The organism is Embleya sp. NPDC005971 (assembly GCF_040629175.1).
Lineage (GTDB): Bacteria > Actinomycetota > Actinomycetes > Streptomycetales > Streptomycetaceae > Embleya.
Map to the genome: position 1 here is coordinate 168,478 of NZ_JBEXUX010000006.1, position 57,631 is coordinate 226,108.

The 57,631-nt window shown below is 71.6% G+C and carries 47 protein-coding genes, 2 tRNA genes and 3 pseudogenes (1 of these 52 cut by a window edge); 34 read left to right on the forward strand and 18 right to left on the reverse strand.

Going from position 1 to position 57,631, the window contains the following annotated elements; translation table 11 throughout:
• Positions 1–114, reverse strand: the 5' portion of a protein-coding gene (locus tag ABZ374_RS08640) for a TetR/AcrR family transcriptional regulator (RefSeq protein WP_360308241.1). 525 nt of this gene lie to the left of the window's left edge; 114 of the gene's 639 nt are visible here — the first part of the coding sequence; its start codon is at positions 112–114; the stop codon falls past the left edge of the window.
• A gap of 219 nt (positions 115–333) precedes the next feature.
• Complete coding sequence (locus ABZ374_RS08645; protein ID WP_360308244.1) at positions 334–579, reverse strand: hypothetical protein; 246 nt, start codon at positions 577–579, stop codon at positions 334–336.
• A 226-nt stretch (positions 580–805) separates the two neighbouring features.
• Here ABZ374_RS08645 and ABZ374_RS08650 point away from each other — a divergent pair, with 226 nt between their 5' ends.
• From ABZ374_RS08650 to moeZ, 3 genes are all read left to right on the forward strand, one after another.
• Positions 806–1,747 (forward strand): alpha/beta hydrolase, encoded by a 942-nt coding sequence (locus ABZ374_RS08650; RefSeq protein WP_360308247.1) that lies wholly within the window; start codon positions 806–808, stop codon positions 1,745–1,747.
• 10 nt (positions 1,748–1,757) lie between these two features.
• Complete coding sequence (locus ABZ374_RS08655) at positions 1,758–3,605, forward strand: DUF3152 domain-containing protein (protein ID WP_360308250.1); 1,848 nt, start codon at positions 1,758–1,760, stop codon at positions 3,603–3,605.
• Positions 3,606–3,764: 159 nt separating this feature from the next.
• The gene (gene moeZ, locus ABZ374_RS08660; RefSeq protein WP_360308252.1) at positions 3,765–4,946 is read left to right on the forward strand and encodes an adenylyltransferase/sulfurtransferase MoeZ; all 1,182 of its coding nucleotides are present in this window, start codon (positions 3,765–3,767) and stop codon (positions 4,944–4,946) included.
• A gap of 116 nt (positions 4,947–5,062) precedes the next feature.
• Here moeZ and ABZ374_RS08665 read toward each other — a convergent pair whose 3' ends face one another.
• Complete coding sequence (locus ABZ374_RS08665) at positions 5,063–7,405, reverse strand: lysylphosphatidylglycerol synthase transmembrane domain-containing protein (RefSeq protein WP_360308255.1); 2,343 nt, start codon at positions 7,403–7,405, stop codon at positions 5,063–5,065.
• A gap of 213 nt (positions 7,406–7,618) precedes the next feature.
• On the opposite strand from ABZ374_RS08665, the gene ABZ374_RS08670 reads away from it, so the two are divergent.
• The 5 genes from ABZ374_RS08670 to ABZ374_RS08690 all read left to right on the forward strand — a co-directional run bounded on the left by ABZ374_RS08670 (position 7,619) and on the right by ABZ374_RS08690 (position 17,166).
• Positions 7,619–7,963, forward strand: a complete 345-nt coding sequence (locus ABZ374_RS08670; protein WP_360308258.1) for an MGMT family protein — start codon at positions 7,619–7,621, stop codon at positions 7,961–7,963.
• Between the two features lie 227 nt (positions 7,964–8,190).
• A complete protein-coding gene (locus ABZ374_RS08675) occupies positions 8,191–11,436 on the forward strand; it encodes an ATP-dependent DNA helicase (RefSeq protein ID WP_360308261.1) in 3,246 nt (1,081 codons plus the stop codon).
• 142 nt (positions 11,437–11,578) lie between these two features.
• Complete coding sequence (locus ABZ374_RS08680) at positions 11,579–12,280, forward strand: hypothetical protein (RefSeq protein WP_360308264.1); 702 nt, start codon at positions 11,579–11,581, stop codon at positions 12,278–12,280.
• A 76-nt stretch (positions 12,281–12,356) separates the two neighbouring features.
• Complete coding sequence (locus ABZ374_RS08685; RefSeq protein ID WP_360308267.1) at positions 12,357–15,887, forward strand: ATP-dependent DNA helicase; 3,531 nt, start codon at positions 12,357–12,359, stop codon at positions 15,885–15,887.
• A 190-nt stretch (positions 15,888–16,077) separates the two neighbouring features.
• Entirely contained in the window at positions 16,078–17,166 is a 1,089-nt protein-coding gene (locus tag ABZ374_RS08690; protein WP_360308270.1) for a PP2C family protein-serine/threonine phosphatase, read from the forward strand.
• 12 nt (positions 17,167–17,178) lie between these two features.
• Here the strand turns inward: ABZ374_RS08690 and ABZ374_RS08695 are convergent, their stop codons facing one another.
• Positions 17,179–18,027 (reverse strand): endonuclease/exonuclease/phosphatase family protein, encoded by an 849-nt coding sequence (locus tag ABZ374_RS08695; protein WP_360308273.1) that lies wholly within the window; start codon positions 18,025–18,027, stop codon positions 17,179–17,181.
• 97 nt (positions 18,028–18,124) lie between these two features.
• On the opposite strand from ABZ374_RS08695, the gene ABZ374_RS08700 reads away from it, so the two are divergent.
• On the forward strand, positions 18,125–19,543 hold the full coding sequence (locus tag ABZ374_RS08700) for a dipeptidase (protein WP_360308276.1): 1,419 nt from the start codon (positions 18,125–18,127) through the stop codon (positions 19,541–19,543).
• The gene (gene nudC, locus ABZ374_RS08705; protein ID WP_360308279.1) at positions 19,540–20,460 is read left to right on the forward strand and encodes an NAD(+) diphosphatase; all 921 of its coding nucleotides are present in this window, start codon (positions 19,540–19,542) and stop codon (positions 20,458–20,460) included. The genes ABZ374_RS08700 and nudC overlap by 4 nt, the downstream gene beginning before the upstream one ends.
• Positions 20,461–20,533: 73 nt before the next feature.
• Here the strand turns inward: nudC and ABZ374_RS08710 are convergent, their stop codons facing one another.
• Positions 20,534–20,803 carry a mycoredoxin gene (locus tag ABZ374_RS08710; protein WP_360308282.1) on the reverse strand — a complete coding sequence of 90 codons (270 nt, stop codon included), beginning with the start codon at positions 20,801–20,803 and terminating at the stop codon, positions 20,534–20,536.
• Positions 20,804–20,951: 148 nt separating this feature from the next.
• Here ABZ374_RS08710 and ABZ374_RS08715 point away from each other — a divergent pair, with 148 nt between their 5' ends.
• The 4 genes and pseudogenes from ABZ374_RS08715 (at position 20,952) to ABZ374_RS08730 (ending at position 24,500) form a co-directional block, all read left to right on the forward strand.
• Positions 20,952–23,144 (forward strand): ATP-dependent DNA helicase UvrD2, encoded by a 2,193-nt coding sequence (locus ABZ374_RS08715; RefSeq protein WP_360308285.1) that lies wholly within the window; start codon positions 20,952–20,954, stop codon positions 23,142–23,144.
• Positions 23,145–23,310: 166 nt separating this feature from the next.
• Positions 23,311–23,742: a hypothetical protein gene (locus ABZ374_RS08720; protein ID WP_360308288.1), complete on the forward strand. Its 432-nt coding sequence runs from the start codon at positions 23,311–23,313 to the stop codon at positions 23,740–23,742.
• 207 nt (positions 23,743–23,949) lie between these two features.
• Positions 23,950–24,219, forward strand: a pseudogene (locus tag ABZ374_RS08725) (WhiB family transcriptional regulator); the annotation flags it as partial.
• Positions 24,220–24,278: 59 nt separating this feature from the next.
• Positions 24,279–24,500 carry a hypothetical protein gene (locus tag ABZ374_RS08730; RefSeq protein ID WP_355541032.1) on the forward strand — a complete coding sequence of 74 codons (222 nt, stop codon included), beginning with the start codon at positions 24,279–24,281 and terminating at the stop codon, positions 24,498–24,500.
• Between the two features lie 85 nt (positions 24,501–24,585).
• On the opposite strand, the gene ABZ374_RS08735 is transcribed toward ABZ374_RS08730, so the two are convergent.
• On the reverse strand, positions 24,586–26,004 hold the full coding sequence (locus ABZ374_RS08735; RefSeq protein WP_360308291.1) for an AarF/ABC1/UbiB kinase family protein: 1,419 nt from the start codon (positions 26,002–26,004) through the stop codon (positions 24,586–24,588).
• Positions 26,001–27,107: a ThiF family adenylyltransferase gene (locus ABZ374_RS08740; RefSeq protein WP_360308294.1), complete on the reverse strand. Its 1,107-nt coding sequence runs from the start codon at positions 27,105–27,107 to the stop codon at positions 26,001–26,003. The genes ABZ374_RS08735 and ABZ374_RS08740 overlap by 4 nt, the downstream gene beginning before the upstream one ends.
• Before the next feature lie 319 nt (positions 27,108–27,426).
• Here ABZ374_RS08740 and ABZ374_RS08745 point away from each other — a divergent pair.
• From ABZ374_RS08745 to ABZ374_RS08760, 4 genes and pseudogenes are all read left to right on the forward strand, one after another.
• Positions 27,427–27,930, forward strand: a pseudogene (locus ABZ374_RS08745) (M48 family metallopeptidase); the annotation flags it as partial.
• 444 nt (positions 27,931–28,374) lie between these two features.
• Complete coding sequence (locus tag ABZ374_RS08750; protein ID WP_360308297.1) at positions 28,375–30,210, forward strand: TerD family protein; 1,836 nt, start codon at positions 28,375–28,377, stop codon at positions 30,208–30,210.
• 7 nt (positions 30,211–30,217) lie between these two features.
• A complete protein-coding gene (locus ABZ374_RS08755) occupies positions 30,218–30,904 on the forward strand; it encodes an AIM24 family protein (protein ID WP_360308300.1) in 687 nt (228 codons plus the stop codon).
• 22 nt (positions 30,905–30,926) lie between these two features.
• A complete protein-coding gene (locus ABZ374_RS08760; RefSeq protein ID WP_360308303.1) occupies positions 30,927–31,682 on the forward strand; it encodes an AIM24 family protein in 756 nt (251 codons plus the stop codon).
• A gap of 75 nt (positions 31,683–31,757) precedes the next feature.
• Here the strand turns inward: ABZ374_RS08760 and ABZ374_RS08765 are convergent, their stop codons facing one another.
• Both ABZ374_RS08765 and ABZ374_RS08770 read right to left on the reverse strand, forming a co-directional pair.
• Positions 31,758–32,288 carry an NUDIX hydrolase gene (locus ABZ374_RS08765; RefSeq protein ID WP_360308306.1) on the reverse strand — a complete coding sequence of 177 codons (531 nt, stop codon included), beginning with the start codon at positions 32,286–32,288 and terminating at the stop codon, positions 31,758–31,760.
• On the reverse strand, positions 32,285–33,715 hold the full coding sequence (locus ABZ374_RS08770; protein ID WP_360308309.1) for a zinc-dependent metalloprotease: 1,431 nt from the start codon (positions 33,713–33,715) through the stop codon (positions 32,285–32,287). The genes ABZ374_RS08765 and ABZ374_RS08770 overlap by 4 nt, the downstream gene beginning before the upstream one ends.
• 398 nt (positions 33,716–34,113) lie before the next feature.
• Between ABZ374_RS08770 and ABZ374_RS08775 the strand changes: the two genes are divergently transcribed.
• The 4 genes from ABZ374_RS08775 to ABZ374_RS08790 all read left to right on the forward strand — a co-directional run bounded on the left by ABZ374_RS08775 (position 34,114) and on the right by ABZ374_RS08790 (position 37,217).
• Entirely contained in the window at positions 34,114–35,181 is a 1,068-nt protein-coding gene (locus tag ABZ374_RS08775) for an NAD-dependent epimerase/dehydratase family protein (RefSeq protein WP_360308312.1), read from the forward strand.
• A 99-nt stretch (positions 35,182–35,280) separates the two neighbouring features.
• Positions 35,281–35,742 carry a molybdenum cofactor biosynthesis protein MoaE gene (locus ABZ374_RS08780; protein WP_360308314.1) on the forward strand — a complete coding sequence of 154 codons (462 nt, stop codon included), beginning with the start codon at positions 35,281–35,283 and terminating at the stop codon, positions 35,740–35,742.
• A gap of 138 nt (positions 35,743–35,880) precedes the next feature.
• Positions 35,881–36,117, forward strand: a complete 237-nt coding sequence (locus tag ABZ374_RS08785; protein ID WP_360308317.1) for a hypothetical protein — start codon at positions 35,881–35,883, stop codon at positions 36,115–36,117.
• 47 nt (positions 36,118–36,164) lie between these two features.
• Positions 36,165–37,217 carry a PDZ domain-containing protein gene (locus ABZ374_RS08790; RefSeq protein WP_360308320.1) on the forward strand — a complete coding sequence of 351 codons (1,053 nt, stop codon included), beginning with the start codon at positions 36,165–36,167 and terminating at the stop codon, positions 37,215–37,217.
• Between the two features lie 25 nt (positions 37,218–37,242).
• Here the strand turns inward: ABZ374_RS08790 and ABZ374_RS08795 are convergent, their stop codons facing one another.
• On the reverse strand, positions 37,243–37,785 hold the full coding sequence (locus ABZ374_RS08795; protein ID WP_360308323.1) for a PPA1309 family protein: 543 nt from the start codon (positions 37,783–37,785) through the stop codon (positions 37,243–37,245).
• 192 nt (positions 37,786–37,977) lie between these two features.
• Here ABZ374_RS08795 and ABZ374_RS08800 point away from each other — a divergent pair, with 192 nt between their 5' ends.
• Entirely contained in the window at positions 37,978–40,974 is a 2,997-nt protein-coding gene (locus ABZ374_RS08800; RefSeq protein WP_360308326.1) for a UPF0182 family protein, read from the forward strand.
• Between the two features lie 109 nt (positions 40,975–41,083).
• A tRNA-Met gene (locus ABZ374_RS08805) sits at positions 41,084–41,157 on the forward strand.
• 174 nt (positions 41,158–41,331) lie between these two features.
• Here ABZ374_RS08805 and ABZ374_RS08810 read toward each other — a convergent pair.
• A complete protein-coding gene (locus ABZ374_RS08810) occupies positions 41,332–41,601 on the reverse strand; it encodes a hypothetical protein (protein WP_360308329.1) in 270 nt (89 codons plus the stop codon).
• Between the two features lie 330 nt (positions 41,602–41,931).
• Between ABZ374_RS08810 and ABZ374_RS08815 the strand changes: the two genes are divergently transcribed.
• The 3 genes from ABZ374_RS08815 (at position 41,932) to ABZ374_RS08825 (ending at position 45,419) form a co-directional block, all read left to right on the forward strand.
• Positions 41,932–42,008 (forward strand) — tRNA-Met (locus ABZ374_RS08815).
• A 140-nt stretch (positions 42,009–42,148) separates the two neighbouring features.
• Positions 42,149–44,074, forward strand: coding sequence for a tetratricopeptide repeat protein (locus ABZ374_RS08820; protein WP_360308332.1), 1,926 nt, complete (start codon positions 42,149–42,151; stop codon positions 44,072–44,074).
• A gap of 409 nt (positions 44,075–44,483) precedes the next feature.
• The gene (locus ABZ374_RS08825; protein ID WP_360308335.1) at positions 44,484–45,419 is read left to right on the forward strand and encodes a hypothetical protein; all 936 of its coding nucleotides are present in this window, start codon (positions 44,484–44,486) and stop codon (positions 45,417–45,419) included.
• A gap of 15 nt (positions 45,420–45,434) precedes the next feature.
• Here ABZ374_RS08825 and ABZ374_RS08830 read toward each other — a convergent pair whose 3' ends face one another.
• Positions 45,435–45,851, reverse strand: a complete 417-nt coding sequence (locus ABZ374_RS08830) for a Fur family transcriptional regulator (RefSeq protein ID WP_360308338.1) — start codon at positions 45,849–45,851, stop codon at positions 45,435–45,437.
• Positions 45,852–45,974: 123 nt separating this feature from the next.
• Between ABZ374_RS08830 and ABZ374_RS08835 the strand changes: the two genes are divergently transcribed.
• Positions 45,975–47,432 carry a catalase gene (locus ABZ374_RS08835; RefSeq protein ID WP_360308341.1) on the forward strand — a complete coding sequence of 486 codons (1,458 nt, stop codon included), beginning with the start codon at positions 45,975–45,977 and terminating at the stop codon, positions 47,430–47,432.
• A gap of 97 nt (positions 47,433–47,529) precedes the next feature.
• On the opposite strand, the gene ABZ374_RS08840 is transcribed toward ABZ374_RS08835, so the two are convergent.
• Both ABZ374_RS08840 and hisN read right to left on the reverse strand, forming a co-directional pair.
• Positions 47,530–47,931: a CBS domain-containing protein gene (locus ABZ374_RS08840; protein ID WP_360308344.1), complete on the reverse strand. Its 402-nt coding sequence runs from the start codon at positions 47,929–47,931 to the stop codon at positions 47,530–47,532.
• Between the two features lie 173 nt (positions 47,932–48,104).
• A complete protein-coding gene (hisN, locus tag ABZ374_RS08845) occupies positions 48,105–48,902 on the reverse strand; it encodes a histidinol-phosphatase (protein ID WP_360308347.1) in 798 nt (265 codons plus the stop codon).
• 195 nt (positions 48,903–49,097) lie between these two features.
• Here hisN and ABZ374_RS08850 point away from each other — a divergent pair, with 195 nt between their 5' ends.
• From ABZ374_RS08850 to ABZ374_RS08865, 4 genes are all read left to right on the forward strand, one after another.
• Positions 49,098–49,622 carry a hypothetical protein gene (locus ABZ374_RS08850; protein WP_360308349.1) on the forward strand — a complete coding sequence of 175 codons (525 nt, stop codon included), beginning with the start codon at positions 49,098–49,100 and terminating at the stop codon, positions 49,620–49,622.
• A 104-nt stretch (positions 49,623–49,726) separates the two neighbouring features.
• Positions 49,727–50,836, forward strand: a complete 1,110-nt coding sequence (locus ABZ374_RS08855) for a ferritin-like domain-containing protein (protein ID WP_360308352.1) — start codon at positions 49,727–49,729, stop codon at positions 50,834–50,836.
• 74 nt (positions 50,837–50,910) lie between these two features.
• The gene (locus tag ABZ374_RS08860; RefSeq protein ID WP_360308355.1) at positions 50,911–51,600 is read left to right on the forward strand and encodes an HAD family hydrolase; all 690 of its coding nucleotides are present in this window, start codon (positions 50,911–50,913) and stop codon (positions 51,598–51,600) included.
• A gap of 73 nt (positions 51,601–51,673) precedes the next feature.
• Positions 51,674–52,219: a DUF2087 domain-containing protein gene (locus ABZ374_RS08865; RefSeq protein WP_360308358.1), complete on the forward strand. Its 546-nt coding sequence runs from the start codon at positions 51,674–51,676 to the stop codon at positions 52,217–52,219.
• Positions 52,220–52,264: 45 nt separating this feature from the next.
• Here ABZ374_RS08865 and ABZ374_RS08870 read toward each other — a convergent pair whose 3' ends face one another.
• Positions 52,265–53,041: a DUF4097 family beta strand repeat-containing protein gene (locus ABZ374_RS08870; RefSeq protein ID WP_360308361.1), complete on the reverse strand. Its 777-nt coding sequence runs from the start codon at positions 53,039–53,041 to the stop codon at positions 52,265–52,267.
• A gap of 234 nt (positions 53,042–53,275) precedes the next feature.
• On the opposite strand from ABZ374_RS08870, the gene ABZ374_RS08875 reads away from it, so the two are divergent.
• Entirely contained in the window at positions 53,276–53,791 is a 516-nt protein-coding gene (locus tag ABZ374_RS08875; RefSeq protein WP_360308364.1) for a DUF2231 domain-containing protein, read from the forward strand.
• Positions 53,792–53,795: 4 nt separating this feature from the next.
• Here ABZ374_RS08875 and ABZ374_RS08880 read toward each other — a convergent pair whose 3' ends face one another.
• Positions 53,796–55,271, reverse strand: a complete 1,476-nt coding sequence (locus ABZ374_RS08880) for an MDR family MFS transporter (RefSeq protein WP_360308367.1) — start codon at positions 55,269–55,271, stop codon at positions 53,796–53,798.
• A 100-nt stretch (positions 55,272–55,371) separates the two neighbouring features.
• Between ABZ374_RS08880 and ABZ374_RS08885 the strand changes: the two genes are divergently transcribed.
• Positions 55,372–55,935, forward strand: coding sequence for a TetR/AcrR family transcriptional regulator (locus ABZ374_RS08885; protein WP_360308370.1), 564 nt, complete (start codon positions 55,372–55,374; stop codon positions 55,933–55,935).
• Between the two features lie 15 nt (positions 55,936–55,950).
• Here ABZ374_RS08885 and rsgA read toward each other — a convergent pair whose 3' ends face one another.
• A complete protein-coding gene (gene rsgA, locus ABZ374_RS08890; RefSeq protein ID WP_360308373.1) occupies positions 55,951–57,006 on the reverse strand; it encodes a ribosome small subunit-dependent GTPase A in 1,056 nt (351 codons plus the stop codon).
• 13 nt (positions 57,007–57,019) lie between these two features.
• Positions 57,020–57,631 (reverse strand): annotated as a pseudogene (locus tag ABZ374_RS08895) (3-phosphoshikimate 1-carboxyvinyltransferase); the annotation flags it as partial.

The following is a 57,631-nucleotide window of genomic DNA, read 5'->3' on the forward strand; positions in this document are numbered from 1 at the left end:
GTAGCCCTGCTTGACGAAGACTTCCTGGGCGGCGCCGAGGAGTTGCGTCCTGCGCGCGAGCCGGGGCAGCCGGGTACCGCGAGGGCGGGGATCCGCATCCTGGATGGCTGTCACGGGGCTCCTCAAGGTGTCGCTCAACGTGTCGCGGACACCGGATGATTCGGTGATCCGGCGAGTTTCTCCACCACGCCATCCTACTTTCGGGTAACCCAGGACGTAAGTTTCGTGGCGCAACGAAACAGGATCCCGCGCTTCCGGTAACCCCCGCAAGGGGGCGCGGGTGGTGCGCGCGAGGGCGTCGCGAGCCCCGCAGGGCGGCTCGTGCGGCGGCGCTCAGCGGTAGTCGTCGTCCTGGGCGTGCCCGACCCGGCGGCGCTGCTCGGTCGCGTCCGCGGGGTTCACCCCGTCCGGGACCGGCTCCCACACCGGGTCGCCCTCACCGTCGTCCGCCTCCACCGCGGTGTGTTGCTCCACCGCGTCGGGCACCGGAATCTCGGGGTCTCGGGCCGTGTCGTCGAAAACGGTGGCGTCACCGTCGGTGACGTCTTCGAACTCGGGGGTGTCGTCGATTCGGTTCATACGGCCTCCCTGCCCGGGTCGTCCGCCGCCATGCGGCGTTCTCCATGTCCATGATCCGCCCCGAATTCGTTGTCGCACCATCGGGATCGATGTCGAAACGTGATGCGCGAAGCGTTTACAGTGACGTCATGAACCAGGGCATAAGAGTCGAGACCGCCCGGCGCGACGAAGTCGGTCGGGGCATCCGCCCTTCCGTCTCAGTGATCATCTCGTAATATTGCCCACCGTGACGACCCTCAGCCCCGCAAGCGACGCCGACGCGACGCCTTGGCCTGCGCGTACGGTCGAAGTCGCCACCGACAGCGCGGTGGTGGTGCGCCGCGACGCGCGCCACGACTCCGACCTGCCGCCCGCGATGATGATCCACGGCCTCGGCGGCTCCTCGCTGAACTGGACGGAACTGGCCGCGGAACTGCGGTCGGATCTTTCCGTGGAGATGATCGACCTGCCCGGCTTCGGCCACTCGCCGCCGCCGCGAAACGGGGACTATTCGATCTCCGCGCACTGTCGTGCGGTCGAGGGCGCGATCCTGTCGCTGCGCAAGGGCCCGGTGCATCTGTTCGGCAATTCGATGGGTGGTGCGGTGGCCACCCGGCTCGCCGCCCGCCGGCCGGACCTGGTGCGCACCCTGACGCTGATCTCGCCCGCGTTGCCGGATCTGCGGGTGCGCCCCTCGGTGTTGCCGACGGCGGCGCTCGGGGTGCCCGGTGTGGGTCGTGCGCTGTTGCGACTCAGCCGCAGGATGACGCCCGAGGATCGCACCCGGATGTCGATCGCGATGATGTACGGAAACCCGGCGGTGGTCGGCGAGAAAGCCTTCGCGGACGCTGCGGCCGAGTACCGGCGTCGGCTCGAACTCCCGTACATGATGGACGCGTTCTCGCAATCGACCAGGTCGGTCATCGGGGCCTACCTGGAGCGTGGCGAGCGGGCGCTGTGGCGGCAGGCGGCCGAGGTGCGGGCGTCGACGCTGCTCGTCTACGGACGCCGGGACCGACTGGTCGACCCGCGCATGGCCAAGCGCGCGACCGAGACCTTCCCGGACGCACGACTGCTGGTGGTGCCCGACTCCGGGCACGTGGCCATGCTCGAACACCCCCGCGTGGTGGCCCGGGGTTTCCGCGAACTTCTCGACGGGGCCCTCTCGCCGTCGAACGTGGTGGGGTGAACGCAGACTCATGGGACGTCACTCGGGAACGCAGACGAGCGTGCAGTACGGCGGTGAGGGCCTGCCGGACGACGCCCTCTCCGGCGGATACGCGGCGGTGCCGCAACAGGTCGCCTACGGACAGGTCCACCAGGACGGCTACGGCGGCGGTTGGACCGACACCTCGTACGGCGGCGGCGGTCCCGAGCAGGACACCGGCTACCACGGCTACCCCGCGGACCCCGGCTACGGCGGCTACCCCGCCGTGCAGCAACACACCGGGAGCCACGGGTACGACGGCGGGCAGCAGCACGGCTGGGAGCACCCGGCGCCAGAGGCCGGCTCCGGCACCTGGGCGGTGCCCGGGACGATGCCCGGCGAGCCCGCGCACTGGGACGACCCGCTGGAGCCGTACGGCGCGCAGACCGGCTCGGTCGGCTACGCCCCGGACACGTTCGGGGTCGACACCTTCGGTGCGGACACCGCGCTGCATTCCGGCTCGTTCGTCACCGGCTCGTTCGGCGTGGACGCCTACGGCTCCGGTGGCTACCCGGCGACGAGTCCCGCGAACGACCTGTACGCGGCGGACGGCTATCCCAGCGGGATGCACGCGATCGTCGAGGCGCCCGCCGTGCCGAGTTACGACACCACCACGTTCGAGCCGCAGAGCTTCGTCGGCTACGGCTACGACGCCTCGGGCGGCTATCCGGCGGTGGTGCCGGTCGAGGATCCGTTGGCGGACGCGCTGTACGAACCGCCCACCGAGCCGGAGCCGGCGATCGGTCCCGGGGCCGGGCAGTACCCGATGGAGTCCGAGCCGTGGGCCGCGTCGGCTCCCGAACTCGACCTGGAACAGCTCTCGTTCGCGACCGAGCCGAGCGACGACCTGCCCGGTCCCCGGCACTCGGCGGACGAGGCGGAGCACGGCTTCGAGCCGGACACCGGAAGCATTGCGCCCAAGGGACGCGCACAGACCCGCAAGGCGAACCGGCCCGCGCCGCGCAAGGGTCGGCGCACCCTGGTCGCGGCGAGCGGCGCGGTGGTCACCGGTGCGGTGCTCGCCGGCGCGGTGGTGCTCCAGATGCCCGACGAGGGCACCTCCAGCCAGGCGTCCGGCGACGACATGGCCGCGCCGGACGCGGGCGGGCGGCCCACCGACCAGGCCGCGTCGCGCGGCTCGGACCGGGACCCGGTCGCCCAGGGCGGCGCCTCCTCGCTGCCGCTGCCGACGCCCGCGTCGCCGGTCACCACCGACCAGTTGACGCTGCGCTTCCCGCTCGACCCCAAGCTCGGCCTGAGCGGCAACTTCGAGGCGGTGCCCGGCAAGGAGGCCGCCCCCGGCGCCGGCCGCAAGTACACGTACGCGGTCGAGGTCGAGCAGGGTCTCCAGTTGGACGGCGCGCTGTTCGCCAACACTGTGCAGAAGACCCTGAACGACAAACGCAGTTGGGCCGCCGGCGGGCTCACCTTCGAGCGCACCGACAACTCGCCGAAGGCCGACTTCGTGGTGCGACTGGCCAGTCCGCAGTCGGTGCACAAGGCGTGCACCCCGATCGTGGGCGACACCAGCGCGGACAACGTCTCGTGCGACGCCTACGGCACCCGCTACGTGATGATCAACGCCTGGCGCTGGGCCCAGGGTTCGACCGCCTACGGCGACGACATCGTCGGCTACCGGCAGATGCTGATCAACCACGAGGTCGGTCACCGACTCGGGCACAACCACGAGAACGCGTGCGGCGCGGGCGGCATCGGCGCCGATCTGGCCCCGGTGATGATGCAACAGACCAAGACCCGGGTGGCGACCAAGGGCGCGAAGGCGGGCGAGACCTGCGAGGCCAACCCGTGGCCGTACCCGTCGGGCAAGCTCACCGGATAACCGGCCGCAGCCGGATCCGCCGGGCCGCCCGAGGGCGCCCGGCGGCCCTCGCGCGGGCGAATCTCACGGACCGGACCCGGTGCCCGGGAATCGGGACGAGCGTGGCACTGTTGCGGTAGGAAAAGAGCCGAGATAGACAGTCCGACCATCGGAGTTTCCGTGTCGCAGCTACCACCCCTGGTCGAGCCGGCCGCCGAGCTGACCGTCGACGAGGTCCGTCGTTATTCCCGCCACCTGATCATCCCCGACGTCGGGATGGACGGGCAGAAGCGGCTGAAGAACGCCAAGGTGCTCTGTGTGGGCGCCGGTGGCCTGGGGTCCCCGGCGTTGATGTACCTCGCCGCGGCCGGTGTCGGCACGCTCGGCATCGTCGAGTTCGACACCGTGGACGAGTCCAACCTGCAGCGCCAGATCATCCACGGACAGAGCGACATCGGGCGATCCAAGGCGGAGTCCGCGCGCGATTCGGTCAAGGAGATCAACCCGTACACCGAGGTCGTCCTGCACGAGGAGCGGCTCGAAGCCGACAACGTGCTGGAGATCTTCGGGCAGTACGACCTGATCGTCGACGGCACGGACAACTTCGCCACCCGCTACCTGGTCAACGACGCCTGCGTGTTGTTGAACAAGCCGTACGTGTGGGGTTCGATCTACCGTTTCGACGGCCAGGCCAGCGTGTTCTGGTCCGAGCACGGCCCGTGCTACCGCTGCCTCTACCCGGAGCCCCCGCCGCCCGGGATGGTCCCCTCGTGCGCCGAGGGCGGCGTGCTCGGCGTGTTGTGCGCGTCGATCGGGTCGATCCAGGTCAACGAGGCGATCAAGCTCCTGATGGGCATCGGCGAGCCGCTGGTCGGCCGGCTGATGATCTACGACGCGCTGGAGATGACGTACCGCACGGTCAAGGTTCGCAAGGACCCCGAGTGCGCGGTCTGCGGCAAGAACCCGACGGTCACCGAGCTGATCGACTACGAGGCGTTCTGCGGTGTGGTCTCCGAGGAGGCCCAGGAGGCCGCGCTCGGTTCGACCATCACCCCGCGTCAGCTCAAGGAGTGGCTGGACGCCGGCGAGAACATCGACCTGATCGACGTTCGCGAGCCGGGCGAGTACGAGATCGTCAAGATCCCGGGCTCGCGGCTGATCCCCAAGAACGAGTTCCTGATGGGCCGGGCCCTGGAGGAACTGCCGCAGGACAAGCGCATCGTGCTCAACTGCAAGACCGGGGTGCGCTCGGCCGAGGTGCTGGCCGTGCTCAAGAGCGCGGGCTTCGCCGACGCGGTCCACGTCGGCGGCGGCGTGATCGGGTGGGTCAACCAGATCGAGCCGGAGAAGCCGGTCTACTAGGTCCTCGGGTCGGGGCCGGCCGTGGGAGCGGCCCGGCCTTCGACCGAGGTGTGGTTCTCGAACGCCGGGCGGGCCGAACTTTCGGCCCGTCCGGCGTTTCTTGCCGCGGAGGGGCTTCAGATCGCCTGTTTGCGCTGCAGGTGGGTGAACGCTATCCAGCCGGGCAGGACCGGAAGCCAGAAGGTCAGGAAGCGGTAGAGCAGGACGGCCGCCGTCGCGGTCTCGAACGGCAGGCGCGCGGTGCTGGTCAGGCCCGCGATCAGGGCCGCCTCGACCGCGCCGATGCCGCCCGGGGTGGGCGCGGCCGAACCGATCGCGTTGCCGGCCAGGAAGACCACCGCGATCGCGGCGAAGTTGGCCGAGCCGCCGAAGGCCCGCACGCTGGCGTCCAGGCACAGGATGAAGGACAGCGTGAGCAACACCGTGCCGCCCAGCCCGGCCGCGAGCTTGGTCGGGGTCTGGAGCACGTCCAACAGCCGCGGCACGATCCCCGAGAACAGTTGCCGCAACTGCTTGACGATCCAGCGGCGCAGCGGCGGTACGGCCGTCACCAGCAGGGTCACCAGGGCCAGGATCAACAGGCCCGCGATCACCGCGCCGGACGGTGCGAAGGACGGCGTCTCGGCGGTGCCGGCGATGTAGCCGAAGAACGCCAGCAGGCCGACGTGGAAGACCAGGCCGCCCAACTGCGACACGCCCACGCTCGCGGCGGCCAGGGTCGGCGGGATGCCCGCCTTCTGCAGGTAGCGGGTGTTCAGCGCCACCCCGCTGACCGCCGGCGGCGCGACCAACTTCACGAACGAACCGGCGAGTTGCACCATGGTGGTGCGAAACAGCGACAGCCGTTCCGGGACGAAGCCGAGCAACATCAGCGCCGCACACACGTAGCTGAGCGAGGAGGCCAGCAGGCCGATCGCCGCCCAGCCCCAGTTCGCGCTGTTGAAGATCTCGCCCAGGTCGACGTGGCTGAGCTGGGACAGCAGGAAGTAGCCCGCGAACGCGCTGGCGACCACGGTGACCAGGGTGCGGGCCCGCACCCGCTCCAACTGGACCGGCTCGACCTCGGCCTGCGGGCGCAGCTCCAGGATCTGCTCCCGGATCCGGGAGAGCAGGTTCTTGTCCTTGCGCAGCACCGAGCGGGTGCTGCGGCTGAGCGCGACCTTTTGCAGCAGCGGCAGACAGGCCGCGACCGTGTCCGCGCCGAGCACCTCCGCGGCGGTGTGCACGGCGCGTTCCTCGCCCACCCGCAGGGCGATGGTGGTCAGCAGTTGGGCGGTGTCGATCCGCAACGCCAGGTCGCCGGAGGCGATCTCGCCGGCCCGCAGGTCCACCAGCCACGGCTGGCCGGTGCCGTCCACCAGGATGCTCTCGGCGACCAGCCGCCGATGGGTGAGCCGATGTGCCTGGAGCAGGCCCAGCAGCTTCCACAGCCGGGCCAGGAGCTCGTCGGTGAGTTCGTCGTCGTCGAGGGTGTCGAGGGTGCGTCCGGGCACGTGTGCGTAGGCCAGCAGCGCGGCGTCCGGGCCGACCTCGGTGGTGGCCACCAGGCGCGGTGCGCGTACTCCCGCGTCGGCGCACGCGTACGCCATCAGCGACTCCTGCTCCAGCGCGCGGCGCGTGGACAGCACGGTGCGGCGCTGGGTGACCCCGCGCAGCACGAGTCGACGGTAGAAGCGGTAGATCGCGCCGGACGCCTGTTGGTCGCGGTCGAGCACGGTCACGTCCAGCATGCGCTCGTCGGCCAGCCGGACCGCGTAGCGGCGGGTCTCCTCGGGACCGTCGTCGGTGCGTACGCAGGACTGCGCGACCAGGCCGAACCGGCGCAGCGCGGCGACCACCGACTCGGCCGGCGGCCGGGTGTTGGGCAGGCCGACCGCGTACAGCGTGGCGTAGGCGATGGTGCGGCCGAACAGCACGCTGGTGAGCAGCGCGACGGGGGTGGTGTAGCCGCCGACCAGGACGGTGGCCGCGTTCAGCAGGAGCAGCGTCCAGACCACGAGTTGCCAGCGCGGCCGGCGGACCAGGCCGACCGCGGTGACGTAGGCGACGATCGGCGCGAGGTAGCCGTGCACCGGGTCGGTCCAGCCGGTCTGTGGCAGCGGCAGCGGGCGGGTCAGCGCGTCGCGCAGCGCCTCGGGGCCGGGGCCGGTGATCCACCAGTCCAGGCCGAGCGAGGCCAGGTAGGTCACCGCGGCCGCGATCACCCCGTCGGCGACCCGCAACCCGTCCCGGCTGACCAGGCGTTCGATCCCGTAGGCCACCGGCACCACGAGCACCGCGACGGCGAACACCCCGCCGGAGAGGTTGAGCAGCAGGTGCGGGGTGCTGTTCTGGGCGCCGCGGACGATGTCCGACTCCAGGCCGGAGGTGGTCTGTCGGGCGATGCTGGCCAGGAAGAAGACCACGCCGAGGGTGAGCACTCCGAGCAGGACTCGGATCAAATCGGACGATCGGTGCACCCGCAGCGGTTGTGAGGGCTCGACTACGAGGGCGCGCCCGTTCCCGGGGGCACCCGTTGCGATCGTTGCGTCACTCTCTCGTATCACCCGTCACCACCGCGTCGATGGTGCCACGACCCGCGGCCGGGATTGCGCCCGGCCGCGCCGAAGCGCGGCCGAAAGGGGTTCGGCACGCGTGCCCCCCGTGTCCGAGGACTCTGTCACCATGTGCGGATGAGTGACCCTAACCCCTTCGCCGAGCGGGTTCTCGACCTGGTCGAGCGCATCCCGCCCGGGCGGGTGATGGCCTACGGGGACGTTGCCGAGGCCCTCCAGGAAGGCGGCCCCCGACAGGTCGGCCGGGTGATGGCGTTGTACGGCGGCGGGGTGCCCTGGTGGCGGGTGGTGCGCGCGGACGGCTCGTTGCCGCCGAGCCACGCGGTGCGCGCGCCCGGGCACTATCGGGCCGAGGGCACGCCGCTGCGTTCCGGCGGCGAGCGGGTGGAGATGGGTCGGGCGCGCTGGATACCGGAGCCCGACGAGGTGCCCGCCGACCGGGAAGTTCCACCGGGCGCCTGACCTTCACCGGGCCGACCCGGCGTGGCCGCGCCGCGGTGTGCTCCCCGTGTGCTTCCGGGACGATCGGGCCGGATGTGATCTGATGGGCACCGGCCGCGCCCTGCCGACCGGGGCGCGGCCGACCCACCCGGAGCGATCCACGCGCCGGGGCCGCGACCCGTTCGTCGCCCGGCCCGGCCCGTGCACCCACCAGGATTCGACGGCGACGCGAAGGCATTCTCGGCCAGATGACCACCCCGACCCCGGCGTATCGCCTGCGGCGCACCCCCGTGGCCCCGCCCGCGCCCGTGATCCCCGACGACTACCAGCGCGCCGTCGTCGAGCATCGGGGCGGGCCGCTGCTCGTGTTGGCCGGTCCCGGCACGGGCAAGACCACCGTGCTCGTGGAGGCGGTCGCCGCGCGGGTGGCGCGGGGGGTCCGACCGGAGGAGATCCTGGTCCTGACCTTCGGTCGCAAGGCGGCGGGCGAACTGCGCGACCGGCTGACCGCGCGGCTGCGTGCCGCCGGGGCGCGCACCGCCGCGGTGCCGACCGCGACCACGTTCCACTCGTTCTGCTACGCGCTGGTGCGCGAGCATCAGCCCGCCGAGTTGTTCAGCTATCCGCTGCGCCTGCTCACCGGTCCCGAGCAGGACGTGTTCGTCCGCGAGCTGCTCGCGGGCGGGGTCGAGGAGGGCAGCCAGAGCTGGCCCGCGGAGTTGCGCGCGGCGGTGGGCACCCGGGGGTTCGCGGACGAGGTGCGCGCGGTGATCGCCCGCAGCCGCGAACTCGGGCTCGATCCGGACGCGCTGGCCCGGTTCGCCCAGGACACCGGGCGTCGGGACTGGCGGGCCGCGGCCGACTTCCTCGCCGAGTACCTGGACGTGATCGACGCCCAGGGCGTGGTCGACTACGCCGAACTGGTGCACCGCGCGGTGCTGCTCGCCGAGCGGCCGGAGACCGCGCAGGTGTTGCGCGGGCGCTACAAGGCGGTGTTCGTCGACGAGTACCAGGACACCGACCCGGCGCAGGTGCGCCTGTTGGCGGCGCTGGCCGGGGACGGCCGGGACCTGATCGCGGTGGGCGACCCGGACCAGTCCATCTACGCGTTCCGCGGCGCCGACGTGAACGGCATCCTCGACTTCCCGCACCGCTTCCCCAGGGCCGACGGCGAGCCCGCCGACATCGTGGTGTTGCGCACCTCGCGCCGGGCGCCGGCCGGGCTGCTGGCCGCGTCCCGGGTGGTCACCCAGCGCATGCCGCTGAGCCGGTTGCCCGGCGATCGGGTGCGCGCGCACCGCGAGTTGATCCCGTCGGTGTCGGGGGACCGGGATCCGAGCCGGGTCGAGGTGTACACGTATCCCACGCCCGGCGCCGAGTTGGACAACACCGCCGACATCCTGCGCCGTGCGCATCTGGAGGACGGGGTGCCGTGGGGCGAGATGGCGGTGCTGGTGCGCTCCGGCGCCCGCTCGATCCCGGGTCTGCGGCGGGCGCTGTCGGCCGCCGGGGTGCCGTTGGAGATCGCCGGCGACGAACTGCCGATCGCGGCCGAGCAGGCGGTGTCGCCGCTGTTGACCGCGCTGCATGTGGCGGCGGAGCCGAGCGTGCTGGACGCGGAGACCGCGCGCGCGTTGTTGCAGTCCCCGCTGGGCGGCCTGGACGCGGGTGATCTGCGGTTGCTGGGGCGGGCGTTGCGGGCCGAGGAGCGGGCCGCGTCGGGTGCCTCGGTGACCAGCACCCGGCCGTCGGCCGAGCTGATTCGCGACGCGCTGGCCGAGCCGGGGCAGTTGGTCGGGATAGAACAGCGGGTCGGGGGCGGGGCGTTGCGCCTGGGCCTGCTGATCGGCAAGGCGCGCGCGGTGCTGGCCGGCGGTGGCAGCACCGAGGACGCGCTGTGGGAGTTGTGGCAGGGCACGCCGTGGCCGGGGCGGCTGGAGCGGGCGGTGCTGCGTGGCGGTACGGCCGGGCGCAACGCGGACCGCGACCTGGACGCGGTGGTGGCGCTGTTCGAGGTGGCCGCCAAGGCCGAGGAGCGGGCCGGCCACCGGGGCGCGCTGAACTTCCTGGCCGAGCTCAAGGCCCAGCAGATCCCGGGCGACCGGCTCGACGACAGCGCGCTGCGCGGCGAGTCGGTGCGGCTGCTGACCGCACACCGGGCCAAGGGTCTGCAGTGGCGCCTGGTGGTGGTGCACGGGGTGCAGGAGGGGCTGTGGCCGGACCTGCGCCGGCGCGGCTCGCTACTGGAGGCGGACCGGATCGGCTCGGACGGCCTGGCCGAGCCGCTGTCGCCGGGTGCGCTGTTGGCCGAGGAGCGGCGGTTGTTCTACGTCGCGGCCACCCGGGCGAAGGAGCGGCTGGTGGTGACCGCGGTCGACTCCAGCTACGACGACGGCGATCAACCCTCGCGGTTCCTGGAGGAGTTGGGCGTGCCGCCGGTGGAGGTCAAGGAGCGGCCCAGGCGTCCGCTGTCCACCTCCGCGCTGGTGGCCGAGTTGCGTTCGGCGGCGGTGGATCCGCTGGCACCGGCCGTGCTGCGTCGGGCCGCCGCGCGCCGGTTGGCCGCGCTCGCGGATCTGCGCGACGACGAGGGGCACCCGCTGGTGCCGAGCGCGCATCCGGACCGGTGGTGGGGGCTGGTGGAGCCGACCGACCCCGGCGTGCCGATTCGGGATCCGGGCAGCGCGGTGCGGTTGTCCGGCAGTTCGGTGGCCAAGGTGCGCGACTGCGCGCTGAGTTGGTTCCTGGGCAGCGAGGTGCACGCGGACTCGCCGCGTTCGGCGGCGCTGGGCTTCGGCAACGTGGTGCACGCGCTCGCCGACGAGGTGGGCACGGGCGCCACCTCGGCGGAGTTGCCGGTGCTGATGGACCGGCTGGATCGGGTCTGGGACGCGTTGGCGTTCGACGCGCCGTGGCAGTCCGAGCAGCAGAAGGACGAGGCCAGGACCGCGCTGGAGCGGTTCCTGTCCTGGCACACGCACGAGCGGCACCGGGTGGTCGCGGCGACCGAGCACGGCTTCGAGGTCGAGCTGACCGCGGGCGAGTACCGGGTGCTCATCCGGGGGTCGATGGACCGGGTGGAGCGCGGCGAGGACGGGCTCGCGTACGTGGTGGACTTCAAGACCGGTCGTCGGCCGCCGACCCGCAGCGAGATCGAGGAGCATCCGCAGCTCGCGGTGTACCAGGTCGCGGTCGCGGCCGGCGCGCTCGACGAGGTGCCCGGGTTCGAGGGCGGCCGGCCCGCCTCCGGCGGCGCCGAGCTGATCCAGTTGCGCTCGGCGGACAAGGCCGATCCCGAGCAGCCGCTGGTGCTGGACCAGGCGCCGCCGCTGCCCGAACCGGACGGCGGGACGTGGGTCGGCGGGCTGCTCGCGGATGTGGCCGGCCGGATCATCGGTGAGCGCTTCACCCCGAGCACCGGCACACACTGCGACCGATGCGACTTCCGCAGGTGTTGCAGCGCGCGTCCGGAGGGACGGATGACGGTCGAGTAGCCGGTCCCGCCGGCCGGTTCCGGCGCGTCGCACCTTCGCTTTTCCCCAGCAAAACCGTCCATATCGGGGCGGTTGATCATGCATTCTTTGCCATAGCCATACTCGTCGCAAGCAACTCCAGTCCCCGAATCAAAGGAGTTTCGTGCGCACTTCACGCATGGCCATGATCGTTCCCGTCGTTGCCCTCGCCCTCGCCGGGCTGACCGCCTGTGGCGGCTCGGACGAGAAGTCGAACGCCGGCACCGACGCCAAGGTGTTGGCCGACGAGGCGCAGAAGCTGCTCAAGTCGGTTGCCGACTACAAGATGGTCGGCAACGGGCAGGACGAGGAGACCAGGATCGAGTGGGACCTGTGCATCCGCAACGGTGCGGACGTGCAGGGCAAGATGGTCATCGACGGCAATCCGGTCGAGATGATCATCGTCGGCAAGGACCAGTACATGAAGGCCGACGCCGCGTTCTGGAAGAAGTCGATGGGGGAGAGCGTCCCGCCCGCCGTCCTGGACCAGGTCGTGGGCAAGCTGGCCGGCAAGTACATGAAGACCCCGGTCGACGACGAGGACTCGTTGGGCAACATGACCGACTTCTTCGACGGCTCCACCGACGGGCTGACCAAGGGTGAGCCGGTCAAGATCGACGGCTCGAAGGTCATCCCGCTCAGCAAGAAGGACGAGGAGGGCGACACCGTCACCCTCTACGTCCAGGAGAAGGGCAAGCCCTACCCGTTCATGGTCAAGTCCGAGGGCAAGGGCAACGCCACGATGAAGTTCACCAAGGGCAAGAGCAAGTGCGAGCCCACCGCGCCCGCCGAGTCGGTGACCCAGGACGACTTCAAGGACGTCTGATCCGCCGCACCACCTCGCGGCACACCGCCCCGCACCGCGACCGTCCCTGTCGCCGTGCGGGGCTAGTGTTCCTCCGGTGCACGCCGTACTGACCGACCCGGACGACCTGTGTCGCCTCCTCGGGATCCCCTTCACGCCCGAGCAGCTCGACGCCGTGCTCGCCCCACTGGGCCCCGGGGTGATCGTGGCCGGCGCCGGATCCGGCAAGACCACGGTGATGACCGCCCGCGTGGTGTGGCTGGTGGGAACCGGCGCGGTGCGCCCCGACCAGGTGCTCGGCCTCACCTTCACCAACAAGGCGGCCGGCGAGCTGGCCCAGCGGGTGCGCAAGGCGATCGGGCAACTGCGCGGCGGGGAGATCCCGGCCGACGAGGACGCGGGCGAGCCGACCGTGTCCACCTACCACGCGTTCGCGGGCCGGCTGCTCCAGGAGCACGGCCTGCGGATCGGGTTGGAGCCCTCGGCGCGGCTGCTCGCCGATGCGACCCGCTACCAGCTCGCGGCCCGGGCCGCCCGTACCGCACGCGGCCCCTTCCCGACGCTGACCGGCCGGCTGCCGGACGTGGTGTCCTCGGTCCTGCACCTGGGCGGCGAACTCGCCGAACACCTGGTCTCCCCCGAGCGGCTCCAGGAATGGGATCGGGCCTTCGTCGCCGACGTCGAGGCCGCCGCCAAGCCCTCCGCCGCCGCCCGCAAGGCCGCCGACGCGGCCCGCAACCGGCTCGACCTGACCCGCCTGGTGGACGCGTACGGGCACGCCAAGAGCAGCCGCGACCTGCTCGACTTCGGCGACCAGATCGCCTACGCGGCCCGGATCGCGGGCGAGCGGCCCGAGGTCGGCGAGATCCTGCGGGACACCTACCGGGTCGTGCTCCTGGACGAGTACCAGGACACCTCGGTGGCCCAACGCGTGTTGTTGCAGGGGCTGTTCGGCAACGGCCACCCGGTCACCGCGGTCGGCGACCCGTGCCAGGCCATCTACGGCTGGCGCGGCGCCTCGGTCGCCAACATCCACGACTTCCCGGTGCATTTCCCCGGCCGCGACGGCGCCCCCGCGGCCCGCTACGCGCTGTCCGAGAACCGGCGCAGCGGCGGCCGGATCCTCACCTTCGCCAACGACCTCTCCGCCCCGCTGCGCACCCCCGAGAGCGGGGTGGAGGCGCTGCGCCCGGGACCCGGCGCGGAGCACGAGGGATGGGCGGTCGCCGCGCTGCTGCCCACCCACGCCGCGGAGATCGACTGGCTCGCGGACCGGATCAAGACCGCGATCGGCACCGTCCTGGACAAGGACGGCGACCCGATCACGCCCGGCGACGTCGCCGTGCTCGCGCGCACCGCCGCCGACTTCGCGGACATCCACGCGGCCCTGGTGCGGCGCGACGTCCCGGTCGAGGTGGTCGGCCTGTCCGGGCTGCTGCACCTGCCCGAGGTGGCCGACCTGGTGGCCGTGTGCGAGGTGCTCGACGACCCCACCGCCAACTCCGCGCTGGTGCGCCTGCTGGCCGGGCCGCGCTGGCGGATCGGCCCGCGCGACCTGGCCCTGCTGGGCCGTCGGGCCGCCGAACTGGTCCGGGTCGACCGGGCCGGCGCCGACGACGCCGACGCGCGGCTGGAGGAGGCGGTGGCCGGGATCGACCCCACCGAGGTGGTCTCGCTCTCCGACGCGCTCGCCGACCCGGGCGAGGAGTACGCGTTCTCGGCCGAGGCCCGCCGCCGGTTCGCCCGGGTGGCCACCGAGATCCGCGACCTGCGCCGGCACCTGGGCGAACCGCTGATGGACCTGCTGCACCGGGTGCTCGCGGGTACCGGCCTCGAAGTCGAGTTGTCCGCGTCGCCCGGTGCGCTGGCCGCCCGCCGCCGGGAGACGCTGCACGCCTTCCTGGACGTCGCGGCCGGTTTCGCCGACCTGGACGGCGACCCCTCGCTCACCGCGTTCCTCGCCTTCCTGCGCACCGCCGCCGAACACGACAAGGGCCTGGACGGCAGTCTGCCCACGGCCGGCGACTCGGTGAAGGTGCTCACGGCCCACAAGTCCAAGGGCCTGGAGTGGGAGGTGGTCGCGGTCCCCGGGCTGATCGAGGGGGTCTTCCCGAGCGTGCGCACGCAGAGCAAGTGGATCACCAACGGCAAGGCGCTGCCGCATCCGCTGCGCGGCGACGCGGCCGCGCTCGCGGTGTTGCCCGACCTGACGCCCAAGGGCTTCAAGGCGTTCGACGCCTCGATGCGCGAGCATCAGGCGACCGAGGAACTGCGTCTGGGCTACGTGACCTTCACCCGGCCCAAGCAGTTGCTGATCGCGTCCGGGCACTGGTGGGGGCCCACCCAGAAGAAGCCGCGTGGGCCGTCGATGTTCCTCACCCGACTGCGCGAGCACTGCCGGGCCGGCAACGGCGCCGTCGAGGTCTGGACCCCCGAGCCCGCCGAATCGCTCAACCCGTATCTCGCGGACACCGTCGAGCACGCCTGGCCGCTGCCGCTGGACGCGACCGCGCTGGTGGAGCGCCGCCGCGCGGCCGACGCGGTGCTCGCCGAACTGGCCCGGCGCGAGGCGGCCCGGCGGGTCGACCACGCGGTGCAACATCCGTCGGTCGAGCCCGAAGCCGAAGCCCTGCCCGGGGCCGACGCTCGGGTCGAGACCGAGCCCGAGGCCGAGCACGCGTCCGGGGCCGGTTTCGGGCCGGCCGACGACGAGCAGGTGCCGGTCGAGGTCTACGACGCCTACGTCCCGGCGGATCCGGAGGACGCGCCGCCGCCCGAGGACGACGCCGGGCCGCCCGACCTCGACCGGGGCGCGCGCGGGCACGAGGACCCGCTCGGGCGCCGGGCCGAGGTTCGCGGCCCCTCCGACGAGGTACGCGCCGGCCACCCACCGGTCGAGGGCCCCGCGGCCGGCGCCGGCGACTTCGACCCCACGCCGGACGAACTGGCCCTGATCGAGTCGTGGGATCGCGACCTGGTCCGGCTGGCCGAGGAACTGCGCCGCGGCCGATCCGGGGTGCGCGAGGTGCCGCTGCCCGCGACGTTGTCCGCGTCCCAGATGTTGCGCCTGTCCAACGACCCGGACGGGCTCGCGCGCGAGCTGGCCCGGCCGATGCCGCGTCCGCCCGCCCCCGCGGCCCGACGCGGTACCCGCTTCCACGCGTGGGTCGAGTCGTTGTTCGGCGAGCGCCCGCTGCTCGAACCCGACGACCTGCCGGGCGCGGCCGACGAGGAGATCACCGACGAGGCGGACCTGCTCGCGCTCCAGGAGGCGTTCCTGCGCACCCCCTACGCGCAGCGCGCCCCGTACCGGGTGGAGGCACCCTTCCAGCTCTTTCTCGGCGGCCGGATCGTGCGCGGCCGGATCGACGCGGTCTACCGCGAGGGCGACGGCTTCGAGGTGGTCGACTGGAAGACGAACCGGGTCCAGAACGCGGACCCGCTCCAGCTCGCGGTCTACCGGCTGGCCTGGGCCGAGTACGCCGAGCTGCCGATCGAAGACGTCTCGGCCGCGTTCTTGTACGTGCGCACCGGGGAACTCGTTCGGCCCAGGGGCCTGCCCGGTCGGGACGAACTGGAACAGCTCTTCACGGAAGCCGACGAATCGGGCCGACACCCGGGCTCTTGATCCCCACGAAACCCGGTACGGGTGACGATGGGCCCGATGCGGCCGGTTTCCGACACTCGTATGGTTTATGAGGGTCGGCTAGGACGGCGAACTTCGAACGGGACGGGAAACGGCACCGGTGCGCGGAACAGCACAGACGAGGCGGGCATTGCGGTTCGTCGGCGTTGCGGGCGACCGTCCGTTGCTCCCGGTGATCGACCTGTTCCTGCGCCTGCTGCCGTTCCTGGTGATCCTCGCGGTCGTGGTGCTGGCCGCCGCGACGCCGGAGAACGTGCACGTGGGTCCGCTGCTCGCGGTCGCACCGGCGCTGTCCGGCCTCACCCAGACGGCCCCGCGCGGGCCACTGGTCACCGGGGCCGTCGCGGCCCTGGTGTCGGTGACGCTGACCGCGCTCAACCAGGGCCGAGGCGGCGGCGAGCCGTTCATCACGCTCATCTCGATCGCGCTGGTGACCACCACGGCGTGGGCCGGCGTGCATGTGCGAATGCGCCAGGAACGCACCATCGAGGAGGTGCGCAGCGTCGCCGAGGCGGCCCAGGAGGTACTGCTGCCCCAGGTGCCCAGGAGCATGGGCCCGCTCACCGTCGGCGTGCGCTACCGCGCGGCGGCGGCCGAGGCGCGGATCGGCGGGGACCTGTACGAGGTGGTGCCCACCCCCTTCGGCGTGCGGGTCGCGATCGGGGACGTGCGCGGCAAGGGGCTCGGCGCGGTGCGCACCGCAGCCGCCGTGCTCAGCGCGTTCCGCGAGGCCGCGTACGAGGAGCCGGACCTGCCGGGGGTGGCCCGACGGTTGTCGGCGAGCCTGGAGCGGCGGCTCGGCGAGGACGACGAGGAGTTCGTCACGCTGATCCTGCTCGGCTTCCCCGGCGACAGCGCCTGCGTGGACATCCTCAACTGCGGCCATCCCGCGCCGCTGCTGCTGCGCGGGGCGCACGCCGAGCCGCTGGACCCGCCGGCCCCGACCCCGCCGCTGGGCATCCTGGACCTGCGCAGGCTCGACCTGCCGGTGCTGCGGGTGCCGCTGCTGAACGAGGACCGGCTGCTGCTCTACACGGACGGGATCATCGAGGCGCGCAACCCGGCCGGCGAGTTCTACCCGCTGCCGGATCGCGCGCCGGACGGCCTACCCGGGGTCGAGGACACCCTGGACCGGCTGGAGGCCGACGTACAGCGGCACGTGGGCCATCCGCTCCAGGACGACGCGGCGATGGTGCTGCTGCGCTACCGGCCCGTGGCCGCCCGGCAGGACGGGCTGCGCGGGGCCCGGCTGACCGCCTGAGCCCGCGCTCGCTCAGCCGACCTTCAGCTCCACCACGAGCGCGCAGTGGTCCGAGACGCCCAGCCGGACCGCCTCGGTGCGCCGGACCGCCTCGGGACCGATGCCGTGCCCGAGCACGTGGTCGAACTGCACCCGAGGGCGATACGAGGGATACGTGGGCACCCGGGCCAGCGAGCGCCAGCGCACCGCACCCGCGCCGCGTCCGCGCCGGCCCACCACCGCCTGCGGGATGCGCCCGGGCAGGTTGAAGTCGCCGAGCAGCAGTTGCGGGCCGGGCAGGTCGGCGGTGGAGCGGCGGATCCGGGCGAGCTGCGAGATGTTCCAGCCGGGTACGAAGGACAGGTGTGCCGCGAGCACGGTGAACGGCCCGTGCGGGCCCTCCACGACCGCCGCGAGCACACCTCGGGGCTCGTCCGGGACGCGGGTCAGGCCGGGCCGGCCCTGCACCCGCAGCGGCAGGCTCAGCGGTGCGGCCGGGAAGCGCCGGACCCGCCAGCGCGAGACCGGCAACCGGGACAGCAGCGCGATGCCGTACCCCGGCCCGCCCTCGCCCCGCTCGCCCGCCGCGTAGACCCGCCGCTCGCCCGGCACCGGCTCGTCCTCGGTCCAGCCCGACACCGGCGCCGGCACGCCGTGCACCGAGGCCAGGAAGCGCCACTGCGCCATGCCCAGCGCCTCGGCCGCGATCGCCGCCTGGTCCGCGCCGCCCGAGCGTTCCTGATGCCGGTCGACCTCCTGGAGGGCCACGATGTCGGCGTCGAGGTCGGCCAGCGCGGCGCGCAGCCGCTCCGGATCGGACTCGCCGTCGGCCAGATCCATGCCGTGCAGGAGATTGAAGGTCGCGATCCGCAGCGTCGTCATCGCCCGACGGTAACCCCGGCGGGCGGGCGAGGGCGGGCCGATCGCCGCCCCACCGCCGCGCGCCGCGCAGCCGCGCGACGGGCATATGGTCGAATCCATGAGCATCCCCGACCACGACATCTCCGCCTACGTGCAGGCGCACGCCGCCGACTTCCTCGCCGACCTGCGCACCTGGTTGGCCATCCCCTCGATCTCCGGCGACCCGGCCGCGGCGGCCGACGTCGAGCGCAGCGCGTGGTGGCTGGGCGGCGCGCTGCGCGACGCGGGCTTCCCGACCGTCGAGGTGTGGGAGACGGCCGGCCTGCCGGCGGTGTTCGCCGAGTGGCCCTCCGCGGACCCGGACGCGCCCACCGTGCTGGTCTACGGACACCACGACGTGCAGCCCGCGGCGCTCGCCGACGGGTGGAGCACGCCGCCGTTCGAGCCGACCGACCGGGGCGACCGGCTGTACGCGCGCGGCGCGGCGGACGACAAGGGCCAGGTGCTCTTCCACCTGCTCGGCGTGCGCGCGCACCTGGCCGCGACCGGCCGAAAGACGCCCGCGGTCAACCTCAAGCTGATCGTCGAGGGCGAGGAGGAGTCCGGCTCGGAGCACCTGCCCGCGTTGCTGCGCGAGCGCCGGGATCGCCTGGCGTGCGATGTCGTGGTGGTCTCCGACACCGGCATGTGGGGCGCGGACACACCGAGCACCTGCACCGGCATGCGCGGCCTGGCCGAGGTGCAGATCGACTTCTTCGGCCCCACCGCCGACATCCACTCCGGGTCCTTCGGCGGCGCGGTGCCCAACCCGGCCACCGCGCTCGCCGGACTGATCGCCGCGCTGCACGACGAGGACGGTCGGGTCACGATCCCCGGCTTCTACGACGGGGTCGGCGAACTCACGGACCGCGAGCGGGAGTTGTTCGCCAAGCTGCCGTTCGACGAGGCCGCGTGGTTGGCGAACGCGAAGTCCGGGGCGGCGAGCGGCGAGAGCGGCTACACCACGCTGGAACGGGTCTGGGCGCGGCCCACCGCCGAGGTCAACGGCATCTGGGGCGGCTACACCGGCCCCGGCCGCAAGACGATCGTGCCCGCCTCCGCACACGCCAAGCTCTCCTTCCGGCTGGTGGACCGGCAGGACCCGGAGCGGATCGACCGGATCGTGCGCGCGTGGGTGGCCGACCGGGTGCCCGCCGGGATTCGCTGCGAACTCGACTTCGGCACCGGCGTACGGCCGTGCCTGACCCCGCTGGACCATCCCGCGCTGCGCTCGGTGGTCCGCGCGCTGGGCCGCGCGTTCGACTCGGAGATCCTGTACACCCGCGAGGGCGGCTCCGGGCCGGAGGCCGACCTCCAGGAGGTGCTGGGCGCGCCGGTGGTCTTCCTGGGCGTCTCACTGCCCGACGACGGCTGGCATTCGGTCGATGAGAAGGTGGAGAAGCCGCTGCTCCTCAAGGGCGCGGAGGCCGCCGCACACCTTTGGGACGATCTCGCGGCGACCTGGCACGAAGCACGATCCGGGAGGGACGTCAGTTGATCCACCCCAAGCCTGTCGCCGGGCAGGCGTTGGCCCGAGGCACCCTCGACCGGGCGGCCGAACACCGCCTGGACCAGGCCTGGTTGGACCAGGCGTGGCGCACGCCCGAAACGCGCGTGCTGGTCCTGGCCCAGGGCCGCGCGCATTGGACGGGCGAGGCGGGCGCACCCCGCCTGGTCCTGGTCGAGCCGGCCCACGCGCCCGCGGGCGAGCGCTGTCTGCTCGGCGTCGACGCGGCCGGCGTGAGCTACTTCGCGGTCACGGTGGAGGAGTTGGCGGAGCCCGCGGGACAGGTGCGCGCGGGCACCCTGCGCGAACTCGGCACGCTCCTGGACGACCGGGACGCGGGCCTGCTCGTGCACGCCACCGGCCTGCACCACTGGCACCGCACCCACCGGTTCTGCGCGCGCTGCGGACAGCCCACCGAGATCGCCGCGGCCGGCCACGTACGCCGCTGCCCGGCCTGCGGGACCGAGCACTATCCGCGTACCGATCCGGCGGTGATCATGCTGGTGCTGGACCGGGACGACCGGTGCCTGCTCGGCCGGCAGGCGAGTTGGCCGGACCGGCGGTTCTCCACCTTCGCCGGCTTCGTCGAGCCCGGCGAGTCGCTGGAGCAGGCCGTCGCGCGCGAACTGCACGAGGAGGTCGGGGTCCTCACCACCTCCACCGAATACCTGGCCAGCCAGCCGTGGCCGTTCCCCTCCAGCCTGATGCTGGGCTTCATCGCCTACGCCGAGGACGACCGGGTGCGGGTGGACGGCGAGGAGATATCCGAGGCCCACTGGTATTCGCGGGCCCAACTGAAGGAGGCGATCGACACGGGCGCGGTGCTGCTGCCCGGGACGCTCTCGATCGCCCGCTACCTGATCGAGACGTGGTACGGCGAGAGCCTGGACGAGGGCAACCACTGGTAGCCCCGCCCGCACGTGCCGCGGCCCGCGACGGGAATCCGTCGCGGGCCGCGGCACTCGTCGGGATCGACCGCACTCAGGCGGCGACCTCCGCGACGGCGGCCTTGACCTGGGCGAGGCTGGGGTTGGTCGCGGTCCACAGCGGTTCCCCGCCGCCCGCCGGCAGGATCACCAGCGTCGGCACCGTCTGGTTGCCGCCGTTCACACTCATCACGAAGTCGGCGGCCGCGGGGTCGTGCTCGATGTTCACCTCGGTGTAGGCGATGCCCTCGCGCTCCATCTGGCTCTTGAGCCGGCGGCAGTAGCCGCACCACGTCGTGCTGTACATCGTCACGGGGGCCGACATCGTCATGCACTCCTTTGTTCGCCCGGTCCGGGAACGGCTGTTCACCTCGCCAACGTGCGCGCGATCGGTTTGATTCCGCGCCTGTGCACGATCCGGGCGCTGTGCACAACCGGCCTCGCGTCGTCGGGATGCCTGAGAGGATGGGTCGATGATCGCTTCCCCCGACGACGTCCTGGACGCGCTCGATCCCGAGCAGCGGCGGGTGGCCAAGGCCGTCGACGGCGCCGTGTGCGTACTGGCGGGCGCGGGCACCGGCAAGACCCGGGCGATCACCCATCGCATCGCCTACGGGGTGCTGACCGGCGCGATGCAGCCCGGGCAGACCCTGGCGGTCACCTTCACCGCGCGCGCCGCGGCGGAGATGCGCGGTCGGCTGCGCGACCTGGGTGTGCCCGGCGTGCAGGCGCGCACGTTCCACTCGGCGGCCCTGCGCCAGTTGTCCTACTTCTGGCCGAAAGTCTTCGGCGGCGCGCCGCCCCAGCTCGTGGAGACCAAGATCATGCTGGTCCGCGACGCGGTGCAACACTGCCGACTGCGGGCCGATCGGGCCGAGCTGCGCGACATCACCGGCGAGATCGAGTGGGCCAAGGCCACCCAGACCGCGCCGGACGACTATCCGCGCGCGGTGCTCGCCGCGAGCCGCAAGCCGCCGCGCGCGGCCGGCGAGATCGCCCACGTCTACGCGGCCTACGAGAAGATCAAGTCCGGCAAGGGCCGGATGGACTTCGAGGATGTGTTGCTGCTCACCATCGGCCTGCTGGACGAGCGCCCCGAGGTGCGCGAGGCGGTCCAGGCGCAGTACCGGCACTTCACCGTGGACGAGTACCAGGACGTCAACCCGCTCCAGCAGCGACTGCTGGACCTGTGGGCGAACCAGGCGCGCAGCCTGTGCGTGGTCGGCGACGCGAGTCAGACGATCTACTCGTTCACCGGCGCGACGCCCGGCTACCTGCTCGGCTTCCGCCGCCGGTATCCGGACGCCGAACTGGTCGAGCTGGTCCGCGACTACCGGTCCACCCCCCAGGTGGTGGGCCTGGCCAACCGGCTGCTCGCGCACGCCTCGGGCGAGGCGGCCAAGCACCGGCTGCAACTGATCTCGCAGCGCGGCGAGGGCCCGGCCCCGCGTTTCGTCGAGCACGCCGACGAACAGGCCGAGGCGGAGAGCACCGCGAAGCAGATCCACGCGCTGATCGAGGAGGGTGTGCGGCCGGCCGAGATCGCGGTGTTGTTCCGGACCAACTCGCAGTCCGAGGCGTACGAGCAGGCGCTCGCCGATCGATCCGTGGCGTATCTGCTCAAGGGCGCCGAGCGTTTCTTCGAGCGGGCCGAGGTCCGCCAGGCGATGGGCTTCCTGCGCGCACACGCCATCTCGGGCGGCGCCGAATCGGAGGCCGGCTCGCTCCCGGGCGAGGTGCGCGCGGTACTGGGCAACACCGGATGGAGCGCGGAAGCACCCGCCGGTTCCGGCCAGGCCCGGGAGAAGTGGGAGTCGGTGGCCGCGTTGTTGCGGCTCGCCGAGGAGTTCGCGGCCAAGCGGCCCGAGGCGACCCTGCGCGATTTCACCGTCGAACTGGCCGAGCGGGCCAACGCGCAACACGCGCCGACGGTGGAGGGGGTCACGCTCGCGTCGTTGCACGCGGCCAAGGGCCTGGAGTGGGACGCGGTGTTCCTGGTCGGCCTCAACGAGGGCATGATGCCGATCGCCTACGCGGACACCCCGGACAAGATCGAGGAGGAGCGGCGGCTGCTCTACGTCGGGGTGACCCGCGCCCGCGAGCGACTGTCGCTGTCCTGGGCGCAGGCCCGCACCCCCGGCGGGCGGGCGCGCAAGGCTTCCCGCTTCCTGGACGGGCTGCGCGGGGTGGGCGGTTCGTCCGGCTCGGACTCCGGCCGGCCGGACACGTTCCGCGCCTCGAGTGCGGGCCGCGGTGCGGACGGTACGACTCGGCCCCGGCGCAAGGTGGGCCCGGTGCGCTGCCGGGTCTGCGCGCGGGCGCTCCAGGACGCCGCCGAGCGCAAGATCGGCCGCTGCCTGGACTGCCCCTCGGATGTCGACGAGTTCCTGTTCGAGCAGTTGCGGGAGTGGCGGCTGGGGCGGGCGCAGGAACAGAGCCAGCCCGCGTTCGTCGTCTTCACCGACGCGACGCTGACCGCGATCGCGGAGACCCGGCCGCTCAACGAGCGCCAACTGGCCGCCATTCCGGGGGTGAGCCGGACCAAGTTGGAGCGTTTCGGTGACGACGTGCTCGCGCTGTGTGCCGGCCACGACCTGGTGGGCGAGCCCGTACCGGACGACTTCGAGCACATCCCGGAGGACGAGGATGCTCCCGCCGGGGAGTGAATTCCGAGGGGTTTCCCTCGAGTGACGAGGGCCATGCAATAAATCGTTTGCGTCCTGCTCCGAACCGCATCTACGCTCACGAGCACGGTCGGAACGTTCGACCGTGCTCGTCCATGAAACTTGGAAGCACCCCTGCGGTGTTGCCCCGAAGCCCTCTCGAAAGGAGGTGAACGTCGTGATTACCAGGAACTTGAAAGCCCAGCGTCAGGCGTTCGCCGCCGCTTCGGTCGTGGTGTCGGTGGGCTCCGCCAAGCTGTCGCATGCCGATCTCTCCCTGTCCAAGTCCGGCCTGGTCGGACTCCCCGTGGATCTGTCCTATGCCGGGACCGATGCCCTGATCACCGCCGCCGCGCGACTGCGTGGCAACGGCAGTGGTGCGTCCGCAGCCGCGGGTGCCTCAGGTCCGGTCGGTCTGGCGGGCAGCGCCGAGGGTCCGTGGCAAGGCGAGCAGGCAGCAAAGACGCGTCGCAACGAGCGACCGTCGAGCGCGGCGGCTTGTGAGCAGGCGCAGGCGCAGGAATCGCAGCAGGCCAATGGAATGACCATGGCCGGTTTTGCCGGTAACAACGGGTATCCGTCCTGGAGGAACAGGACCTGACGAGACGTCAGGTCGGCACCCTCCAGGGCCGCGGAATCCCGAACACCGGGATCCGCGGCCCTTGTCTTTTGTCGGCTGTCAGCAGCACCGAGTAGCGACCACCGGGGACACGAGTCCCACGAATCACAGGAGCACCACGTGCCCCACGGCAAACCCCCCGCACCCGGCAGCACAGCCACAGCGACATCGGAGGTAGACCTGATGACCCTTACCGCTTTCGAGGACGTCGAGCAGCTCGAGTCCACGATCCCCTGCCGTTCCTACGACCCCGAGGTCTTCTTCGCCGAGTCCCCCGAGGACGTCGAATACGCGAAGGCCCTCTGCCGGGAGTGCCCCGTGCGCGAGATGTGCCTGCAGGGCGCGCTCGAGCGCCGCGAGCCCTGGGGCGTCTGGGGTGGCGAGCTCTTCGTGCAGGGCGTCGTCGTCGCCCGCAAGCGTCCCCGTGGCCGTCCGCGCAAGACGGAGGTCGCCGCGTGACCCCGCCCGCAGGACCCCGACGCACGAGCACCCGACGCACCACGTACGCGCAGGAACCCATGAAGCACATCCACGACACGAACGCAGTTTTGCCCAATGACAGGAGCAGGGAGTTGCATCTCATCAACGAAGCCCTCGCGAGGGCTCAGATGGATCAACAGCTCCGTGAAGCGGAGCTCCAACGCAGGGCGTACCACGTCCGGATGGCGCGCAGGATGCGTCGTCGGGCGGAGGTCGCCTCCATGCGGGCACGCCGGGCCCTCGCCATCGCGGTGATGTAGCAGAGCCGGTGCGCGGCACGCCGAAGGGCGGGCATTCCCCGAGGGGAGTGCCCGCCCTTCGGCGGTTCGGGGATGCCGGCCGGGCCTAACGCCCGGCGGCACCCCCGGAGTTCTCGACGCCGTCGATGCCCTCGATCTCCTCGGCCTCGTCGCCGTCCTCGATGGAGAAGTCGAACTCCTCGGCCTCGAAGTCCTCTTCGGCGAAGCCGGGCAACCAGGTGGCCAACTCCTCGCGGAACGGCGCGGTCGCGCCGAGCTGACACAACACGCCGATCGTGCTCAGCGTGACCCGGTGGATGAGCAGATAGCTCGGCGGCAGATTCAGTTGCCGGGCCAGCGCGGACGCGGGATTGCGCGGGTCGCCGATCCGCGCGCCCTGCTCGCGCATCCAGGCCCGGGTGAAGGTGAACTCCTCGGCCTCGGCCGGCTCCAGGAACGGCAGCAGGTAGTCCAGGACTTCGGCCGCGTCCAGCCGGATCGACGGCTTGACGAAGCCCTCGGTGCGGAGCACCTGCATCACGCTCTCCGCGTCACCGTCGAGCGCGAGCCGAAACGCCCGGCCGATCGGTTCGGGCAGCCCCTCGGGCAGCCGGTTGACCGTGCCGAAGTCCAGCACCCCCAACCGTCCGTCGGCGAGCAGGCGGAAGTTGCCCGGGTGCGAGTCCGCGTGCAACATGCCGGTGCGCGCGGGGCCGGAGAACAGGAAGCGACTGAGCATGTGCCCGGCCCGGTCGCGCTCTTCCCGGCTGCCCTTGTCGATCACCTGGGACAGCGGCTTGCCGTCCATCCACTCGGTGATCAGCACCCGCTCGGTCTGGTGCACCACGTGCGGCACGAAGATGTCCGGGTCGCCGTCGAACTCCACCGCGTGCGCGGTCTGCGCCTCCGCTTCGAGCTGGTAGTCCAGCTCCTCGGCGACCCGGGCCTTGAGCTCGGCGATCAGCGGCTTGACGTCGATGCCCGGGATCAGCGCGCCGGCGAAGCGCGCGACGTGGCCGAGCTGGTTGAGGTCGGAGATCAACGCGTCGCCGGCCCCGGGATACTGGATCTTGACCGCGACGACGCGCCCGTCGTGCCAGACCGCCCGGTGCACCTGGCCGATCGAGGCGGCAGCGGCGGGGGCCTCGGAGAACTCCTCGAACAGCGTGCGCCAGTCGTCGCCGAGATTCTCGGCGAGCGCCTTGTGTACGGTACGCGCCGGCATCGGCGGCGCCGCGTCCTGGAGCTTGGTCAGCGCCGAGCGGTAGGGCCCGGCCACCTCCTCGGGCAGCGCGGCCTCGAATACCGACAGGGCCTGCCCGAGTTTCATCGCGCCGCCCTTCAACTCGCCGAGCACCTTGAACAGTTGTTGCGCGGTGCGCTGCTGGAGTTCGGCGGCGACGATCTCGGCCGGTCTGCCACCGATGCGCCTGCCCAGGCCCAGTGTCGCCCGGCCGGCCACCCCCAAGGGGAGGGACGCGAGCTTGGCGGTGCGGGTCACGGCCCTGCGCGGAAGATCGCTCACGCGACCCATTGTGTCCGACCCGAGGCCGCAGCATGTGTGATGGGCCCCACCTCTTGCGCCGGGTGGGTGGCCCGGCAGTCGCAGCGGGCGTGCGGGGACCAGCTTCGGCGCCGGGTCAGGCCGTCCGGCAGCTCGATCTCCACCGTGCCGTCGACGGTGGTGGGCAGCGCGCCGTCGAGGAAGGTGAGCACCTGCAGGGCGGCCCGGGCCGCGACCTCGGTGGCGAGCACCACGTCACACGGGGCGTCGCCGGGCGCGGGTGCCGCCGCGAGTTGGGCGAGCAGGCGCGGCCAACCGGGATCGCGGTCGCTGCGGGCCAGATCCAGGCAGCGCCCGCAGGCCGACCGTCCCACCAGCACGAACGGTCCGATCACCCCGGTGGTCTCGCGGATGTCCGCGTACAGATGCGGGACCCGCTGCCGGACCAGCCGGGCACCCGGCGCCGGATCCGGGCGGCCCTCCGGCACGAGCACCGCGACGTCGGGGGTGCCGCGTCCGGCGGGCAGTGCACACCGCACGCCCGGAGCCAGGCGGCGCAGCGCCGCCCGGACCGTGGTCTCCCGACGCGGGCGCTCCTCGTCCCAGCCGAACGCCACCGGCCCCGCGTCGCCCGGGCGCACCGGCCGGCGGTCCGCGGGCACCACGTGGCCCACCCCGGCGGCGGCGAGCAGCCCGGCCACCGCCGCGCCCACCCGACCGGCGCCGTGCACCGCGACCACCGCCCCCGCCCGTCGATCCAGGGCGGCCAGCCCCGCGTCGCCGCTGCCGTGCAGCAGGGTGAGCGAGGTCAGGTCGGGACCCAGCCGGGCCCGCTCGCGAGGCAACACGGGCACCGGGGTGGGCCGCCCGGAGGCGTCCTCCAGAACCCCCTCGCGAGCCAGCAGGTCGAGCACCGCCTCGGCGCGCCCGCGGCCCAGCCCCACCCGTTCCGCCAGCTCCCAGGTCCGGTCCAGGTCGCGGGTGCCGTCCAACTGCTCGACGAACCGTGTGGTGGTCGGGTCCAGCCCGCCGAGCAGCACCGCCCGGCGTGGATCCAGGCCCAGTTGCAGCGTCTGTCGATCGCGCCACAACCGACGCAGGGCGGGCTTGAGGAGCGGGCGCATGGGAGACCTCCGAGGAACGGCGCACGGGGAACCGGGGCGGCGGCCGAGATCGGCGGGACGGCTCGGCCGACCCCAGCGTGCCCGGCTGCGGCTCCTCGGGTATTTCGTCGTCCACAGGCGGCGTATGAATATGCTATTTGGAAATATTGGGCGGCGAGGAATGGAATGGGAACTATCGAACGAATAGTGCTTATGCCCGCGCCGCGATGCGAGATCGGGCGGTATCGAATATCCCCGGCCGGCCCGAAGTGGGGGCGCCCTGTCGGTGCGGTCGGTTAACGTCCTGGTTGTGGTCGCGGATCCCGGGGCCGGACACGACATGCTGTCCGGAGCCCCCTACCAGGGTGCCGTCGAGGTGCGTCGCAGCGCCCGACGGAAACGAACCGTGTCGGCATACCGGGACGGGGATCGCACCGTGGTCCTGCTCCCCGGCCGGATGACGCAGACCGAGGAGAAACGCTGGGTCGGCGTGATGCTGGAGCGTCTGGCCGCGCAGGAGCGGCGCCGACGCCCCAGCGACGAGGACCTCGCGGTGCGGGCCCGGGAGTTGTCCGCCCGCTATCTGGACGGGCGGGCGGAGCCGGCGAGCGTGCGCTGGGTGGGCAACCAGAACACCCGCTGGGGTTCGTGCACGCCGATCGACGGCACGATTCGGCTCTCCACCCGACTGCGTGGCATGCCGACTCATGTCGTCGACTATGTATTGCTGCACGAACTCGCGCATTTGCTGGTGCCCGGTCACGGGCCACGCTTTTGGACCCTGCTCGCCGCATATCCGCGCACCGAACGCGCGCGTGGATATCTGGAGGGTGTCGCGGCCGCGAGCGGACTGGCGATGAGCGACGACAAGGACGATGTGGAAACCCCGGCCGGCGCGCCGGAGGCGGCGCAGCCGGAACCGGCGCCGACCGGCCGCGGCCGAGGCGCCGCGCCGAGCCCGCGCGCAGCCCGCAAGGGCACCGCGGCTGCGGACGGTACACGCGCCGGGACAACCCGCGATCGCGCCGGCCGCAAGCCTCGCGACTGACCCGGATCCGGCCCGCACGAGTCGTCGCGGTGCCGGATTCGGACGTATAGCGTGAGGCGCGTACGCCACCGGGAACCGGTCGTGGGGAATCGCTCGTCGGCGCTACGAGAATGCCGTCGAGCGTTGTGCCGTACCCGGACCGGGGCGGATCCGATGTTGTAGCGTGCCGAGCGCGGCGGGGACCCAGGTGGTGGGCGCCCGCACCGCCGGTGGCGGAAAAGCGGGGAAGGGAGCCACACAGTGGTCGAGTTCAGGAAGGGACAGAAGTCGAAGCTGTCCGACCTGACCGCGGGGACCGATCTGTATGTCGGGGTGCAGTTGGACAGCCCCGGGCTGACGTTCGACATCGCGTGCTTCGGGTTGGACGCGGGCGAACGGCTGTCCGACGATCGGTACTTCATCTTCTTCAACCAGCCCAAGTCGCCCGAGGAGTCGATCCAACTCCTCGGCGCGCAGGCCGGCGACACCGAGTCCTTCCGGGTCACACTCGACCGGGTCCCGCCGAACGTCAACAAGCTCGCGTTCACCGCGACCATCGACGGCGACGGCGTGATGTCCCAGGTCGCGTCCGGCTACCTGCGGATCGTGGCGGGCGGCCAGGAGGTCGCGCGCTACTCCTTCACCGGGCGCGAGTTCAGCACCGAGCGTGCCGTGATGATCGCGGACGTATACAAGAAGGACGTCTGGCGCTTCTCCGCCGTCGGCCAGGGCTTCGACGGCGGGCTGCGCGCGCTCCTGGAGAACTTCGGTGGCGAGGTTGCCGAGGACGAGCCGGACGAGGCGCCCAAGCCGGACCCGGTGCCCTCCGGCGCCGCCCCCGGATTCGCCCCGCCCGGCGGCGGGATGCCGCACCAGCAGCCCGCGCCCTCGTTCGGCCCGCCCGGCGGCGGTCCGCCGCCGCCCGCGCCCGCGCCGAACTTCGGTCCGCCGCCCGGCGCACCGCAACCGGTCGGCTCGATGCACGGCGGCCCGCCCATCCCGCCGCAGTACCAGGAGCCCGGCGCCCCGCCGCACGGTGCCCCCGGCGGCTACCCGCCGCCCCCCGGCCCGCCGCAGTACAACCAGCACCCCGGCACCCCGCCGCACGGCGCGCCCGGTGGCTACCCGCCGCCGCCCGGCCCGCCCGGTCCCGGCGGTTACCCGAACCAGACGCCGCACCAGGGCCACATGGCACCGCCCGCACCGCCCGGCATGGGTCAGCCCGGGGGCTACCCGCCGCCGGCCGGCCCCGGGGGCTACCCGCCGCCCGGCCCGCCCGGACCCGGCGGCTACCCGGGAGCCGGTCAGCCCGGCCAGATGCAGCCCACGCTCCAGATGCCGGTGCCCGGTGGCCCGCCCGGACCGCCGCCCGGCATGCAGGGTCCGCCGATGCAGGGCCCGCCGCCCGGCATGCAGGGAGTGGGCATCGCCTCGCCCGAGCCGGCCTTCCAGTACGGCATCGACCAGTACCGCGAGGTGCCCGCCGGCGGCCGCTGGGCCCAGCAGAACGCCAAGATGGTTCGGGTCGACGTCTCCGGCGGCAAGGTGATCGCCCGCCAGGGCGTGATGGTGGCCTACCAGGGCGACGTGAAGTTCAAGTTCCAGGGGCAGAGCCTGCGCAGCCGGTACGACAACCGGCAGACCGGCCAGTCGCTCGAACTGATGCGCTGCGAGGGCAACGGCGAGGTGTTCTTCGCCGAGGACGCGGCCCACCTGCACCTGGTCGAACTCCAGGGCAACAAGCTGTTCGTCAACGTGGCCAACGTGCTCGCCTTCGACGAGGGCCTGACCATCGAACCGGCCCGGGTCGAGGGTGTGGGCATCCCCGGCGGCGCGTTGTTCGCGCAGACCTTCAGCGGTCAGGGCACGGTGGTGGTCAAGACCCAGGGCATCCCGCTGGTGCTCCCGGTCCAGGGCCCGACCTTCGCGGACAGCAACGCGATCGTGGCGTGGACCGACATGGACGTCTCCACCACCACCCAGATGCGGCTGCGCCGGACCGCCTTCCCCGGGCACAGCGGCGAGACGGTCAACCTGCAGTTCCGCTGCCCGCCCGGCGGCAACAACTTCATCGTCGTCCAGCCCTACGAGGTGTGAGGGGAACATGGATCAGCAACTGATCGCCGCGTACGGGCAGACCGCCCCTCAGGCCCGGATGAGCGCGCACGGCAACAAGATCTGTCGGGTCAACATCCAGCCCGGCTCGCCCGGCGTGTTGGCCAAGCAGGGCGCGATGATCGCCTACGAGGGCTACATCCGGTTCGCCGGTTACGGCCAGGGCGCGCAGCGCCGAGTGACCAGCGGCATCACCGGCGAGCGCATGCAACTGATGAGCTGCACCGGCCAGGGCGACATCTACTTCGCCGACTACGGCGCGGACGTGGCCATCATGCAGCTCAACCAGGGCGAGGGGCTGTCGGTCAACGCGAGCAACATCCTCGCGTTCGACGAAAACCTGGAACACCGGATCAAGATGGTGAGCGGGGTCACCGCGAAGTTCAGCGGCAACGGCCTGTTCAACATGGAGCTCTCCGGTCAGGGCTGGGTCGCGATCACCACGCGCGGCACGCCGGTCGTGCTCAATCCGGCCGAACGCGAGACCTACGTCGACCCGGACGCGCTGGTCGCCTGGAGCACCAGCCTCAAGGTCGGCACCAAGCGCTCGATGCGGCTCGGCGGCATCGTCGGGCGCGGTTCCGGCGAGGCGATGCAGGTGTCCTTCAAGGGCAACGGCTTCGTCGTCGTGCAACCGGCCGAGGACGCCACCGACCGTTTCCACGTGCGCGGCTGACCGCGAGCGAAGGAGGAATACCGTGCAAAGCTCGCTTTTCGGTCACGCACCCGCGCAGACGCCCGAGCGGTTCAGTCTGCAGAACGCGCACATGCTCAAGGTCCAGCTCGGCAACGGACTGCCGGACCACTGTCTGGCCCGGGTCGGCTCGATGGTCGCCTACCAGGGCGCGATCGACTTCGACGGGAACATGCGCTCCGGCGCCGAGCAGCAGGCCGCCGCGGCGACAGGCGAACAGCTCAACCTCATGCGTGCCCACGGCACGGGAACCATGTGGCTGGCCAACATGGCCCAGTCGATCCACGTGCTCGACCTCGACTTCGAGGGCCTGACCGTGGACGGCCAGTACGTGCTGGCCCTGGACAGCACCCTGAGCTGGAACGTGGTCGCGATCGAGAGCGCGCAGTCGGTCGCCGGCGCCGGTTCCTACAACCTGGACATCAGCGGCAACGGCAAGATCGCGCTGATGACCTCCGGAAAGCCGCTGATCATGCGGGCCACCCAGGGCACCGAGGTGTTCGCGGACGCCGACGCGGTGATCGCCTGGAGCACCAGGCTGTCGATCAACATGCAGGCGCAGACCAACTCGGCGCGGATCTACCGCCGCCGTCGGGGCACCGGCGAGGGCTGGAACATGTGCTTCACGGGCGAGGGCTACGTCGTGGTCCAGCCCAGCGAGATGTTGCCGCCCGTCGAGTTCATCTCGGCCGGCGGATACCTGGCCAACCGAGGTCTGGGACAGGACGGCGGCGTCCGGGGCAACACCTGGGGCCAGTAGCCGGCAACCGTCCACGCCGAGGGGCGCCCCACCGGGATCGGTGGCGGCGCCCCTCGTGGTGTGGCGTCGCGGCGCTCAGCACACCTCGCGGGCCCGGGCCACCAGCGCCCGGACCGAGTCGTCCGTCTCGGTGGGCAGCGCGTCGAACGCGAACCACCGCAGGTCCAACGACTCGTCGCTGATCAGCTCGGTCGAACCGGGCGGGGCCAGCGCGACGTACTGCACGTCCAGGTGCACCGCGCACGGCGTGTCGTGCCGGTCCAGGACGACCGGCGCGCCCCCGGCGAGCAGGGTCAGGCCGGTGATTCCGGACTCTTCGCGGGCCTCGCGCAGCGCCGCCTCGGCCAGCGTGCGATCCACCGGCTCGCAGTGCCCACCGGTCTGCAACCACTTGCGGATCTTCGCGTGCAGGGTAAGCAGCACCCGCTCCTGGGCCGCGTCCACGATCACCGCGCTCGCCGTCACGTGCGCGTGCGGACACGCCTTGAGCATGCCGTCCTCATGTGCGGCCAGGTGTGTCAGGTAGGCGTGACGCAAGCGGTCCGCCCGATCGTCGGGCGCCTCCCACTTCGCCAGCACGTCGACCGCGTCGAGCCGTAGGCTCACGCGCCGGACCCCGTGCCGCCGTCCTTGCCGTCCTTGTCGTTCTTGCCTTCCGGCTCGTCGCCGTCGTCGCCGCTCGCCTTGTCGCCGGTCGACTCCAGCTTGTCCAGGTCCGCGTCCAACTCGGCGTCCAGACCGGACAGGTCCAGCTCGGCGTGGTGCACGAAGCCGTCCGGGTCGTCCAGGTCGTCGGCGGTCGGCAGCAGATCCGGGTGTTGCCACACCGCGTCCCGGCCGTCGACGCCGCGGGCGTCCGCGAGCGAGGCCCACAGCCGCGCCGCGTCACGCAACCGGCGCGGGCGCAGCTCCAGGCCGACCAGCGTGGCGAAGGTCTGCTCCGCCGGGCCACCGGTCGCGCGCCGCCGACGCAGCGTCTCGCGCAGTGCGCCGGCCGAGGGCAGCCGAGACTCCGCGGCGCTGTGCACGACCGCGTCCACCCAGCCCTCCACCAGCGCCAGCGCCGTTTCCAGGCGCGCCAACGCGGTCTTTTGCTCCGGCGTCTCCTCGGGCTCGAACAGACCCTGCGCGAAGGCTTCCTGGAGCGCCTCGGGGTTGCTCGGGTCGATCCGCCCCGCCGCCTCCTCCAGCCGGCTCATGTCCACCTTGATGCCCCGCGCGTACGCCTCGACCGCGCCGAACAGGTGTTGCCGCAACCACGGCACGTGCGCGAACAGACGCTGGTGCGCCGCCTCGCGCAGGGCCAGGTACAGCCGGACCTCGTCCTGCGGTACCGACAGGCCCTCGCCGAACGCGGTCAGGTTGGCCGGCAACAGCGCGGCCTTGCCCGCCGGCCCGATCGGCAGCCCGACATCGGTCGAACCGACCACCTCGCCGGCCAGCGCGCCCAACGCCTGCCCGACCTGGGCGCCGAACATCGCGCCGCCCATGCCGCGCATCATGCCCAGCAGCGGCCCGGCCATGCTCTGCATCTCGTCGGGCATCATCTCGCCCATGGCCGCGACCACCCGGGTCGCCAGCGGCTCGACCAGCGCGCGCCACTGCGGCAGCGTCGCCTCGATCCACTCCGCGCGACTCCAGGCCGCGGTGGTGCTCACCCCGGAGGGCAGCGACGTGGCCGCGTCCAGCCACAGCTCGGCCAGCCGCACGGCTTCCTCGACGCCACCACGCTCGACCGCGCCGATCGACGCGTCGCCCTGCTGGGCCACCGTCTGCCGGGCGATGTCCCGGGCCAGGTCCCAGTTGACCGGGCCGCCCTCGTACGACAGCAGCTTGCCGAGCTGCTGGAAGGCCGCGCCCAGATCCGCCTGGTTCATCTGCCCGAACAACGCGCCGAACGGATTGTTGGGGTCGCCGCCGGCCGCGCCGAAGCCGAACGGGTCATTGGGGTTCGAGCCACCCGAACCACCGCCGGGGCGATTGGGATCGTCGTCGCCCGAGGGCTTGCCGAAGCCGAAGGGGAAGTCAGCCATGGTTGGGCCCCTCTACGTTGTCCACGTGTGCGGCGCCCTCGGGCCCGACCACTCGATGCTGACTCACGGTTACCTCGTCTCGCTCGGCCTGCCCGCCGTCCCGGCCGGAGGCAACGCCGCAGGAGCGCCGATTCGCGCCTGGCGTGAAGATCACAACAACACCTCCGGCAGGATGGATCGCGGACACTGACAGGAAAGGCAAGCAGTCGCGCGTACCTTTCTTGACGAACCGCTCGTACCAAACTAACCACGGGAGACCGCCAGTGAGTTCCCAGCCCCCACGCGTTCGCTCTGGGCGGAGCGGGCGGGAGAGCACGAGCGATGGCACCGGGACCGATGCCTCGGAGACCGCTCCGGAGCCCAACGCCTCGGCCTCGGACCAGCCCTCGGACAAGAGTGTGCCCCGGGTGCGCCCGGTCGTCGCGGTCACCGGTGCCGCGGCCGGCCTCGGTCATCGCGTCGCCTCGCTTCTGGCCACGAACGACCAGGTGAAACGTCTGATCGCGATCGACGAGCGGCGCGGCGAGATTCCCGGCGCCCAGTGGCGGATCATGGACGTCCGCGATCCCGCGCTGGCCGGTCGGCTGGAGGGCGTGGACGTGGTGGTGCACCTCGCGCTCGACATGTCGCTCGACTCCGAACCCCGGGCCCGCGGCGCGCGCAACGTGCGCGGCACGCAGACCGTGCTGACCGCCGCCGCCGCGGCCCGGGTGCCCCGGGTGGTGCTGTGCACCTCGGCGATGGTCTACGGGGCGTTGCCGGACAACGCCGTACCGCTCGCCGAGGACGCGCCGCTGCGCGCGACGGCGGACGCCTCGCTGGTCGGCGATCTCCTGGAGATCGAGGAACTGGCCGAGCGCACCCCGCGCGCCCACCCGCACGTCAAGGTCACCGTGGTCCGCCCGGCGACCCTGGTCGGCGGGCCCGAGGCGGACAGCGTGATGACCCGGCACTTCGAGGCGCCGCGCCTGTTGGTGGTCTCCGGCGGGCAGCCCCGCTGGCAGTTCTGCCACCTGGACGACCTCGCCTCCGCGCTGGAATTCGCCGCGCTGGGCCGGGTCGAGGGTGTGGTCACGGTCGGCTCCGAGGGCTGGCTGGAGCAGGAGGAGATCGAGGAGCTGTCCGGGATGCGCCGGATGGAGTTGCCCGCGTCGCTGGCGCTGGGCACCGCCGAACGGCTGCACCGGCTGGGCATCACCCCCGCCCCGGCGGGCGACCTGGCGTACACGATGCACGGCTGGGTGGTCTCCTCCGAACGGTTGCGCGTGGCGGGCTGGCGACCGGCGTGGACCAACGAGGCGGCCTTCGCGGTGCTCCTGGAGGACGTCGACGGCCGGCATGCGCTGGTGGCCCGCCGGCTCGGTCGCAAGGACGCCACCACGCTCGGTGCGGCGGGTGCGACGGTGGCCCTGGTGGGCACCGCCGCGATCGTGCGCAAGGTCCGCCGTCGACGCCGCGGCTTCTGAGCCGCCGTCCGCGAGCGCCCGGCGAAGGCGGCAGGCACTCGCGGACAGGGCGACCGCACGCACGCGCACGCGCCGAACGGCGGTGAACGGGGGACCGGCATGATCGGTGCCGGCCCGCCGCGCGCGATACTGCCCGGTATGGACGTCATCCGCATCGCCGAGATCCGCGACACGCCGTTGTCCGTCGAAGAGGTTTTCGCCGCCGTCGGCGACCCGTCCGCGGGCGGCACGGACCTGTTCGTCGGCACGGTCCGTAACGCCGACAGCGGACGCTCGGTCACCGCGCTGGAATACTCCGCACACCCCTCGGCCCAGGACGAGCTGCGTCGGGTGATGGAGAAGATCGCGGCCGATCTGCCCGTGCGCGCGATGGCCGCGGTGCACCGGGTCGGCCGGCTGGAGATCGGCGACCTCGCGGTCGTGGTCGCCGTCTCGTGCCCGCACCGCGCCGAAGCGTTCGCCGCCTGCCGACGGCTGATCGACGAGCTCAAGCACGAGGTGCCGATCTGGAAGCTCCAGCACTTCGTGGACGGCGACTCGGACTGGGTCGGCGCCTGCTGAGACCGACCCCCCCACGGCCGCGCGAATCCCGTGCGCCACCGAGGCCCCACCCGCCTCGGAGCAGCGGAAATGCACCATCACCACCACATACATATGATTTAAGCCGTCAGCCTCCCCCTCCCGTGGACGGAGTACGTCATGGCGTCGGTCGCATGGTGGTGGGCCATCCCGGGGGTGGCGCTGGTGATCGCGGTGAGCTGGGCGGCGTGGACCTGCCGGTCGTTTCGGACGCCGAACATGCACGACTCGATGTCGGACTTCGCGGAGTGGAGCGCGGCCCTGGACCGGGTCCGCACGGCGACCCCGGTCCGGCCCGAACCCCTCCCCGACGCCACCGCCGAACCCACCCCGGAACCGGGCCTCGAAAGCCCGTGACGGCCCGGGCCGCACCGGGAAATCCCGGGTGCCGTAGGGTCGGGCGCATGTCGCGCCGCACCGCCACACTGGTCGTCTCGGGGCTGTTGCTGCTGGCCCTGGCCTGCGCCGTCCTGTTCGCGCCGGTGCCCTATGCCGAGCTGAGCCCCGGGCCCACGTACAACACGCTCGGTGACGAAGGCGGCAAGCCGGTCATCGAGATCTCGGGCCACGAGACGTATCCCACGAGCGGTCACCTGAACATGACCACCGTGTCGGTGACCAACAAGTCCTACGACATGCCGCTGCTCGACGCGCTCGCCGGCTGGGTCAAGGGCGACGCGGACGTGGTGCTCAAGAAGTCGCTGTACCCCGACGACAAGTCCGCAGCCGAGGTCGAGCGGGAGAACGCCGAGGAGTTCAGTTCGTCGCAGGAGCACGCCAAGGTGGCGGCGTTCGCGGCGCTCGGCATCCCGGTCGAGAAGCAGGTGATCGTGGCCACCGTGGCCAAGGACGCACCCGCGCTCGGCAAGCTGCACGCCGGCGACATCATCCTGGCCGTGGACGGCACGCCGATCACCAAGGCCGAGGACGTCGCCGCGACGATCACCAAGCACCGGGCCGGCGAGAGCGTCACGCTCACCGTCGACCCCGCGGACGCCCGCGGCACCCGGCGCGACGTGCAGGTGGTCACCCGCAAGGCCGAGGACGACGGCCGGGCCCTGGTCGGCATCACGCCGGGCATCCTGCCCAAATTCCCGTTCAAGGTGGAGATCCACCTGGAGGACGTCGGCGGCCCGAGCGCGGGGATGATGTTCGCGCTCGGCATCGTGGACAAGCTCAGCCCCGGCGACCTGACCGGCGGCAAGTTCGTGGCCGGCACCGGCACCATCGACGACGAGGGCAAGGTCGGCGCGATCGGCGGCATCCAGATGAAGACCATCGGGGCCCGCCGCCAAGGCGCCAAGTACTTCCTCACGCCCAAGGCCAACTGCGCCTCCGCCGCGCAGACCAAGCCGGGCGGGCTGACCCTGGTCCAGGTGGAGACGCTGGACGACGCGCTCAAGGCGCTGGAGACGATCCGCACCGGCCAGGGCACTTTGACGGAATGTCATGCGTGACCGGTGCGAACCCCCTCGACGCGGACTACTCCTCGTCGCCCTCGCCGAACGTCGCCAACAGCGCCTCGGCCAGCCCCGGCACCAGGTCCGCGCCGGAGAGCACCTCGGAGTCGTCGTCCTTGTCCCGCAGCCGCACGGCCGACTCGCGCGAACCGTCGCGCAGCACGCCGACGGCGAGCCGGACCTCCTGGCGCTGCGGGTGCGACGCGACCCACTCGTGGATCTCGCGATCACTGCCCACCGCGGGCATGCTCGCCTCGGCGGACGGCGGCAACATCAGCCGCTCGACCACGAGCGCGCAGCCGAGCACGGCCTCGGGCCAGGCGATGCTCGCCAGGAATTCGTCGATCGCGACGTTCTCGGGGACCTCTTCCTGCTCGATCGGTGTCAGGGTGTCGATGGGCGCGTCACGGTCGGCGGACAAGCCGAGCTGCGCTGCGAGGTCGGGTTCGGTACGGGCCAATTCCGCGGTGTCCACGAGCGCGTACAGGCGGGCCTGCTGGTCCCAGCCGTACGCCGCCACGTGGCGTTCGATCTCGACGAGGGCCTGGGTGAGTGCAACGGTCATGACCCCATCTTCCCGTCTTCGCCCCACGGCGGATCACGACCCTGTATCGGCCGTGTCGGTGGGGAACCACGTCCTGTCTCGGTAAGTTGACCCATCGAGCGCCGACCGGGCGCGTCCAGGTAATGATCGAGGTGCGCACCCTTGGTTTTTCAGATGCCCGAACGAGGCGGCTCAGGTGGCCGTCGGATCAGAATGGGAGCTCCGTCCCGCAGGTCCAGAACCCTGCTCCTGACGCTGGCCATCCTCGTGGTGATCGTTGTCGCGTGGGTGCTGTTCGCGAATTTCTGGACGGATTGGCTCTGGTACAAGTCGGTCGGCTACGGAAACGTATTCACGACCAAGTTGTGGACGCGCATCGGGTTGTTCCTGGTGTTCGGTCTGCTCATGGCCGTGGTCGTCGGCGCCAACGTGTATGTCGCCTATCGGCTGCGACCGGCGTTCCGGGGGATGTCGCTGGAGCAGCAGAGTCTCGACCGCTACCGGTCGGCGATCACCCCGTTCCGTACGTGGTTGCTGATCGGCCTGTCGGTCGTCATCGGCATCATCGCCGGCACCTCGGCGTCGGGGCAGTGGAAGACGTGGCTCCAGTTCGTGAACGGCGTGTCGTTCGGAACCAAGGATCCGCAGTTCCACAAGGACGTGTCGTTCTACGCGTTCGACCTGCCGTTCTATCGATTCCTGATCAATTTCGCGTTCGTCGCGGTCGTCGTCGGCCTCGTCCTCGCGGTGATCACGCACTACCTCTACGGCGGACTTCGGGTGCAGAGCCCGGGCTCGCGGGCGACACCGGCCGCGCAGGCGCATCTTTCGCTGCTGCTCGGTCTTTTCGTGTTGTTCAAGGCCGTCGCGTACTGGCTGGACCGCTATTCGCTCGCGGTCTCCTCCGGTGATTTCAAGCAGGCGTCGCAATTCACCGGTCTGCGCTACACCGACGCGCACGCCGTATTGCCGGCCAAGACGATCCTGTTCATCGTCGCGCTGATCTGCGCGACGTTGTTCTTCGTCAACGTCTTCCGCCGCACCTGGGCACTGCCGATCATCGGCTTCGGCCTGATGGTGTTGTCCGCGGTGCTCATCGGCGGGCTCTACCCGGCGATCGTCGAGCGCTTCCAGGTCAAGCCGAACCAGCAGGCCAAGGAAGCCAAGTACATCGAGCGCAACATCCAGGCGACGCGCGACGCGTACGGCATCGACGCGGTGGAGCCGGAGAAGTACGACGGCAACGTCGAGGCCAAGCCCGAGCTCAAGGACCAGGCCGCGAACACGGCCAGCATCCGACTGCTCGACCCGAACATCGTCTCGCCGACGTTCAACCAGATGCAGCAGCTCCGGCAGTACTACGGCTTCCAGACCACGCTCGACGTCGACCGCTACATGATCGACGGCAAGATGCAGGACACCGTGATCGCGCTGCGCGAGCTGAACCCGAAGGGTGGTCAGACCCACAACTGGGTCAACGACCACACCAAGTACACCCACGGCTACGGCGTCGTCGCGGCCGAGGGCACCCGGGTGGACCGCGAGGGCAAGCCCGTCTACATCGAGGGCAACATCCGCACGGACGCGCAGGAGGCGGAGACGCCCAGCCCGCTCGGTCCGTACCAGCCGCGGATCTACTTCGGCGAGTCCACGACCGAGTACTCGATCGTGGGTGCGCCCAAGAACACCACGCCGACGGAGGTGGACTACCCGACCGACACCGCGTCCGGTCAGGCCACCTACACGTACAACGGCAAGGGCGGCGTCCCGATCGGCGGCATGTTCAACAAGCTGCTGTACGCGACGAAGTTCCAGGAGGGCAACATCCTGCTCTCCGACACGATCAACAAGGATTCGCGGATCCTGTACAACCGCACGCCCAAGGAACGGGTCGAGGCGGTCGCTCCCTGGTTGACCATCGACGGCGACCCGTACCCGGCCGTGATAAACGGCAAGGTGCAGTGGATCGTCGACGCGTACACGACCAGCAACGGCTATCCGTACGCGACGCGCACCACGCTGGGCGATGCCACCGCGGACTCGCTCAACGCCGAGGACCGGGCCCGGGGCGCGGTCGGCAACACCGGCAACGTCAACTACATCCGCAACTCGGTGAAGGCGACGGTCGACTCCTACGACGGCTCGGTCCGGCTCTACCAGTGGGACGAGAAGGATCCGGTCCTCAAGACCTGGATGAAGGCCTTCCCGAACACGGTCAAGAAGAAGAACGCGATCCCGCCGACCCTGATGGAGCACCTGCGCTACCCGCAGGACCTGTTCAAGGTGCAGCGCGATCTGTTGACCCGCTACCACGTGACCGACCCGCGGACGTTCTTCAACGGTTCCGACTTCTGGAAGGTCCCGAAGGACCCGACGGGCCAGGCACCGGGTTCCGGCGACCAGCCGCCGTACTACCTGTCGATGAAGATGCCGTCGGCGACACCGGGCGGCGCTCCCGACGCGCAGCAGTCGTTCCAGCTCACCAGCACGTTCGTGCCGAAGGAACGGCAGAACCTGGCCGCCTTCATGGCGGTGAACTCGGAACCCGGATCACCCGGCTACGGCAAGATCAGACTCCTGAGTCTGCCGCCGAACACGGCGATCCTGGGTCCGGACCAGATGCAGAACCAGTTCAAGTCGAACGCAGCGGTCGCACAGGTGATCAACATCCTGCAGCGGGGCGACTCGGTGGTGGTCTACGGCAACCTGCTCAGCCTGCCCGTGGGCGGCGGCATGTTGTACGTGGAACCGGTGTACGTCCGGGCCAACGCGCCGGGCTCGTATCCGGTCCTGCAGAAGGTGCTGGTCTCCTACGGCGGCAGCATCGCCTTCGAGGACACCCTCGATCAGGCGCTGACCAAGGTGTTCAGTGGTGCGCCGACCACGACGGTGCCACCGGAGACCGGTACACCGCCGACCACCGGCACGCCACCGCCGACGACGGGGACCACGCCGCCGCCGACGACCGAGAACCCGACGGTCAAGCAGGCGCTGGACGAGGCCAACGCGGCGCTCAAGGAAGCGGACGCGGCCCTGAAGGCGGGTGACTTCGCCAAGTACGGCGAGGCGCAGAAGCGCCTGCAGGCGGCCGTGAACAAGGCCATCGCGGCCGAGCAGGCGGCGGCCAAGCCGCCGGCCACGACGCCACCGGCGACCGGGACACCCCCGGCGACGGGGGCTCCGGCGACCGGCGCGACGCCGAAGCCGTGATCGACGGCGCATGACGCACGAGGCGGGCCCGCTCCCTTCGGGGGCGGGCCCGTCGCGTTATCGATTTGGTGTGCGGCTACCGGTCACGTAAGCTCAAGGCACAACGCATCGCGGGGTGGAGCAGTTCGGTAGCTCGCTGGGCTCATAACCCAGAGGTCGCAGGTTCAAATCCTGTCCCCGCTACTTGGGAAACACGCGAGAGGCCCGGTTCTTCGGAACCGGGCCTCTCGCGTATGTCGTGTTCGTGTCCCGGTGTCGTCGAGTCCGTTCGGTCGGATCCGGTGCGGGCCCGACCGGACGTGACGGCATGGCCCGACGCGGTGCGTCGGGGTGGCGCACGGGCTGAGGGGTGCCGGACTAGAGCGCGATCTGGCGGCGGCGCTTGGCGCGCAGCGGAGCCATCAGCGTGACGCGCGCCAGTCGGTGGCCGCGCGACTCGTTGCGCGGGGCCAGGCTCTGGATGATGGCGGCCGATTCGAGACTGCTCGCCGTCTCCTGCGTGGAGGCGCGACCGATGAGGGCGAGGTGCCTCTCGAGGCGCTCGCCCACGCCGCTTCGGCCGACGTCCATCGGTGGAACCGGGACTCGGCGCGGCATGCTCGGATGGTCCATTCCTGATATGACCACGACGCAGACCGTACCCCATCGGAGGCACGCCGTGACGGCTTCCGACCCCATGTCGAGATTCGATCGTGTCCGGGATTGGCCGAGAACCCCGTTGTGGCGCAATCGAACTCCCGGTCAACCAGGGGTAATTGCTGTCAAAGGGGGATCGATTCGGGATCGGGGTCGGGATGAACAGGTTCACTCCATGGTCTGAATTCGGCCGCTCTCGCGGGTCGTCCGCGCGGTGCGTGCGGCGCTGCCGGTCGGGTATGACGATTCCGGGCGCCGTTCCGGGTGCGGGCGAAGGGATTTGCCTGCCCTCGGACGCTGCCGTAGAGTTGTGTCTACCGACGCGGGGTGGAGCAGCTCGGTAGCTCGCTGGGCTCATAACCCAGAGGTCGCAGGTTCAAATCCTGTCCCCGCTACCACATCGAAGGGCCCGGTCTTTACGACCGGGCCCTTCGTGCATGCGTCGACATGGGACGTATCACGACAATACGTCCGGAGTCGGGCCGTCGTTGCCGAATCGCGACTGCATGGATGTGGCCCGAGATGCCACGATGGAGTCATGGGGGCGTGGAAGGGACATCGCGGACGGCGGGGGGACGACCCACCGCCGGAGGCCGACGTCTTCGAAGCGGTGCCGGAAGGCCCCGACACGGTGGTCCTGGACCGCGGTCGGGCCGCCGCCGCGACGACTCCCGCACACCCCGACGACTATGCCGTGCTGGTTCCGTTCCGGCCGCGTCGGCGCAGCCCGAGCGGCAGCGTCGAGGGACACGAGGCGCTGGATCGGCACGAGGCGGCCGAACTCGAACGCCGCTATCGCGAGCGGGCCGGCCGTAGCCCCTCCGCCGCGAACAGCCTCGCGCTGATGTTGCTGGAGCGCGGCGAACAGGACGAGGCCGCCGAGCTGTTGCGGCGGGCCGCCGAGGCGGGACACCGGGGCGCCGCGACCAACCTCGGCGTTTTGATGCACCGTCAGGGGCGGGACGACGCCGCGTCGTTGTGGTGGCACCGGGCGGCCGAGGCGGGCAGTCGGATCGCGGCGTTCTCGCTCGGCGCGCTGCTGCTGGATCAGGCCGACGCGGCGCGGGCGGGCGCCGGCGCGAGCATGGGTGTCCACCACGATCTTTCCGGCCAGGGCGTCTATTGGCTGCGCAACGCGGCCGAGTCGGGGCATGTGCGGGCCGCACTCACGCTGGGCGAGTTCTTCGAGTTGACCGGGCGGGCCGGGGCCGAGCGGTGGTATCGCCGGGCGGCCGAGGCCGGGCACCCCGAGGCGGCCTATCGGCTCGGCAGGATGGGGCAGGAGCGGGACGACGAACGCGCGGCGTCGACGTGGTTCCTGCGGGCGGCCTCGTGCGGCCACGTGCGGGCCGCGGTACGGCTGGCGACCTCGCTGGAGCGGGCGGGGGACACCGCCGAGGCGATCGGGTGGTACCGGCTCGCGGCCGAGGAGGGGGACGCCGAGGGCGCCCGCGCGCTCGGGTTCCTGTTGCAGGACGCGGGTGACGTCGAGGGTGCGGTGCGGTGGTGGCAGGTCGCCGCGGAGGCCGGTGACGGGACGGCCGCCAACGCGCTCGGTGCGTGGTTCGCGGCCGGCGGGCGGTCGAGCGAGGCGGCCCGGTGGTACGAACGGGCCGCGGCGGCGGGCGAGTGCAACGGGGCGTTCAATCTGGGCCTGTTGCACGCCGAGCACGAGGACGCGCCGGGCGCCGAGCGGTGGTTCCGGATGGCCGCGTATGCGGGCCACGGGGACGCGGCCAACGCGCTGGCGGGGCTGCTGCTGGAGCGCGGGGACGACGAGGAGGCGCGGATATGGTTCGCGCGGGCCGCCGAGGCGGGCAGCGTGGACGGCTCGTACAACCTGGGCATCCTGCACGCGCGCGGCGGCCTGGACGACGCTGCCGAGACCTGCTGGCAGCGGGCTGCGGAGGCGGGGCACGCGGACGCGGCGCTGCAACTGGGCTTGTTGCTTGAACGGCGGGGGGATGCCGAGGGGGCGGCGCGGGCCTACGAGACGGCGGCGCGGGCGGATCGACCGACCGCGGCCTTTCGGCTCGGGGCGATGTTGGCCGAGGCGGGGGCGGCCGAGCAGGCGGAGCGCTGGTACGCGGTGGCGGCGGACGCGGGGCATGTGACGGCGGCGCTGCGCTGCGGGGTGTTGTGCGCGCGGCGGGGTGAGGACAAGTCGGCGGCGCGGCGGTTCAAGGTCGCGGCCCAGGCGGGCAGCGTGTCCGGGGCGTGGAATCTGGCGCTGTTGCATCTGCGGCACGAGGATCCGGACGGCGCGGAGCCGTGGTTGACGGTGGCCGCGCGTGGGGGGCACGGGCGGGCGGCGTTGCGGCTGGTGGTGTTGGCGTTGCGGCGTGGGGACCTGGCCGACGCGGAGCATTGGTGTGGACCGGCGGTTGCGCACGGCCCGGCGGAGGTTGCGGCCAAGGCGCAGCGGTTGCTGGACGCGTTCCGGGCGGAGTCGCTGGCCAGTTGACGGTCGGCCTCGGTCGGCTGCGTCCCCGAACGCCGGACGGGCCGGTGGCTCGGCCGGCTTTGTCGTCAAGCGCCGGACGGGCCGATTGGGGTTGAGTGTCCGTGTGTGCGTGCGTCCTGGGTTGTCCTCGAGCGCCGAACGGGCTGATTTTGTTGTGTTCGGGCCTTCGGGTTGCGGTGGGGTCGGGTCGGGTGTGTGCAAGGGCCGGGTCGGTTGAGGCTGGAGGTGGGTGGTTGTGCGGGGTGGCTGGTTGCGGAAGGGGCGGGGGATCGGGGGCGGTGGGGGCACCTTTGTGGGGGAGTGGCCCGGGGAGGGCGGGGGCCGTGAGGGGGCCGGGCGGGTGGTGGCTCATCTGCGGAGTGTGGTGGCGGCGGGGGACGCGGGGGCTGATGCGGCTGCGGTGAGGGTGATGGGGTTGTCCGCGGCGGCGCTGGTTCGGGTGGATCGGGCCGCTCGGCCGCGGGCGGTCGCGGGGGTGCTCGGCGGGGTGGCCGAGGCCAGGACGTTGCTGCGTACGCGTCGGCATCCGTTGGCTGCGGCGGTGACGAGTCTGGACGAGAACGGCGGGCTGCGGGAGGAGGCGGTGGTGCGCTTGGCGGCCGAACCCGGGCCGTTGGCCTCGGTGTTCCTGGCGCTGCGGACCGACGACTGGGTGGACTCGGTGCGCGAGCGGGCGTTGGCCGCGCTGCGTTGGCACGACGAGCCGGACGAGATGCGGGCGGTGGTGCCCGTGCTCGACGCGCTGCGCGGACGGAGCCGGTCCGAGGGGGTGTTGTCCGCCTACCGGGAGGCGTTGCTCACCGGGCCGCGCCGGGAGGCGCGGGGGCGCACGTTGGCCACCGAGGAGCAACCGAGCGTGCGCCGCCTGGGCATGGAACTCCTGGACGAGGACGCGCTGTTGGCGATCGCGCTGCGCGACTCGGACCATGCCTGCCGGAGCGCGGCCGGACACGCCCTGCTGGCCCGGCTGCGCGGCCGGGAGCGCCGACACGTCGCGATCCGGCTGCTGCGGGTGCCCGATCCCCGGGTGCGCGAGCGGGCGGTCGAGGTGTTGCCGGCCGGGACCGAACCGGCCGTACTCGCGGGTGCGTTGGCGGATCGCTCGCCCCGGGTGCGGGACGCCGCGCGGCGCCGGCTGTCGGCGGGCGGCGCCGATCCGGCCACCGCGTACCGAGACTTCCTGCGCACCCGGCCCTCGCCGGGCATGCTGCTCGGCCTGGCCGAGTGCGGCGAGGACGCCGACCTGGACATCCTGCACGCCCACCTGGACGCGGAGCGGTCCGCGCTGCGCCGGGCGGCCCGCGCGGGCGCGGTCCACCTGGTCCGGCGGACCACGCCCACGTAGTGGGTCGGCTCGGCCTCAGCCCGATTGGCAGTCCGGGCACACGCCCCGGAAGGTGACCTCGACGCCGGAGATGTCGAAGCCGAAGCGCTCCGTCTCGGCGAGGCCCGCGATCGGGTCGCAGTCCGGATGCACGTCCCGGATCGTCCCGCACACGCGGCACACCAGATGCTGGTGCGCGGTGCGGGCGTTGGGGTCGTACCGCTTCGCCCGCCCGTCGGTGCCCACCTCCAGCACCTCGCCGAGCGTGACGAGTTCGTTCAGCGTGTTGTAGACGGTCGCCCGGCTGATCTCCGGCAGGCGTTCGCCCGCCCGCGCGTGCACCTCGTCGGCGGTCAGGTGTACGTGGTCGCCGTTCAGGACCTCGGCCACGACGCGCCGCTGCGCGGTCAGGCGCCATCCCCGCGCACGCAGTCGTTCCAGAAGGTCGCTCATGCGTACGACGATACAGGTCCCCGGATTGGATCTGGTCTAAATATTGTTCTGGACAAAGTCCAAACTTGGTCCTAGGTTGGGTGCCTGACCACGGCACGAGCAACGCCAGGGGAGACGCAAACCATGTCGCAGCAGCCGAACACGCTGACCACCGAATCCGGCGCACCGGTGGCCGACAACCAGAACAGCCAGACCGCGGGCCCCGGCGGGCCGTTGCTGCTCCAGGACCAGTACCTGATCGAGAAGTTGGCCCGGTTCAATCGGGAGCGCGTCCCGGAGCGGGTGGTGCACGCCCGCGGTTCGGGCGCGTTCGGCTACTTCGAGGTCACCGCCGACCTGTCCCGGTTCACCAGGGCGCACTTCCTCGGCGAACCCGGCCGGCGTACCGAGGTGTTCACCCGCTTCTCCACCGTCGCCGGCAACCTCGGCTCGGCGGACGCGGTGCGCGACCCGCGCGGCTTCGCGGTGAAGTTCTACACCGAGGAGGGCAACTACGACCTCGTCGGCAACAACACCCCGGTGTTCTTCATCAAGGACCCGCTGAAGTTCCCGGACTTCATCCACACCCAGAAGCGCGACCCGTACACCGGCAGCCAGGAGGCGGACAACGTCTGGGACTTCTGGTCGCACTCGCCCGAGGCCATCCACCAGGTCACCTGGCTGTTCGGCGACCGCGGCATCCCCGCGTCCTACCGGCACATGGACGGCTTCTCCTCGCACACCTATCAGTGGGTCAACGCCGAGGGCGAGGCGTTCTGGGTCAAGTACCACTTCAAGACCGACCAGGGCATCCGGAATCTGACCGCGGACACCGCCGCCGCGCTCGCCGGCACCGACCCCGACTCGCATCAGCGGGACCTGCTCGCCGCGATCGACGCGGGAGCCGCGCCGTCGTGGACGCTCAAGGTGCAGATCATGCCGGTCGCGGAGGCCGCGACCTACCGGTTCAACCCGTTCGACCTGACCAAGGTGTGGCCGCACGCCGACTACCCGCTGATCGAGGTCGGCCGGCTGGTGCTGGATCGCAATCCGGAGAACGTGTTCGCCGAGGTCGAGCAGGCCGCGTTCAACCCGGCCAACTTCGTGCCGGGCATCGGTCCCAGCCCGGACAAGATGCTCCAGGGTCGGCTGTTCGCCTACGCCGACGCACACCGCTACCGGGTGGGCGTCAATCACACCCAACTCCCGGTCAACGCGCCGCACGCCACCGTCGCCCGCAACCACGGTCGGGACGGCCACATGGCGACCAACCCGGGCGGGCGGGCCAAGAACTATGAGCCGAACAGCTTCGGCGGCCCGTACGAGAGCGGCCTGCCGCTGTGGGCGGCGACCCCGGTGGCCGGTGTCACCGGAACCCACGAGGCCCCCGCGCACGCCCAGGACGACGACTACGTGCAGGCCGGCAACCTGTACCGGCTGATGGCGGCGGACGAGCAGGCCCGGCTGGTGGCCAACATCTCCGGCTTCCTGGCCCAGGTCTCCCGAGACGACATCATCGACCGGGTCGTCGGGCACTTCCGGGCCGCCGACCAGGGCTACGGCGACCGGATCGCCGCCGCCGTCAAGGACCTGCGCGCCTGACCACCCCCCGAGAACCGCCGCCCGGTACCTGAGCCGCGAATCGGTGCCGGGCGGTGTCGGCGCGGGCGACCGGGGCGCACCCGGTCGCCCGCCGCGATCAACTCACCAACTCCTCGGTGCGTTGTGCCTCGTGGATCTGGCAACGCACGATGTCGCGGACCGAGATGATGCCGAGTACGTCACCGTCGTCGAGCACGATCAGGTGGCGAAAGCCGCCGCGGGTCATCGCCGCCGCGGCGTCCGCCAGGGTCCAGGACGGGGTCGCGAAGACCACGTTCGAGGTGAGGTGATCGCCGGCGCACTCGGCGTCGGGATTCTGGCCCGCGCCGACCGACATCAGGATGTCCCGCTCGGTGAGAATGCCCAGCCCGGACGTGTCCGGGTCGATCACCACCGCCGCGCCGATCTGGCGGGCGGACATCAGGCGCGCCGCGGCGCGGAGCGTATGGGTCGGGCCGATGGTCAGAACGATCGTGCTCATGCCGTCGCGAACGAGCATGTGACACCACCTCCGTCGGGGCGTGGATGTCAGGGCGAGGGTGCGCTCGGGAAAGTTTTCACAAGTTCACAAGCCCTGTTTTCACATGGTCACATGCCGCGAAGGTCAAGGGAAGGTATAGCGGACAACTCACTCGAAAGGAGTACCGCAATCCTGCGGGACGCCCGGAACCGTCAGACGCCCTCGGGCACGTCGCCGAGCCGGGCCAGCAACTCCTCGTGCAGCAGCCCGTTGGAGGCGGCGGCGGTGCCGCCGGCGGGGCCCGGGGTGCCGGCGAGCGAGCCGAATCGTCCGCCCGCCTCCTCGACGATCACCGACAGCGGCGCGAGGTCCCACAGGTTGACCTCGGGCTCCGCGCAGATGTCCACCGCGCCCTCCGCGACCAGCATGTACGACCAGAAGTCGCCGTAGGCACGGGTGCGCCAGCAGGCCCGGGTCAGGTCCAGGAAGTCGTCCATCCGGCCGCGCTCCTCCCAGCCGCCCATGCTGGAGTACGCGAACGAGGCGTCCTCGATCGCGGCCACCTTCGACACCCGGCAGCGCGAAGCCTGGGACAGGCTGCGGCCGGTCCACGCGCCGGCGCCCTTGGCGGCCCACCAGCGACGTCCCAGCGCGGGTGCGGAGACCACGCCCATCACCGACTCGTCGCCGTCCATCAGCGCGATCAGCGTCGCCCACACCGGCACGCCCCGGACGAAGTTCTTGGTGCCGTCGATCGGGTCGATCACCCAGCGCCGGGGACCGTGGCCGGTCGAGCCGAACTCCTCGCCCAGCACCGCGTCGCGCGGGCGGCCACGCCCGAGCTGGTGCCGGATGATCTCCTCGGCGGCCTTGTCCGCGTCGCTGACCGGGGTCATGTCCGGCTTCGTCTCGACCCGGAGGTCGAGCGCCTTGAAGCGGTCCATGGTGGTCGCGTCGGCGGCGTCCGCGAGAACGTGGGCGAAGCGCAGATCATCGTCATAGCCGGGCATGACACGAACAGTACTGGCGGCTCGCGAACGTTTGTGTACACCCCGCGCGCACGGACACACTTACGCGCCGTCGCCGCCGCCTCGTACGCTCGTTATGCAGACAAGGAAGCGCGATCAGCGACAGTCGACAACCGTTCATCGATCGTGCGCGTGATACGAGTACGAAGTCGATGGCGGAGGGGGTGCGGGACCGCGATGGCACTGTTCGGGGTCGGGCGCAGGACAACACACGGCAAAGAGGCCGTACCGGGACCCGGTCTCGTCCAACCGCGTCGAAGTCTGGACGGTTGGACGCTGGAGGGCACTGCGCTCGAGGATCGTTTCGAGCGCGAGGAACTGCGCGAGCTGGGCACCCTGTTGCACGGCGTCGGGGCCGAGATGCGCACCGCGTGGACCTACGAACGCGCCGCCGACCTGCTGGAGCGGGCGGGCGAGCGACCCCAGGCGCTCGCCGTCGTGGAGGCGTGGTTCGCGCTGCCCGAGGAGGTGCGTCGGGCCAGTCCGGCCGCGACCCGATCGCTGGGTCGACGTCGGCAGCGGCTGCGCAGCCGGTTGGGCTCCGCGGCCGGTCCGGCGGCGGCCATCCCGGCGCAGGCCCGGATCGGCGCGGCGATGCCGGCCAGGCCGGGCAAGCCGCCGGTGGTGCCGGGCGAGAGCGGGACGGCGTCGAGCGCCCCGGCCGAGGGCACGTCGAGGACGGAGCAGGCTACTCGCCGGTAATCGATGGCCTCGTGGGGGTTCCGGTCGGCGCGACGAGGGCGTAGGACAGCCAGTACACGGCTACCGCCGCCGCACGTCACACGTCTCTCGCGAGGAGAACGCCCGTGTCGACGCACGATCTGTACGCGCTGCCCGCCGATATGACGGTCTGGGAGGTCCCCGCGTCGGGGGCGGCCCGGTTCAACTGGGAGTACGACGAGGGCCGGGATCGCCTCCTCGCCCTGTACGCCAAGGGCAAGGACAAGCAGTGGGACGCCGCCCGGCGGATCGAGTGGGATCTGCCGGTGGACCCGACGAACCCGCTGGGCATCCCGCAGGAACTGAACACGCTGTACGGCACGCGCAGTTGGAACATGATGTCGCAGCGCGAGCGCGACGAACTGGGCCGGCACGCCATCGCCTGGCAGTTCAGCCAGTTCCTGCACGGCGAACAGGGCGCGCTGATCTGCAGCGCGCGGATCGCCGAGTCGGTGCCCGACCTGGACGCGAAGTTCTACGCGGCCACCCAGGTGATGGACGAGGCCCGGCACGCCGAGGTGTACGCGCGCTTCCTCAAGGACAAGGTCGGCCTGTACTACCCGATCAACCCGAGTCTGAAGTCGTTGCTCGACGACACGCTGTCGGACGGCCGCTGGGACATGCCCTACCTGGGCATGCAGGTGTTGATCGAGGGCCTGGCGCTGGCCGCCTTCGGGATATTGCGCGATCTGACCACGGTCGCGCTGCCCAAGCAGATCCTGGCGTACGTGATGCAGGACGAGGCCCGGCACGTGGCGTTCGGGCGGATGGCACTGCGCGACTACTACCGCGAACTGAGCGACGCCGAGCGCGGCGAGCGCGAGGAGTTCGTCGTCGAGGGCTGCTACCTGATGCGCGACCGGCTGCGCGACGAGGAGGTGTGGGACAACTTCCTGATCGACAAGGCCGAGGCGCGCGAGGCCACCGAGAACTCCGAATACCTGCGCGAGTTCCGCCGGTTGTTGTTCGGTCGGATCGTCCCGTGCATCAAGGACATCGGCCTGTGGGGGCCCAAGGTGCGTGGCACCTTCGCCGAGATGGGCGTGCTGGACATGGGCGATACCGATGTCGAGCACATGATGCGCGCCGACGAGGACCAGGCCGAGGCGTTGGATCGGGACCGGCGTTTTCGCGCGGACGAACGGGCCCGGGCGGCCGAGGTGACCGAGATGGTGGAACTGGGCTCGGACGACTGAGCCGGGGCCGGCCGCGGCGCGAGGGGTTCCGGTGCGAGAAGGCCGCAGGCACGGGGACGGGCTAGATTTTCGGCATGACCGATCTTGTACGCGCCCGTCCGCCCGCCTTCGTCTTCGACCTCGACGGGACCCTCGTCGACAGCGTCTACCACCACGTGATGTCGTGGCAGGAGGCGCTCAGCGAGGCCGGCATCGACCTGGCGATGTGGCGGATCCACCGCAAGGTCGGGATGAGCGGTGGATTGTTCGTCAAGGGCATCCAGCGCGAGACGGGCATCGACCTGTCGCCCGAGCAGGTGGAGGCGCTCACCGACGCGCACGGGCGCCACTACGCCGCCCGGGTGCCGTTCGTGCAGCCGCTGCCCGGGGCTCCGGAGCTGCTGCGCCACCTCACCGACGTGGGCATCCCGTGGACCATCGCCACCAGTGGGCGGCGGGCCGGCGCCGAGCCGATGCTGGCCAAGCTCGGCGCGCCCGCCGACCTGGCGATGGTCACCCGCGACGAGGTCGCCCGGGCCAAGCCGGATCCGGACCTGTTCCTGGCCGGTGCGGCCAAGCTCGGGGTGGACCCGGCGCAGTGCGTCGTGGTCGGGGACAGCATCTGGGACCTGCTGGCCGCCCGCCGGGCGGGATCGCTGGGCGTGGGACTGCTCTCCGGCGGCTACGGCGCGGACGAACTCGAACGGGCGCACGCCTTCCGGGTCTACGACGAGCCGGGCGACCTGCTGGCGCACATCGACGAGCTGGGCGTACGCGGCGACTGACCTCGCACGGGCATCCGGGTGATCCTGTCCGACAACCCGTCCCCGGCGGGGTCGAAAGTCCTACCCTGGAGCCATGGGTCCGGCCGACGAACCTGCGGAACTGCTCCGTCTCCTCGCCGACGACGCCCGGTTGAAGGTGTTCGCCGCGTTGGTTCTGGAGGCCCACCTCAGCTCCGAGATCGCCGATCGGGCCGGACTGCCGCTGCGGGACACGATCAAGGTGCTGGCCCGGTTGGAGTCGGCCGGTCTGGCCGCGCGGTCCGGCGACGGCTGGCATGCCTGCCCCGAGGCGTTGGCCCAGGCCGCGGCTGGGATGGGCGGGGAGCCGGACGACGCGTTCGCCGACCGCGGCCCGGCCGAGGCGGCGGTGTTGCGCACCTACCTCGTCCGGGGCCGGGTCCGGCAGTTGCCGGTGCAGCGGGCCAAGCGGCTGGTCGTGCTGGATCACATCGCGGGCAGCTTCGAACCCGGAGTGCGCTACGACGAGGCCGAGATCGAGGAGACGTTGCACCGGTTCATGGACGATCACGCCGCCCTGCGCAGGCACCTCGTCGACGAGGGCTTCCTCGGCCGCGAGGGCGGGATGTACTGGCGCACCGGCGGGTCGTTCGTGGTCTGAACGACCCGCCGGATCCTCGGTCGGGGTGTGCCCCCGGGGCGTGTCTCAGCGGACCGGAACCAGGTTCATTTCGATGCCGCCGTTGTCCGTGCGGACGTCGATCACCCGGTTCGAACGGGTGTCGTTGCCGATGTCGTTGTTGACGCCGCCGTTGTCGGTGTGGGTGGACACCCGATAGGTGTTGTGGTCGTCCGGCACGCTGAGGTGCACCCCGCCGTTGTCGGTGCGCACCTTCACGTTCGTGGGCGCCGTGTCGAAGCGCAGCCGGACGCCGCCGTTGTCGGTTTGCACCGAGACCCGGTCGGCGTTCACCCGGGACACCGAGACGCCACCGTTGTCGGTGTTCAGGCTCAGATTGCCGGTGCTGTCGTCGATGCCGATGTGCCCGTTGCTGGTGGTGAACTGCATGTCCTGGCGCAGGCCGCTCGCGGTGATCGAGCCGTTGTCCGCGCCGACCCTGAGCGGGACGTCGAGCGGGACCTTGATCCGGTAGGACCCGCCGCAGCTCACGCCCAGGAAGCTCGGGCAGTTCAGCCGCAGCTTGAGCCGGTTGCCCTGCAGGGTCCAGGTCGGGTCGGGGCCGTTGATGCTGTCGGTGATCCGCCGGTCCACGATGATCCTGCCCGGCTCGCCCGGTTCGAGGGTGACCCCGCCGTTGTCGGTGTCGATGACCAGGTCGCCGGTGGTGAGGGTGAAGGTCCTCGTGTCGTGCACGTCGTGGCTGGAGAGCGCGATGATCCCGGTCCACGCCGCCAGCAGGATCCCCGTGATGGCGAACACCCCACCGAAGAAGATCAGTGACGTCCGTAGCGGCCTTTTCATGACACTCTCCCCGACAGGTGATCCGAAGCTGCCCAAACTGTATGAGCGCTCGTCCCGAGGGCGGCATCCGGCGGTCACCCGGACCCGGGGTAGGGCTGGCCCCCCTGAGCGGACCGTGAGCGCCCGGGCGGCACGGGTGTTCGACGCGCACTGAACCCGGGCACCGTGTGAGCCGTTGCTCTGTGCGAGGGTCGTGCATCCCCCTCGGCCCCGACTGCTTAGGAGAGCCTTTTCATGTTCGACACCGTCTCCGGCCTGCCCCTCCACGTCCTGGTCGTGCACTTGGCGGTGGTCATCGTGCCGGCGGCGGCGATCGCGAGCGTGCTCGTGGCGGCCCGGCGCCCGTGGCTGCTGCGCGCCGGGTGGTGGGTGGTCGGCCTGGACGCCGCCGCCGCGCTGACCGCCTTCGTCGCGAAGGAGAGCGGCGAGAAGCTGCTCGCCCGGCTGGACCGGCTCACCGAGGGCCAACGCGCCGCCGCGGTACAGACCCACGTGGACCGGGGCGCGGACATGCTCTGGTACGTGCTGGGTCTGTTCGGCGTCACGCTGGTGCTGATGCTGGTCGCGCGGCACCGGGCCGCCGCGACGTTCCGGCCGCGGACGATACCGCCGATCGTGGTTCCGATCGTGGCCGTGCTGACCGTGGTGGCCGCGGTGTTCGCGGTCGTCCAGGTGGTGCGGGTGGGCGAATCCGGGTCCAAGGCGGTCTGGCACGACACGGTCGAGAACAGCCTCGCGGCGCCGCGTTGACGGATCAGGCCCGGACGGTGGCTTGGGCCTCGGTCTTGTCGGTCGGGGTCGGCTCGGGGCGGGTGGGCAGGAGCAGGCACAGCGGGACGGCGAGGGCGGTGATGGCCACCGACCACCAAAAGGCGTCGCCGAAGCCGTCGGCCAGGGCGTCGGGGGTGTGCGCGCCGGCGCCGGTGTGCTGGAGGACGACGGCCAGGGCGGCGGTGCCCACCGAGCCGCCGATCTGCTGGGCGACGCGGGTGATGATGCTCGCGTGCGGGATCTCCCGGTGCTCCAGGCCGACGTAGCCGGCGCCGGCGAGCGCGATCGTGGCGGCGCCCATGCCGGCGCCGCGGACGAACAGCGCGGCCATCAGCAGGACCAGGGCGGTGTCGGCGGTGACGAAGGCGAACGGCGCCGTGGCCGCGGTGACGACGGCGAATCCGACGCAGGCGACCGGGCGTGGACCGAAACGGTCGGTGTACTTGCCCGCCAGGGTGCGGGCGAGGAGCAGCCCGAAGCCCTGGGGGATGAGCAGCAGACCGGCGCCGAGGGCGTCCTCGCCGCGGACCTGCTGGAAGTACAGGGGCAACAACAGCATCGCCCCGTACAGGGTGATCCCGGCCAGGAAACCGAGGCCGGCGGCGGCGGCCAACGCGCGATGGCGCAGGAGCCGCAGGTCGACCAGGGCGCCGCTGCCGCGCGTCGGTGCCCACGCGACGAAGCCGCCGACCAGGGCGAGGCCGCCGAGCAGCGGGACGAGGACCTCGGCGCCGGCGAATCCCGCGCCCTCGACCCGGGAGAGGCCGTAGATGATCGCGGCGACGCCGGGGGAGAGCAGGAGCAGGCCGACGACGTCCAGCTTGGCGCGGGCGCCGTCGGGTGCGGGTCGGTCGTCGGGCAGGTTGCGCCAGGCGAGCCAGGCGCCGACGACGCAGAACGGGATGTTGACGAGGAAGAGCCAGCGCCAGTCGGCCAGATGCAGGATGAGGCCGCCCAGCACCGGGCCGAGGATCGGGCCGAGCGCGGTGGGCAGGGTGACGGCGGCCATCACCCTGCCGATGTGGCGGCCCTTGCCGGCCTGCATGATCAGCGTGGCCATCAGCGGCATCATGATGCCGCCGCCGACGCCCTGGAGGAGTCGGAAGGCGATCAGAGCGGTCACGCTCCCGGCCGACGCGGACAGGATCGAGCCGAGCAGGAAGACGCCCAGGGCCGCGATCCACAGGCGTTTGCCGCCCATGCGGGACTGCGCCCAGCCGGCGAGCGGCATGGTGACGAACACGGCCAGCAGGTAGCCGGTGCTCACCCACTGGATCGTCGACAGCGGGGCGTCGAGTTGCCCGGCCAGGTCGTCGAGGGCGACGCTGACGATGGTGGTGTCGAAGACGACGGCCAGGGTGCCCACCACGATGGTGAAGGCCATCCGCCATACGGCGGGGTCGATACGGTCGGGGTCCGTCGCCGCGGGCGTGGGGCCGGTGTCATGGGAAACGTTCACGAACAGCCACCTAAGATATAGAGTCCTATCTTACGGATGCCACGCTACGGCGCCGATATAAGATAGGCAAGTCTATCTAAGGGATGCAGGGGAGATGTGCATGGCCGAGCGGCGCCGCGGGGCGGCACTGGAGAAGGCGCTCCTGGACGCGGCCTGGGAAGAACTCGTGGCCAACGGCTACGCCAGGTTCACCATGGACGCCGTCGTGCAGCGCGCGGGCACCAGCCCGCCCGTGCTCTATCGCCGCTGGTCCGACCGCGACGAACTGGTCCGGGCGGCCATCGGGCACATGCTGGAGCAGAACCGCCTCGACGTGCCCGACACCGGAAGCCTGCGGGAGGACGTCCTCACCCTCATGCGGGAGATCAACGCCACCCGCGTCCGGTTCGTCACCGTGATGAGCGTGCACCTGGCCGGCTACTACCAGGAGACCGGCACCAGCCCCGGCGACCTCCTGACGGCGGGGCGGGAGAATTCCGTCGACGTGCTCTTCGAGCGCGCCGTCGCGCGCGGCGAGATCAAGAATCCGGAACTTCTCACCGAGCGCGTCAAGGACCTGCCGTTCGGCCTGCTGCGGCTGGAGATCCTGACGACCTTCGCTTCCGTGCCGGACCGGCTCCTGGAGGAGATCGTCGACACGATCTTCCTCCCCCTGGTGCGCTGACCCCGGCGGTGGGCGTCAGTCGCCCTCGTCGCGTTCGCGGGTGCTCAGCAGCCGACGCAGCGAGTACAACCGGGCCGGCTCGGCGTGGCCGGCCTCGACCCAGGCGTCGAGCGCGCAGTCGGGTTCGTCGTGCGAACACGCGCGCGGACAGTCCTCGGTGCCCGCCGCCAGGTCGGGGAAGGCGTTGATCACCCGACCCAGGTCGACGTGGTTGAGGCCGAACGAGCGCACTCCCGGGGTGTCCACGACCCAGCCCTGATCGAGGCCGGGCTCGACCGTGTCGTCCTCGAAGGGGGGCAGCCGCAGGGTCAGCGCCGACGTGGTGGTGTGCCGGCCGCGACCGGTCACCTCGTTGACGTGGCCGACCGCGCGCCGGTGGTTCGGCACCAACTCGTTGACCAGGGTGGTCTTGCCGACGCCGCTGTGGCCGACGAAGACGGTGACCTTGCCGGCCAGGCGGGCACGGATCGGATCCAGGTCCCAGTTCGACTCGCTCCTGGTGACCACGAACTCCACGCCGAGCGCCCCGTACATCTCCAACAGGTCGTCGGGAGAGGCGAGATCGGCCTTGGTGAGCACGAGCAGCGGCTCCAGGCCCGCGTCGTAGGCGGCCACCAGGCAGCGGTCGATCAGCCGTGGGCGCGGCTCGGGGTCGGCCAGCGCGGTGACGATCGCGAGCTGGTCGGCGTTGGCCACGATGATCCGCTCGTACGGATCGTCGTCGTCGGCGGTGCGGCGCAGCGTGCTGCGGCGTTCCTCGACCCGGACGATCCGGGCCAGCGAGCCGTCCTCGCCGCTGAGGTCGCCGACGATGGCGACCCGGTCGCCCACCACGACGCCCTTGCGGCCCAATTCGCGGGCCTTCATCGCGGTGATCGAGCGGTCCGGCGCGTCCTCGTCCTCCAGCAGGCACGTGTACCGGCCGCGGTCGACGGTCAGCACGCGACCCTCGCGGGCGTCCTCGTGCTTGGGCCGGGTCCGGGTGCGCGGACGGGAACCGCGCTTGCCCGGACGGACCCGGATGTCGTCCTCGTCCAAATCCCTGCGTCGGTTGGAGCCCAGTCCCGCCATCGTCCCGGGCCTCTCAGCCGCGTCGTGCGGTCAGCATGCGCGTCCACAGACCGGTGAAGTCGGGCATGGTTTTCGCGGTGGTCTCCACGTTCTCCACTTCCACGCCCGGGACCAGCAGGCCCAGCACGGCGGCCGCGGTGGCCAGCCGGTGGTCGTCGTAGGTGTGGAAGACACCGCCGTGCAGCGGACGCGGCCGGATCTCCAGGCCGTCCTCGATCTCGTTCACGTCGCCGCCGAGGTCGTTGATCTCCTTGACCAGCGCGGCCAGGCGGTCGGTCTCGTGCAGCCGCAGGTGGGCCACGCCGGTCAGCCGGCTGGGGCCGTCGGCCAGTGCCGCGACCGCCGCGATCACCGGGGTCAGCTCGCCGACGTCGTGCAGATCGGCCTCGATGCCGTGCACCGCGGTGCCGCCGGTCAGGGTCAGGCCGGCCGCGCCGAGCGTGCACGAGCCGCCCATCGCGGTGAAGATCGAGCGCAGCCGGTCACCGGGCTGCGTGGTGTGCTCGGGCCAGTCCCGTACGGTCACCGAACCGCCGGTGACCAGCGCGGCGGCCAGGAACGGACCGGCGTTGGACAGGTCCGGCTCGACGACCATGTCGCGGCCGAGCAACGCGCCCGGGGCGAC

Coding starts and splice junctions, on each gene's coding strand:
- ABZ374_RS08695 (WP_360308273.1), bottom strand. CDS start 18,027: ATGACGACGCTGCGGATCGCGACCTTCAATCTCCTGCACGGCATGGAT.
- ABZ374_RS08825 (WP_360308335.1), top strand. CDS start 44,484: ATGGGGTTGTCCGCGGCGGCGCTGGTTCGGGTGGATCGGGCCGCTCGG.
- ABZ374_RS08670 (WP_360308258.1), top strand. CDS start 7,619: ATGAGTGACCCTAACCCCTTCGCCGAGCGGGTTCTCGACCTGGTCGAG.
- ABZ374_RS08865 (WP_360308358.1), top strand. CDS start 51,674: ATGGGTCCGGCCGACGAACCTGCGGAACTGCTCCGTCTCCTCGCCGAC.
- ABZ374_RS08645 (WP_360308244.1), bottom strand. CDS start 579: ATGAACCGAATCGACGACACCCCCGAGTTCGAAGACGTCACCGACGGT.
- ABZ374_RS08885 (WP_360308370.1), top strand. CDS start 55,372: ATGGCCGAGCGGCGCCGCGGGGCGGCACTGGAGAAGGCGCTCCTGGAC.
- ABZ374_RS08850 (WP_360308349.1), top strand. CDS start 49,098: ATGGCACTGTTCGGGGTCGGGCGCAGGACAACACACGGCAAAGAGGCC.
- ABZ374_RS08835 (WP_360308341.1), top strand. CDS start 45,975: ATGTCGCAGCAGCCGAACACGCTGACCACCGAATCCGGCGCACCGGTG.
- ABZ374_RS08870 (WP_360308361.1), bottom strand. CDS start 53,041: ATGAAAAGGCCGCTACGGACGTCACTGATCTTCTTCGGTGGGGTGTTC.
- ABZ374_RS08785 (WP_360308317.1), top strand. CDS start 35,881: ATGGCGTCGGTCGCATGGTGGTGGGCCATCCCGGGGGTGGCGCTGGTG.
- ABZ374_RS08820 (WP_360308332.1), top strand. CDS start 42,149: ATGGGGGCGTGGAAGGGACATCGCGGACGGCGGGGGGACGACCCACCG.
- ABZ374_RS08730 (WP_355541032.1), top strand. CDS start 24,279: ATGAAGCACATCCACGACACGAACGCAGTTTTGCCCAATGACAGGAGC.
- ABZ374_RS08830 (WP_360308338.1), bottom strand. CDS start 45,851: ATGAGCGACCTTCTGGAACGACTGCGTGCGCGGGGATGGCGCCTGACC.
- ABZ374_RS08840 (WP_360308344.1), bottom strand. CDS start 47,931: ATGCTCGTTCGCGACGGCATGAGCACGATCGTTCTGACCATCGGCCCG.
- hisN (WP_360308347.1), bottom strand. CDS start 48,902: ATGCCCGGCTATGACGATGATCTGCGCTTCGCCCACGTTCTCGCGGAC.
- ABZ374_RS08710 (WP_360308282.1), bottom strand. CDS start 20,803: ATGTCGGCCCCCGTGACGATGTACAGCACGACGTGGTGCGGCTACTGC.
- ABZ374_RS08675 (WP_360308261.1), top strand. CDS start 8,191: ATGACCACCCCGACCCCGGCGTATCGCCTGCGGCGCACCCCCGTGGCC.
- ABZ374_RS08860 (WP_360308355.1), top strand. CDS start 50,911: ATGACCGATCTTGTACGCGCCCGTCCGCCCGCCTTCGTCTTCGACCTC.
- rsgA (WP_360308373.1), bottom strand. CDS start 57,006: ATGGCGGGACTGGGCTCCAACCGACGCAGGGATTTGGACGAGGACGAC.
- ABZ374_RS08715 (WP_360308285.1), top strand. CDS start 20,952: ATGATCGCTTCCCCCGACGACGTCCTGGACGCGCTCGATCCCGAGCAG.
- ABZ374_RS08655 (WP_360308250.1), top strand. CDS start 1,758: ATGGGACGTCACTCGGGAACGCAGACGAGCGTGCAGTACGGCGGTGAG.
- ABZ374_RS08795 (WP_360308323.1), bottom strand. CDS start 37,785: ATGACCGTTGCACTCACCCAGGCCCTCGTCGAGATCGAACGCCACGTG.
- ABZ374_RS08875 (WP_360308364.1), top strand. CDS start 53,276: ATGTTCGACACCGTCTCCGGCCTGCCCCTCCACGTCCTGGTCGTGCAC.
- ABZ374_RS08800 (WP_360308326.1), top strand. CDS start 37,978: ATGGGAGCTCCGTCCCGCAGGTCCAGAACCCTGCTCCTGACGCTGGCC.
- ABZ374_RS08770 (WP_360308309.1), bottom strand. CDS start 33,715: ATGGCTGACTTCCCCTTCGGCTTCGGCAAGCCCTCGGGCGACGACGAT.
- ABZ374_RS08790 (WP_360308320.1), top strand. CDS start 36,165: ATGTCGCGCCGCACCGCCACACTGGTCGTCTCGGGGCTGTTGCTGCTG.
- ABZ374_RS08780 (WP_360308314.1), top strand. CDS start 35,281: ATGATCGGTGCCGGCCCGCCGCGCGCGATACTGCCCGGTATGGACGTC.
- ABZ374_RS08700 (WP_360308276.1), top strand. CDS start 18,125: ATGAGCATCCCCGACCACGACATCTCCGCCTACGTGCAGGCGCACGCC.
- ABZ374_RS08755 (WP_360308300.1), top strand. CDS start 30,218: ATGGATCAGCAACTGATCGCCGCGTACGGGCAGACCGCCCCTCAGGCC.
- ABZ374_RS08740 (WP_360308294.1), bottom strand. CDS start 27,107: ATGCGCCCGCTCCTCAAGCCCGCCCTGCGTCGGTTGTGGCGCGATCGA.